Here is a 57,393-nt window from a genome sequence, read left to right on the forward strand (position 1 = left end):
AACTTATATGAGTAATGAAATAAAAGTTAAAGATAATTATATATTAAATAATATTGAAAAAAAATATCCTGAAATAAACTTCAATAATATTAAATTGAAGTTAAATGTGAAAAAATAATTATTAATTATATATTAATATAAAATAAATATTTTGGGAATACATTATGGAATATGAAAAACTTATTACAAAATTAGCATATGATTATAACATATTTAATAAAGATTCTAGTATAGAAAATATTTTAGAGCTTTTTAAAGATACAAATGAAATTAGTATTAAAGAATTAAATTTATTAATATTCATTATTATCAATGAAAAAAGTTACTCTAATTTTTGTAAAGAATTAAAAAATATAACTAACATATATTCAGATGAACAATTAAGTAGTCTATTTTTAAGTTTTATAGCAATTGCTAATTCTGATAGCATAGATATCACTATGCAGTATAGAAATAAATTAGAAAATGAAAAAGAATTAAATATGGTATCTATGACAAATAGTAATATAAAATTAGAAAATAATTATTTTTCATGTAATGATATTATTGACACTACTGTAGATCTTTTAGACTTTAATTTTAAATTATTTAAGTATATAACTAACAATAAGGAAATAATATCATCTACTATCAATTATATGAATATTGATCTAGTAAGAGAAAATAATAAATTTTTAATTTTAAAAACTATTTATGAATATATATGTTTTGAAAATGCATTTTTATCTGAAGTTAGTATTTATAAATATAAAATAGAATATAAAGATAAGTTTCATATATTAAAATATATTAATTTATTGAAGGTTAATGAAAAATTAATATCTTCTCTAATGAATACTCATAACTTGAAAATATATTATTTTGATAACATATACATAGAAAATTTAAAAATAAACGAAATGACTGGTGAAATATTTTTTGATATAGAAAAAAAGTCGGTAAAAAATATGTATATAGAAGGTAGAATGAAATTATATATAAATAGTTTAGTAATATACCATTATTACTATGATAAAAATTATAATGATATGGCACTAAATTTTTTCAGAGTGTTTATTGCATTAGATTATATACTATACAATGTATCAAATTATATAACTGATACAAAGCATAATATCAATTTTTATTTATTTAAAATAAATAAAAAATTACTATCTGAATATTGTACAAAAATAACTAATTTAGATAGTAATATTTGTGATGATATAATAGAATATTTAACTTATGATAATAAATCTAGTTTTTGGAATAAACCTTTAATAAAAAATGGTGATTTTTATCATTTATTAATTACACCTATAAAATATGGCAATATTATATTTATTGTAGATGAATATATGAATAATAAAACAACTTGTTTTAAAGATAAAAAAGGAAATCTATTTGAAAAATTTGTCGTAGATGAAATTACACTTCTATTATCTGAAAAAAAATTTTTTTATAAAATAGATCATGGTAAATATAAAATTTCTAAAAAAGAGATGGAGGAAATAGATTTTATATTAGAAACAAAAAATACAATTATAGTAGCTGAAATTAAATGTATTAGATATCCATTTAATTCACAGTTAATACAAAGATATGAAACTATTATTAATAAAGCGGTTGATCAAATAATAAGAAAAACTACATTTTTAATAAAAAATAATAAAAAATTTCAAAATAAAAAAATTTCATTTCAAAATAAAAAAATTATTAAATGTGTTATAACAAATTATAGTTTATTTTCTGGAACAGAAAGATCTGGAGTTTATATTATAGATATAAATATGCTTCGTAAATATATTAATGTTGGTAAAGAAGGATTTATCAAGTATGACTTAAGTACTAGAGAAAAACATGAAATAGCTAAAAACTTATATAATACTGAAGATGAATTTTCTAATAACTTTGAAATATATTTTATGAGCTCAAATTCTTTTTATGAAGATAGAATTAAAATAATAACTAAGAAATTAAAAATAGGAAATTTTGAAATATCTATACCTACAATAATAGAGAATAAATTGTTTCATTACGAATAATAATACCTCTGCGTAAGCTTTGTGTAGTATTATTATATAGTTGCGATAACATAAATTATCGCAACACTGTATCTAATTGATATAATCTAAAATAAGTTTTTTAATATACTTACGTACGCTCATATTATTTTCTTTAGCTAATCTTTTTAATAGCTTATATTCTTTATAATTAAATCTGCAAACTACTAATCTTTTTTTCATTATTCTACCTCCAAACTTTTTAAGTATATTCCTGTTATAGCTATACTGCTATGATTTAATGCCTGTCTAATGAGTTCTATATCTTTGGTTTGTTTGTATAAAGTAACAGCAAAATAATGCCTTATATCATGTATAGAATATGCAGCTTTTATTTTACCTTGCTGATATAAACGCTTTGAACTTCTATAAAAAATGTTTCTTATCACTTCAGAACTTTTATTTTTGAAAGGATTATTAAAAGAAAGATTATTCTGTTTCGCTCTGCGGGCTTTAGCCAATAATTTAATAACTTTATCTGTAACTTTCCAGCTTATTTCCTTGCCTTTTGAATATGAATAATATTTGTTATTTCTTATTTCTAGTTTAGGTAAAGCACCAACACGTACTCCGCATTCCATTATAAAAATGATGGCCACTTTTATAAGAGGATCTGCTATATCTTTAATTATTAATTCAATTTCTTTTTTAGTTGGGACTTCAAGTCTTTTTTTGTTCTTCACAGGCGGACGAGTTTTTGTACCTCGAAAAGGATTTTTCATAAACGGATATCTTCTCTCTAAAAAAGAAAAGAAAGAGGAACATGAAGAAACTAATGCACGTATACTTAAATTAGAAAGTTCACTTGAATTGACTTCCGTTATAAAATCATCAGCTTCTCTTGCTTTAATAAATAAAATATTTTTCTTATTCATTTTGCAGTATTCCTCTAGTTTATTAAGTCCGTTTCTATATTGTCTTTTTGTGTGATTGCTTTTTGTTTTTGAACATTGCTTAAAAAAGTTTTCTTTTTCTATTTCATAATCTATCTGTTTAATAAGCTGCTCTTCTTTCATATAGTCAAGTATATTTAAGTAGTTAGCTTGCTTAATGAGAAGTTCCGCTTGTTTTTCTGTTATTATATTATTATTGTTTTGTACTATTAATTTATTATTGCTTTTAGAAGCCATGTTTATACCTTTTTATTAAATTAAAGACAAAAGCCTTCATTTAATAAAAAGAATATAAACTTTTATAACTATGTATTATTAAAACGGTACCTCCTCACCGAGTAGGTGCCTATCGGCATCATCTTCCTGACTATTATTTTCTACTGCATTATTCACATCTTTTTTATCAGCAAGCATCTGCATTGACTGCATAATTATTCTCACTTTAGATTTAGTAGTGTTTGTATTTTTATCCTGCCATCTTTCCTGCCTTAGTGTTCCGCATATTAAAACTTGCTTTCCTTTTATAAGATATTTACTTACTGTTTCTGCTAATTTTCCAAAAGCTACTATATCAAAATAATTTACTTCTGTAGTGTTTTTTGTAATTACATAATAATTGTTTGCTATAGAGAACTCAGCAATTTCCATTCCTCCTTGTGTATATTTTCGCTGCGGGTCAGCAGTTAGCCTTCCTATTAATGTTACAATGTTATGATCGCTCATTATATTTCACTCCATATTAATTAATGTTATTCATATTCTATATAATCCCTAATTAAAATATTGCTGCATTTGCCATGGTTAATTCTTTTTATAGTATTAATTAAAAGCCTGTTTTCAAGTCCTTTATCAATTTTGAATGCACCGCTTTTTTTCTGTATTTTAAAATTACCATTATCATAATACCATATTAATCCCCATCCGATAGGTAAGTCCTCTTTTTTTATTAATCCTTCAGGACATACATAATATCTATTTGTACCTATAGAAGATTTAAAAGTTTCTATACGCATTTTACTATCTAATTTATAAACTATCCTATGTGGTTTTAACAAATCCCTTCTAAAATCTTTTACATCTGTTTTTATTTCATAAAGAGTTGTATTTGAATAGTTATCAAATATTAATACATCAGGATTTTCCTTCACTAATAAACATTTATATTCTATCAAAGCAATACTTTCCAAAAAATATTTAGCTGTAAGACGGCATAGATCCGAATGTGTTATTTTTTTTATTTTTTTCATTTTACTATACCTATTTCATTGCTTAAAAGTTTAGCTTTATTAATATATCACAAAGTAAAGCAGCAATATTTGATAAAAAGAAACAAAGTAAATAAAATGCTTTACCTATAATATTTTTATTTGCTATACTAATAAATAAGAATATAAATCCTAGTATATGCCAAGATATAGATAAAAAATTATACATCATTTATATATCTCCGCATTACTATAATAATTTTTATATGATAGTGCTAATTTTCTTGGAAGTTTTGAAACTCTCTTGAATAATAAGCATCTATATTTTTTACCGATTTTTACTAATATCTTTAATTTTGCTATAACATCTATCTCATTTTTATAACTTATCTTTTTATGCCAATCATATCTAACACGCCTTTTTATTCGTTTATAAATAGCTTTATATTTATTAGCTTTATTTTCTGAAGTCATATACCTTTCTCCTTATTATTTAATATATTTTCTACTGCCTGCATATAAAAACCTAAATTATGATGACACTCCAATCTCTCATTATTTATAGTTAAAAATAATTCATTTTTCTTTCTTACTTTTTTATAACTAACATTAATATTTTTGTATTTATATTTTAATATTCCTAGAATATCATTCATTCTTCTGAACTCATCATTTACATCATTATAATTAATAATCGCTTTAATCATTTTTTATATCTCTACTATATCAAATAATGAGCTTAGAACATTATAATATTTATTATATTCATCTTCTGAATCACATTCTATTGTTGTAGGCAATCCGCTATCTAAAGTAAATATCCTTATGCTCTTTTTATTTTCATCAAAATAAATATTTGATATACAGTTTATATTTATTAAATATTTTTTAATAAAAATACCTTTCAGCATAAATTACTCCTCATATTCACAAACAATCGTTATTGGAATACCCATATACTTTGATAAACCTTCTAAGCATGATATACAAAGTTTACCTTCTTTTTCTTTCTCTTTTTCTATACCATCTTTATCTTTATATTTAATATTTATTTGTCCTTCCAATATCTCATCATCATTTATATTTTTTTTACATATATCACAAATCATTTTTACACTCCGTTTTTTATTATTTAAGGTTTATATATCTTTTATTAATTCCAACATTTTATTGCACTTTTTTTCTATCCGAAGTCTTTCACCGCATCTATTTAAAATATATCCGAGTGTATAAAACCTATCAAAAACTTCCATACTTAATGTATTGCAATGCTGTATTAAAGCAGAAGCTCCTATTAAGTTTAATTGTATAAATGACATATATACACACATCAAATCTAAATCATTAATATTCCATATTAATTTTTCTGCATAATTATAGCCTAATTCTTCTACTATCTGACATGAAGCTATAACAATTCCTCCGCTTCCTGCTGCTGGTTCATTGCAGTAAATAAAAGATTTACTTTCCAATAATGATTTATCAAAATTAATTTTATTCATACAGTATGATAATTCATAAGGTGTAAAAAATTGACCTTTGAAATCATTTTTTAATTCAAGTTCTTGAAATAAAACTCCTAATACATCCTGATATCTGTTACTCTGGTATTCATTTACTAATCCTAATTTAAATGCATTAAAAAACTCCATTTCATTTTCATCATAAGCAACAGCAATTTTTTTAAATTGTTCTATTCTTTTTTCCTTATCTTCCATATTAAGACTTATTCCTATTGCAATATTTAATGCTGTCATAGCTATAAAATCATAAAATACTTTAGCTATTGTATGTTTATAAGCAACATTCTTTAATATGTTATACAGATTTTTATATTTAGATGATTTTAATTTATTCATTTTTTATTTCCCTTATTCTTTTTTATATATTTATACAAAGTTTCTTTATTATCTTTGACTTTATATAATATATCCAAAACAACATCTTCAGGTTTTTTCTTAGTGTTTATAGCAGTTTGATATATAAGTGTTGCATATCCTATTAAAATATCTTCATAGCTGCCTTTGGTTTTTATCAGGGTTTGATTTTCTTTTGTATTATCAAATATTATAATAGTGTCTTTCATTATATCTTTCCATTTATCATATTCATATATCTTGTTTTTATTATTAAGTTCTTCTATAATTAAATCTATTTTTTCCCTATCTTCTTCAGATTGTTTAAACTCCCATGAATAAGGCTCTTCTAAATCGATAAGTTTAATAAAATGCTTTTTAATAATCAAAAAGCATTTTATTGCCTTCGCTATCAACTTTATCACCATCTGCATCAAAATCCCAATTATTTATATTATCAGTATCTACACTTAATGGATCTTCATCTTCATCTATTATTTTATAATTAGACTGTTCTTCATCTTCTGAGAAAGACATTATCTCATTGTTTTCTTTTAATGTTTCTTCAAAAGATTTATTTTCTCTTTTATCAATTTCTTTTTGTATATCTTCTTTATAATGATCATTCATTGTAACTTTATTCAATTCTTTTAACTCATCAATAGTAAGCTCTGATAGTCTTCTGCCCTGTGTTATTTTATTTTCAAGCTCTCTGCTTTTATTAAACTTCCTGCCTTGTAAAATATGTTTTGCAGTTTCTGTGGTATTATATAAAGCTGATAATTCTTTATCTAATGGAATTATTTTCTCAAGTTCTTCGTCTGTCAGTTCATTGTATGCTCTGCCATTTGTTATAGATTGTATTTTATTTTCAAGCTCAGTTTTCCTTGATATTTCTTTTATTGGTTTTTCTACTTCTTCTATATTGTTATCATCAATATATTCACCTCGTTTTTTCAATTCTTCTATAACTCTATTTCTATATCCTTCTTGCAAATTATAATTTAAAAGATATTGTTTTAATGAAATAGTATTTATTAGAATCCATACAGTTCCTTTGTACTCACCTATAGGACATACAGAAAAATCAATATTTTCTTTTTTACCATTGCTGCTATTTTTTAATATAAATCTCTGTATAGCATTCATAATAGTGTTAGCTTCTGCTTTATCATCAGATGTAAAAGTTATACCAAAAACCCCGTTATTTTCTATAAAGTTTACTTCTCTCATTATTCATTCCTTTTTTTCTAATTCTGTTTTTAATCTTACCGCATCTTTTATAATATCCACAAAACCATCAGCAGGTACATTTTCTTTATTGGTTACAAAGTATATAAACTCTGTTAACAAATAAATAGTATCTTCGCTGCTAATATTTTTAGCATCGATAATAATACGTTCTTCTTTATTATCTCGTTCTATATGTATATATTGTTTTTGACTATCTATTTTCATAATCATATCCTATTAATAATCTTTCTTTTTATTTCCAAAAGCTCCATCTTCTTTTGCTGTTTTTCTGCTATGACACCTTTTGCATAAAGCCTGCAGATTATTTTTATCATAAAACAGAGGATCATCTTCGCTTTCTATTCTTTTTATATGGTCCACATGTTCAGCAAAGTTATGGCACTCCTCAAAGTTTTTGCAAAGCGGATTTTCTTTTAAAAAACTTTCTCTAAAAGCACGCCATTTTTTGCTTTTGTATCTTTTATATGCTTTTTCATCACTTCTCATTGCTGCTATGTTCGAACCCGCCTAATATACCCGAGCAAACAAGTTTACTCGGCGGCGGTTTCTCACTTTCCTCCTTTATTACTACCTTGTTCTTTTAGATAAATACTAAAAAGAACTGCATAGCCTGCTATATCAAATACAGTATCAATAATACTTTCCTCTACCATTGGTTCTTCTTTTGATAGTATAAGAGTTTTTAATCTATTTAATTTATCTTCTATTCTTGCTAACCCAATCTGTATTCCAAACTCATCTAATGTTTTATCATAACTGTTTCCATAATCTTTATTCTTCTTAATTAATAAGTTTTTAAGCTCTTCACATTCATTAATAATTAAATCTTCTTTATTCATTTTTTATCTCCTAATTTTTGAACATCTTATTTACAAGTTATCAACATTGTTGACAACTTATGAACATAGCATTATTCATTTTCACTAATTCGCTCTCCTATATCCAATATCAAAGATTCTGAATCTTCATAGCAATATGGTGCTTTTCCATCAAAACATATTTTGAATAATCCGTCATCTATATCTATATAACATCCGCATAAATCACTATTAATTTCTAATCTGTTTCTTTTTATCACCATAGAGTTGTTTAAGTCTGGATATTCCTCTGCTATTCTATTTAATATCATTTCTAAAATAGCCAATTTAGTTTGAATGTAATGCCTACATAATTCATCTAAATACATTTTTTATCTCCTTATTTATAATTTGTAAAATCAATAACTAAATCTGTTTTTATATTATTATTATTTTTATTTATGATTTTATCACGAAGTTCGGTATATCCTCTATCAATAGTATCTACGCAATCTGAAGATAAAATAAAGAATTTGTATTTTTTATCATCTTCAATAATTAAATTATATTTGTTTATTGATAATCCATTAATATCAGCTTTATATATGTGCATAGGTTTTTCAATAAAAAATAAACTATTATCAGTTATTATAGTTAGCATACATATTTTCCTCTTTTAATAAAATCTTATAAAAATAATCAAAATAATATTTTGACTATTTATAATAAAAGCTAATTTAATTCTGATTCCTCAAGTTTATGAAACAAATCCAGAGGTTTACTTAAATCAATTTTCTGTGTTCTATAATTTTCAATATAAGACTGATGACTTACAACCTTAGCTTTTGCATTTTCCGTATCTTCTATAGCTCCATTAAAAATGTATATATCACTGAAGATAATCCAATTGAATAATTGTACATTCTGCCATTTATAACAGCCTCTTGCATAGCCAAAGTCTTTTATTTCTAATTTTTCCTGCAATTCTTTATCTATATGAACATCTTTAGCTTTATATTCTCCTACTTTTACAAATAGCTCTCTTTCATATATACCGTTTGAGTAGTTATCTATGATTTTTATTAATCCTAGACTTTTAAATAGCTCTATATCTTTTGTAATATTTCCATCCCAAAATAAAGCTATTTCTGTACTTCTCATTTTTCTGCATAACTGCATAATAACCTCCTTATCCTCTATGATGCTAATTTATCAGATTTGATTTCAAACTTCTGCATTTCTATTTCTATAATTTTTAAGTTTAATAGTCTGCTTGTAAGTCTGCCTTTCATATATTCAGAATCAGTTTTTTTATTCAAACTCTTTAATAAATCATCATAGCTTTTATTTGATGTCAGTATTACAGTTTTTTCTAATGCTCTTATTTTATCAAATAGTTTATAATAGCCTTCGGCTGCATAATGAAAACCTACGCTGTCAATGTCGTCTATCATAATAATATCTGCAAATTTTATATTATCTATTTTAGCATCTATACTTGATTTCAAATCTCTGTCCTGTGCATTTTTATTAAATAAGTTTTTATGCATATCTTCAAAACTAGATGCCTTCATATACAATGCTTTAATATTATTAATAGCATATATCTGCCATAACATTTTTAGCATTGTAGTTTTACCAGTTCCGCTTTCTCCTTCAATATAAAGTGAGTTCATACTTCCTAATTCTAAATATTTTTTTATACTGCTTACTAACTTTTGATTATTAAACTTTTCTGCAAAAATATTTAATGTCATATCATTGTCTAATTTATTAAATACCGTATTATATCTTTTTATTATTATTTCCAAATCCTCTATTTTTTTTTCTATCTTGCTTTTTTCATCACTCACACAATAGCAAACAATAGGAACTATACTTTTAGAACCTTTTAGAAATCCAAACTCATCGCATTTTGTGCAGTGAGGGTCTTTGCCTTCTCTTGCCGTTTTTTTCAATTCTTCCAAATGTTTTTTATAGCTAAGAAGGCAATAACTGCTATCCGCAATTTGCAATTTTAGCATACGCTTCATTTATGTTTCCTCCTTTTTCTAATTCATTTAATAAGAAGTCTAATTTATCAAGCCCTCGAGGGATTGCATATTTTTTATTGCTGTCGGTTTTATTTTCTTTGTTGGTATTATTTTGATGACTTTCATTTTTTTGACATAAAGCCATTCTTAATAAATCTTGCATTTTAAGTGAGTATCTTTTATTAAAAGGTAATTTTAAGAAATTAAACTTTACTATAGACAACGCTTCATCAAAATTATCATGCACACGTTTTTTGAATATATCAATTAAAAAGCTAGTATATATTTTATGATATTTATGATTGATTTTAACGCCTATTAATTCTTTATGAAGCTCATTATATTTTTCTAAAAACTCTTCCTGCTTTTTATCCTCTTCTTTTTCCTCAGGAGTTTTTTCTTCTTCACTTTTTTCTTTTTCCTCTTTGATTAATTTCGGAGGCTGCAGAGGTTCAGTGCTTACATCATCATTAAACAAACTAGGCTCATCGTATTTCTGCTCAACAGGTGCATCCATATTTTGTATTGCTCTGTCTTCTTCAACAAGCATCTCTATAGCTTTTTTTAATCCAGAGAAATTATATACTGTTCCCGTTCCTGCAAATCTATCGCCTATGTAAACATTTCTGCTTGAAAAAGTTAAATAGCCTTTTGCATACAAGCTCTGTCTTTGTCTATAATAATTTTTTTCTTTTGGATTTATTTCTTTGTCCCTTATTTCTTTATCTTTCTTCCAGCTTAAACTCATTACAGCGATTATAAACTCAAACTCGCTTGCTGTAAGTCCTAGTCTTTTTCGGTAATAAATTAATGTATTCGGTATTGATGTAAAGCCTCTGTCAAGCATGGCATCGCCATACGTTGCTATTAAATATTCACTTTTTATTTCTCTTTCAGTCTGCATTCTCTTCCGCCTCTGTAAATAATTTTTTTGCTAGTTTATATAAATTATCAAGATGATTTGTATTGTTATTTTTATCAAGCTCCATAGCCATTTCTATAGTTTTTATTTTTCTGTTTTTTGCCAATTTTTTAAGATTAATCTTTTTTATTCTTGCATATTCTGCATATAGAATCTCATATCTTAATCCTATTAATTTATTATTTCCAAAGCTCACTTTATAAATATACTCATAAAGTTTTCTTCTGATGTTGTTATCAGATATCTGCTCTTCATTAAAGTTTGATAAATCTTTTTTATTAAATATTTTTTTTATAATATTTTTGAAAAATGCTTTAACTCCTTTTTCATTAACTATCATTTTGAACTTCTCCCCATAACTATATTTTTTAAAAATATACCTCCTTCTGCAGTAACAAAAATTATTACATCAAAGAACGATGCTGAAGATTTTGAAAAGTATAAATTTCTACTGCATTTATTTTTGATATTTTTTAGCAGGAATGCTAATAGATAAAATAGACTCTGTTTTTTATTATAAAAGCTGTAACCAAACTTTTTATTTATATTTATGATTTTCGATATTTTGAGAAATTGATTTTGTTTTAAATCTAGTATGCGATTAACACATACTAGATTTTTTATATTGTCGATAAGAGAAATTTTTGAAACTCGTACCGCTTTCAATAATCTTTGAAAAGCAGTTAAAACGATTATTTTGTACGCTATCTTTTAGGCTCTGTTGGAAGTGAGGATATACTAGAGAACATAGTAAACGCCGTACTTGAAGATTTGGGCTTTGAAACAGTACATAATCTGCAAATAATCAATCCTCACAACTTACCAGAGAATATTAATCTAAAAGAGTCCGTACTAGATGTAAAAGCTGTTACAAAAGATAGCAGAAAAGTTATTATAGAGATACAATTATCCGGAAATATAGACTTTTTGAAGAGAATATACTATTATATATCTAAGAATATAGTAAGCGAAGTAGAAGAAAAAGAGCCTTATGATATAATAAGCGAGGTAATAAGTATTAACTTTGTAAACTTCAATATGGACTTTAGCGATGCTGGTAAGCCACATAGATGTTTTAAGCTGATAGATACAGAAAATCCTGATATTGTTTTGGATATGGTGCAGATGCATATAGTAGAAGTACCAAGATTTAGGAGAATACTAAATAATGCTGATTTTGAAGATATTAAGAGAAAGAAAATATTATCTTGGATAGAATTTTTTACAGCAAAAGATTTTGATAAAGTTAAAGATAAATTAAAGGAGGTAAATAATATTATGCCTAAAGTAATAAATAAATACGAGCGTTTTATATCCAGTGAAGATGAGATTGAGGTTTATAACGCGAGAGATGCTTTTTTATACGGACAGACTTTAATGTTAAGAAGAGAGCGTGAAGAGGGCTTACAGGAAGGAATGGAGAGAGGTTTACAAGAGGGTATAGAAAAAGGAATGGAAAAAGGTTTAGAAGAAGGAAGGAGAGAAGGTATGCAGGAGGGTATAAGAAAAGAGCAAATTACTATAGCTAGAAGTTTCAAAAATGCTGGTATAGATATAAAGATAATCAGTGAAAATACTGGGCTTAGTATAGAAGAGGTGTTAAAATTATAATTTTACATATTGATGTCTTAATTGATTTATATAAACTTTTTTATTCAAAATTATTTGTATAATTATTTAATTGCTGATTTATAAAAAAGCATATTTGACTTTGGCAGTAAGATATATTTATATTCAAAGTAAAGCTGGAAATTTTGATTTAATATATATTTCTGCCATAGTAAAATCAAATTATAAAAAAATTATTTTGTTAAAACATTTATAGGATTGCCTTCCAAAAATGCCTTTATATTTTCGTAAACTTTATGCATAAGTCTAGTTCTTGCTTCAAAAGTATTACCTGCGAAATGCGGGGTGATGTAGCAGTTTTTGGCTGTAAGTAAAGGGTTGTCTGCTGAAGGTGGTTCTTTTGCAAGTACATCAAGTCCGGCACCTGCTATTAAATTATTGTTCAAAGCATATGCTAAGTCTTTTTCTACTATTACGCCACCTCTTGAAGTATTTATTATAAAGGCTGTTTTTTTCATTTTTGAAAGTAATTTTATATTAACTAAATTTTCTGTTTCTTTATTTAGAGGTGTATTTAAAGATAAAAAGTCTGCTCTCTCAAAAAGCTCTTCTATACTAGAGGCATTTTCAAAACCTTCTTTTTTACTTCTTGAATATACTAAAACTTTCATTCCCATAGCTGAAGACATTTTAGCAACCTCTCTTCCTATATCTCCGAAACCAAATATTCCTATAGTTTTATTTTCAAGCTCTATTAAAGGGTATGAACTAAATGAATAATCTTTGCATTTTACCCAGTCTCCATTATGTACTTGATTATTATGTTCAACTATCCTAAAAGATAATGATAATACAAAAGCCATAACAAGCTGGGCTACAGACTGAGGTCCGTATCCTCTTACATTTGTAACAGTTATCCCAAGTTCTTTTGCAGCTTCTATATCAACTGTATTATATCCAGTAGCAAGCATACCAATATATTTTAAATTCGGTAAAGACTGCATTAATTTCTTGTCAATAACAACTTTGCTGTTTAATATTCCCCAAGCATCATAAGCTATTTCTTTTACTTTATCATACTCTGTTCTGTCATAAACTTTTAAATCAGCTATGCTTTCTATCTCACCCCAAGATATATCCCCGGGATTTAATATACCTCCGTCCAATACTACGATTTTGGGTTTACTCATATTTTCTCCTTTTTTATATATTAAAAAATCTCACTTATTATCATATTCCAGCTAAAGCTGTCATATGCTCGAGTTTTTAATTTAGATTTTATATATTATAACATATACTTGATTTTTAGTTTTATATACAATAAATAATTATTAATTTTTTGATTAAGTTATAAATATATATATACTGCAAATTTTTAAGTTTGTCAACATAAGCATGCTTTCATCTTTGTTCGGGAGGTTTTGTTGCTAGATTTATGTACGTTATTATTTACTATCATGAGATTATTCTTGGGATTATTATAGATTTGTTTTAACCTAAATTCTATAAATAATTATGCATCTTATTAAAATTATATAGTATAAATATATTTTACATTTCAATTATAATAAAGTTATATTTATATACATTGTTTCAAGTTATATTTATATTTGTTAGATTTTTGGGGATACAATATGATAAAAAATATTAATGATATTGCAAAGACTTTAGGGTTTAAGATACTTATAATAGTGATATTAGGACTTTTACTTTTAATTCCTATGAGTTTTATAAACGGCGTTGTAAGAGATAGAATACGATATCAAGATGAGGCGGTATCTTCAATAATAGAGCCTGTAGGAAATAGTGCAAATATACAGGGTGTTGTTATTGCGATACCATATTTAAATAGAGTTATTGACAGTGAAACCAAAGAAATAAGCTATATAAGAAAATATATTTTTTATATGCCTAATGAATATAATGTTGAAGGGAATGTTGAAGTTTCTAGTTTAAGCAGGGGTATATTTAAAGCTCCTATTTTTAATTCAAAGTTAAATATTACAGGAAAATTCGATAAGTATAATGCTGAAATATTCAATTTAGATGAAAATAATAATACTATACTTTATGATGAGGCTATGCTTATATTGGGTATAGGAAACAAAAAAAATCTTATGAAACTTCCTAATGTATCAGTTAGTCAAAATGAAGAGCTTCAATATTATGAGAAAAATATAAATATATCTTTAAATATGTTTAAAAATAAGTTTTTATATACTGTTTCAAGAGATAAAATACTAAACGGTTTTAATTTTAATATAACTATGGATATTCAGGGAGGAAACTCTCTCATAATAACGCCTTTAGCTTCTGAAAATACTTTTAAAATATCTTCAAAATGGAGAGATCCTAGCTTTACGGGAGGATTTCTTACTACAAAAAGAGAAGTTAATAATGACGGATTTAATGCCGAGTGGAATATAGCAAGTTTTAATACAGCATTTACAAAGTATTGGACTAGTGATGAAAATGCAAATAGAATAAGCGATAATGAATATTTGAGGGCTGGTGATGAAAATTCTAATAATGTATTAGTATCTTTTCTTCTTCTCAATGACAATTATCAGAAAACATCAAGAAGTGTAAAGTATGCTATACTTTTTATCTTCATACCATTTTTTGTACTCTTTTTATGCGAGGTGCTTTCAAAGAAGCGTATACACCCAGTGCAGTATATATTAATAGGAATAGCTAATGCTGTATTTTATCTTCTTCTTTTAGCTATATCAGAGCATTTAATATTTAATTTAAGTTATTTTTTAAGTGCTTTAATGGTAACAGCTTTAACTTCGATTTATATAGGATACATTATAAAATCTCCTAAATACACTATTTCAATGGCTTTAGTAAATGCATTAATTTATATATTCCTATTTGGCATACTTCAGCTTACCGATTATGCTCTTCTTATGGGAACATTAGGATTATTTGCTGTTATTGCTCTTGCTATGTACTTTACACGTAATGTAGACTGGTACGGAGAGAATAATTAATTTTTATTATTAGGTTTTGTTATACGCACGTTAAACGATACTTTAAATATTAAAAAGGTTTATATTTTTTAAACTACTCTATATTTTAAGTTTTGTTATACGTGCGTTTTGCAGATTATGAATTAAAAAAACGCTTGGGTGGGTGCTAATATTTCTGTTTTGGTTTTAAAAAAATAATAAAGCATAAATATTTTAATAAAGTGCTTAACTATAGTGGGCGGGGATTAGTATAATTTCTAAAGTAAAAAAATTATTTTAATATTCATCTTAATTTTTATTTTAGAAGCTGCTTATCTTATAAAGCATCTATTAAAAAAAATTTTAAATTGGAAGTTATAATAATTCACACTTCTCTTTTTATATTAGGAGTGTATATTATTCTTCTGAAATCGTAATCTTTATCGTCCATATCTCCTAAAAATATTCTTTCATGTTCTGGTACTTTTTCATAAGCCTCTTTTAATAATTCTCTATTATAATCTGAAGGATATGCAAGATAAGTATGATATTGTTTTACGGCACAATCAAAAGCACTTTCTTTTCCTGAAATCTTTTTTATATTTTCTTCTATCTCTTTTAATTTTTCTTTTTTGTTTGTGTATTTTAAAGTAGATTTTAATTTAAGTTTGCAAAGGTTTTCTATTATTATAGTATCATCTTCTTTGGGGTATAGAAGAAGTTCATTTTTATTAAACATAGTTTTTATATTATTGAAAGAATATATTTTTTCATCATCATAAATTGTATAGCAAGTTAAAAATATTTCTTTGCTAGATGCATAATTACTAGATTTTCTAAATATAAAATAACTTTTTCCTTCTGATAAATCATATCCAAATTGAGCTTTCATTTTAAAATTAATAGGATTTACCATAAATGACACTTTTAAACTTTCCCATTTTTTTATTTCTCTTTCAGTTGTTCTATAAATGTTCTCCATCTCTGGATTCATTTCTTTTAATATGCTTTTAATATAATCATAGAAATCATCTTTATGAAACCACTCTGATTCTAAAATTTTAAAATCTCCTATACCATGAATATTCAATTCTTCATTATTTTCTATATATGATACAACCCATTTTATTTTTAATTCTTTTTCAAATTGGTAAATATCAAATTTAAACCAAGCACTTACTATGCCGTCTTCATAAACTGATAGATTGAAAAGAAAGTAATTACCGTTTTTTATAATGCCGAAAAAACTTCTTCCTTCTATTTTTTGATTTCTGTATATATTATTTTTCTTCATATGATAAATATATATTTTAATTCTAATTAGTCAATGAAATATATAATTAATTTTTATATATTTATATACCATATTGACATAATGATTAAGTAATAATATCATTCAAATAAAATAATAATATGGAGTTATACATTGAGAAATTTAAATCTTAATGATGATATATTAAAAGAATATTTGCTTGATGATTTTAATAATGAAGATAGTTCTTTAATAGCAGATGAATTATCAAAAAGATTGGCTAATTATGATATAAGAGAATTAGAAATAGGATGCGGCAATGGAAAATTTATCACAGAGCTTGCTATGAATAATAAAGATAAATATTTTGTAGGAATAGAGTATTCATATAAAGCTGCTAAAAAGGCCGTATCAAAGGCTTATAAGAGAGATATAAAAAATCTTACTATTATATTTGGAGAGGCCAATAATGTTATAGATAAATATTTAAACGGCGAATATGTTTTTGATAAAATATATTTGAACTTTCCAGATCCTTGGCCTAAGAAGAAGCATGCCCATAGAAGAATATTTAACAAAGAGTTTTTAAATAAAATATACCCTTTGCTTAAAGATGACGGAATATTTTATTCAGTTACAGATGATGATAATTATGCTTTGGAAATAATGAATCCTATATATAAAGAGGTTAATAATTTTAAGAATATTTTAGATAATGATTATGTTCATAAACTTGAAGGCTACGGAGTTACGCTTTATGAGGAGAAGATGAGAGCTATTGGACATGATATATATTTTTTTGCTCATATAAAGAATATATGATTAGGTTTTTATATTTATTATGAAATTAATCAAATTAGTTAATTGTTTTATACTTCTATTTATTTTAGTTTCCTGTGTTAGCGAGGATTATGATGATAAACCCGTTATAGTAAGCATAATAAAGGAAGAAAATACAAAAAAATTTAATGCTATAGAAAAAGGACTAATAGATCAAATATCATTAGATAAACTTAATGTAAAAATTAACTTCTATATTTCAAACGGAGATGATGCTTCTATTATAGAAATAGCCAATAATGTGCGTGAGGATAATTCTAGTATAGCAGTTGTTATAGGAGAGAAGGCTGTTTTACTTTCTATGAATATAATAGTACCTCAGTCTATATTATTTGCAGGCTGTTTTGATAATTTATCTTTATCTTCTATAGAAAAAAGCAGAGTTCAGAATAATAATATTACAGGAGTTTACGGCAATTTGGATATTACTAAATATTTAAAAAGAATATCTGAAAGCGATGTGAATAGTTTGGGCTATTTGTATAGTAAAAACTTTGAAGTTTCTGATAATATTTCTGAATATTTAGCCAAATACTGCAGCAATGAAAATATTCATTATTATCCTATAGCTTTAGAAGCAGATTATACTATAAATGATATAGAGAATATTATATCCTCTTTAGATATAGATTATTTATTTATAGCTAAAGATGATTATATAGATGATAATATTTATAATATAGATAATTTATGCGGTAAATATTCTATACCAATAATAAATACTGATATAGAAAATGCCTTAAATACGGACATACTTTTTTCACTTGACTGTAATTATTATTATTTAGGAAGAAAACTTGCAGAACTTTTAAAAGAGGTTATTGATAATGAAGGCAGTACAGATTCTATAGATTTTATTGAAGTTTCTGATTCATACAGAATACTTATCAATAAAGATACAGCAAAATTATACAGAATAAACTTTACAGATAAAATATTGGATGATAGTTATTTTATAGTAGAAGATAAAAATGTTATAAGAAAATAAACTCTGTCCGTATTTTTATAGTATTCATTTTAATAATGTGTTTAATGTATAAAATAATTGTATAAAGTTTTTATAATAAGTGCTATATTATGTTAATTCTGCTTGACAAAATTGCCGCTTCATAGTATGATAGTCTATACTTTATATTGTAAAATGCAACTATTATCTATTTTTAGTTAATAGTCTCTAATAAATTTTAAGGAGAAATAAAATGGCAGTACCAAAGCATAGAAAATCGAAATCTAAAAAAAGATCAAGACAAGCCGCTAATGATAAAAGATTCTTAGGTTCATTATCAATCTGTCCTCAATGCGGAGCAGAAAGAATGCCTCATAGAATTTGTCCTGAATGCGGTTTCTATAAAGACAGAGTAGTAAAAGCTCCAAAAAGCCAAAATGCAGGCTGATAAAAATTAAAATTAACTAGGAAATATTATGAATTTAGCCATAGATGTAGCCAGCGGAGAGAAACCTCTCGAAGAATTAGTTCTTGGAGCAGTTAATGCTTTATCAGTAAATAATGATGTTAATTTAATATTAGTGGGCAATGAGAAAAGTATTACTAAAGTTTTATCTAAAGCAAAATATGATCATAAACGTGTAGATATAAGACATACAGATGAAATAATAGATATGAATGAAAGTCCTGCTAATGGTATAAAGCATAAAAAGAATGCTTCAGTTTTGATGGCTGCCCGTTTGGTTAAAGATAAAGAAGCTGACGGATTTTTCTCTCCGGGCAATACAGGAGCTACACTTGCTGCTGCTCTTACAGAAATAGGTCGTTTAAAAGGGGTTATGCGTCCTCCGCTTATATCTACGCTTCCGAAATTCGGCGGCGAGTTTTGTATGCTTGATATGGGTGCTAATGTGGATTGTACTCCGGACTATATGGCACAGTTTGCTGTTATGGGCAGGGTATTTGCAAAAAGATATTTAAAGATAGAAAATCCTAGAGTTGGTCTTCTTAATATAGGCGAAGAAGACTCCAAAGGTAATGCAGATACTAAAAAGTTTTTTGAACGCCTTCAGAAAATGAAAAAAATAAACTTTATAGGTAATGTTGAACCTAATGATATGCTCAAGTCTGATTGTGTAGATGTTGTGGTTGCTGACGGGTTTGACGGTAATATAGTTTTAAAAACTATAGAGGGTACAGCAGCTTTTGTTGTAAATATGCTAAAAGCTGAAGTTAAGAAAAATCCTGTAAGTGTTATGGGCGGGCTTATGATGAAGCCTGTATTCGGTAATTTGAAATCAAAAATGAGTTCTGATTCTTATGGTTCTGCTATACTATTAGGCTTAAACGGCGGTGCTTTTGTGGGTCATGGCAAAACAAGCGGAGTAGGTATGAAAAATGCTGTGCTTAATATGTATAGATTCTTGGATGCTAAAATTAATGAAAAGATAGCTAAAGAACTATATGATTCCGGAGCTAAAAGAAGAATATTCTAATAAAAAGAATATATTGATTATTGTTATTAAAGGAATTTTGTAATGGTATACATTAAATCTTGTAAAAGCATTTATAAAAAAGAGCAAACCAATATGGCTGCTTCTGATTTAGCTTTGATTCCCATTAATGAGGTTATAAAAGATATAGATGTTTCTGAAATAGATGCTATTATTTGTGCCACTGTTACTAAAGATTATGTTTATCCTTCTACTGCATGTATATTAGCAGGAAAAATTAAGGCTTCTAATGCTTTTTGCTTTGATATAGAAAGTGATTTTACCGGATTTTTATCAGCATTGAGATTAGCTTATGCTTTTGTAAAGAGTAATAGATATAAAAATATTTTGGTTGCAGCAGTTGAATCATTCTATATATGTGATGATAAAGATAGATTTGATGATGCAAGTGTAGCTGTTCTAGTTACCAATGAAAAGTCTGATATACAAATAGATTTTATAGATTCTGTAACTGACGGAAGTGCTTTAGAAAACTGCTATATACCTATGGGCGGAACTGCTAAGCCTTATACTAAAGAAGGTGTATTAAATAAAGAACACTTCATATCTATAAAAGACAGCAGCATCTTTGAAGAAGAGGCAAAAAAAGCTGCTTTATATGTTAAAGATGTTTTATCTTCTAATAATATAGAGCCTAACTATTATATACCTTCCTACTCAAGTAAAGCTGCTTATGATAATTTTGTTAATGCTCTATCAGTAGATAAGGATATAGTATATTCAAAAATGGAAGATGCCCATTCTTCTTTAAGTGCTTCTTCTGGTGTGGCATTGTCTATGGCTTTGGAAGATGGGTTTATTAAAAAAAATAGTAAGGTAGCTGTATGCGGTTACGGAAGCGGTTATACCAAATCTGTAGCTGTTATTTCTATAAATTAAACAAATATAATTAAATTAATAATAGTGTTTTAATTAATTTGATTAAATGAAGGATTGATAATATGAAATTAGGTAAATTTCGTTTTGGCGGAGTACATCCAAATGATAGTAAAGATACTGCCGAAATCTCTTCATCTGCTCTTTCTGTATTACCTAAAACTGTTTTAATATCTATGGCTCAGCATATAGGTGCTCCTGCTAAAATGTTAAAAAATAAAGGTGATAAAATAAACAGAGGTGAGCTTATAGGCGAGGCAGGAGGTTATGTTTCCGGTAATGTTCATTCCTCTGTTACTGGAACTGTTGCTTCTGTAGATATAGCTCCTAATCCTTTGGGACGCGGTGCTAATGCTTTACTTATTAATGCTGACAGTGCTGCTGACAATTTGGCATACTATGAAAACTCAAATTATATGTCATTATCAGCAGAAGAAATGTCTAAAAAGATACAGGCGGCTGGTATAGTTGGTATGGGAGGTGCTACTTTCCCTACTAATGTTAAAGTTGATGGTGCTGCTAAGGGCGGCTGTGATACTTTGGTTATCAATGGTGTAGAATGCGAACCTTATATTACAAGCGACTATAGGCTTATGATAGAATATACCCAAGATTTATTTAAGGGTATTGAAATATTAAGAAAAATTATTCCTTCTGTAAAAAGAACTGTTATTGGTATAGAAAATAACAAGCCTAAAGCTATAGAAGAAATGACAAAAATAGGAAAAGAGTATAATGTTGAGGTTATGCCTTTAAGACTTCGCTATCCTCAAGGTGCTGAAAAAATGCTTATTGATGCTACTACTGGAAGAGTTGTCCCAGTGAGCAAACTTCCTATGGATGTTGGAGTTTTAGTTGTTAATGTGGCTACTCTTTACGCTATATATGAGGCTGTTGCTAAGGATAAGCCTCTTATAGAAAGACTTGTTACTGTTTCCGGAGATGCTATAAAAGAACATAAAAATGTTTGGCTTCCTCTTGGTACTCCTATTTCACATGTTGTAGAAGAGTGCGGCGGTATTACTGCTGAAAATGTTCTTATACTCGCAGGCGGTCCTATGATGGGTACAAGCGTTCCTAATACAGATCAATGTGTTAATAAAGGTACTAACTCTCTTCTTTTCTTGGATAAAGATAAAATGCCTAAAGAGGTAGAATATCCTTGTATTAAATGCGGAAGATGCGGAAATGCCTGTCCTTTGAGATTATCTCCTACTGAAATCGCACACACTGCTAAAGCTAAAATTAAAGATAAATTAAATGATTTGGATATAGCAACTTGTTTTGAATGCGGAAGCTGTTCATACATATGTCCTTCAAAGATTCCTTTGGTGCAGTGGATTAGATTTGGTAAAGATTTGTTAAGAAGATAAATTAAGGAGATAATAATGAAATTTTACACAGAATCATCTCCTCATATAAAAGACGGAGATACTACTAATAAGATAATGCTAAGAGTAATTATAGCTCTTTTACCTGCAGTTATATATAGTATTGTTTTGTTTGGGGCAAGAGTTATAGTTTTATATCTTGCTGCTATTATAACTTGTATTGTTTCTACTATAATAGTAAAAAAAGTAAGAAAAAAACCTTTGATTCCAGATTATGCTGTAACAGTTACTGCTATACTTCTTGTTATGACGCTTCCTCCTTCTGCTACTATTACTATGGTTGTAATAGGAAGTGTAATAGCGATAGTTTTTGCTAAAGAAGTTTTCGGCGGATTAGGTTCTAATATATTCAATCCGGCTTTGGTAGGAAGAGCTTTTCTTCAGGTGGCTTTTCCTGCTCAAATGACTATGTATACTCCTCCTAAAAATGTTCCTTTCTTAGGGGTGTTTGAAAATATACTTAAAGATTTCACTCTTACAGTTTCAGGGGCAAGTCAGTCTTTGGATGCAGTAAGTGCTTTAACTTCTGCTACTCCTTTAACTTTCCTAAAATACAATTCTATTGATTTCGGAGGTACTTTAGCTTCTCAAATACAAGTAGAATCACACTATTATTTACAGATGTTATTAGGAAGTACAGCAGGTGCTATAGGTGAAACTTCATTCTTACTTCTTCTAATAGGCGGAATATTCCTCCTAATTACTAATACTATAGACTGGAGAATACCTCTAGGAATGTTTATTTCTTTGGTAGTTGTTAGCTTCCTTCTTTGTTTGGCTATGCCGGGTAAAGTTGCTTCTCCTATATATCAAGTATTAGCAGGCGGTTTCGGACTTGGTGCTTTCTTTATGGCTACTGATATGGTTACTTCACCTTCAAGTCATTTGGGAGCTTGGATATATGCTCTTTTAATAGGTGCTGTTCTTGCTATATTAAGAACTTTTGGTTCTTCTCCAGAGTATATGATGTATTCTATACTTATAGGTAATATGTTTATGCCTTTGATTGCTATGCTTACTCGTCCTTTGCCTTTCGGTAAAAAAGAGTTCCTTGCTATTAATCAGAAAGAAGGAGGTAAATAATGAAAAAAGAAGTTGGTTATACTGCTGTTATTTCAGTTACTATTACTGCATTGCTTGCTGGTTTTTTACTTTCATTTGTGTATTCTTCTTTTGAAAAAGATATATTAGCTAACAATGAAAAAACTGTACTCAATGGTGTAAAAGCTGTTATTGAGGGTGCTGATGAGCTTGAAGGTCCTCTAACAGAAAACTCTGCATATCCATACTATATAGGAAGAAAAGCTGATGGCACTATAGTAGGTTATGCTATGCTTTCTTCAGCAGGCGGATATAATGGAGAGAATAAAGTGCTTGTTGGTTTTGATGCCAATATAGATACTATTACTGCTATAGTTGTTACTGAACAGGCTGAAACTCCGGGGCTTGGTGCTAAAATTACTGAAGCTAGTTTTAGAGATCAGTTTAAAGGACAAAGCTCTATTATTCCTTTAAGTGTTGTAAAAGGAATAAAGCCGGAAGATGCCATTGAATCACAGATTGCTGCTATAAGCGGTGCAACTATATCTTCTACTTCAGTTGTTAATGCTGTTAATAGTGCTAAAGATGAGGCTGTTAATTTATTTAAAAATTAAGTTATATATATTCTTAAATTAAAGGCTTATAAGATGTGTATATTCATTTTATAAGCCTTTTATATTTATTATTTGTGTATCATAAAACAATGCATTTAGTTTTTTAAACGGTTTAATCTCAATAAGAAATTAAATAAAACACAATTTTATATTATTAATAGACTTTTACAATAAAAAAGATAAGAGACTGCTATATTTATTCCTTAATCTTTTGAATATTGAATATTATCTGGAGATATTATAGTTTCTTTCTCTATATACTTAGCTGAAATAGGTACATTATCATATCTTAATTTTATATCAAGTTTACGGTTATAATCAGCATATAAGAAATATAGATTAGGCAATATACTGTCATTATTATGATGGCTTTTTATCCAAATGCCGTCATATAAAAGACCTTGAAATATTGTATACTCATCTATTTGACCTATACTTCCCCAGCTTCCTTCAAAGAAAACAGAAGGTATTTTTACCTTTACTTTATCATTTTCAGAATATGTAACAAAATCTTTATTTATATCTAAAGTTCTTTTTAATCCGTTTTTATCTGTATTAACTCTTGTACCGTAGAAATGAGCATCTATTCCTTTTTTTTCTCCGGGTGCCTTATCTATAATTCCGCATATTATATCTGAAGTTGTTCTATTTTTTATATAAACATAACCAACTGTTTCATCATAAATTGGAAAATGAATCTCTCCAACCCATTTTCCATCACTTATGATATATCCGAAATACCTTTGATAATATATATTACTTTCCTCTTTTTCACAGCTATAAATACTGTCTTTTGAAAAATTAACATTCTCTGATTTATTAGAAACTACCAAATTATTAATTGATCCATCAGATATGTAAACATCTACAGCTTTTGCTCCTTTATAATCCGAATTAAAAAATTTCCAAACAGCATTATATTTACTGTCAATACCTTTAACAGTGTATTTAGTCTCTTCAAGAATCGGACTAGTTACATTATTATTTTTTTTGCTGCAGCTTACTGTCATTAATAAAAATATAAATGACAAAATATAGATTGTTTTTTTTATCATAATATTTTATTCCTCTTGTATTACAACTTTAATTTAATAAAAATACTATCATATTAAATAAATACAATCTACCATGATTATTTAATAAAAATTATTATTAGGCAATAATCTTTTACAATTATTTGTATTTTATAAAAAATTATAATAATTTAGGTATATCTATATATATTTTTTACATATTTGAAATAGCAGATGATTTTTTGTGTTATATTTGATAATAAAAAAGCCTGAATCCTTTTACAGAACTCAGACTTTTATAATAAAAAAGTTAAAGAGATACAATAATAAAATTATGCAAGTAGTATTTCGCCGTTATGTCTTATGCATAATTCTAATGAATTAGTTAATTTTATTCTGTAAAACTCTATTCTTTTATTAATTTCAAATACATAAGCATTTTTATATTTTTTCATTATGCTTTTTACTTTATGTGCTATATTTTTAGGAAGTATATTTTCAGATAATTTATCATCGCTGCTTATATAATTCCAAGAACCGTTTTTATCAAAGTTTATATATATTCCATTGCTCAATTTTATTTCATATTCATCTTTAACTTTATCAATATAAACTATTTTTGCTTTACTGTAATTAACAGCTATAAAATTTCTTATATTTTCTGGAAGTTTACTAGGTGTTATTTTTATAAAAAGTCTTAAATTATTAGTCATTTGTATCTCCTTAATTGGTTATTGTAAAATCTCTTTACATTTATTATTATAGCAGAGAGCATGTTTTTTGCAATATTATTTTACAATTATTTTACAAAATTTTTACAAATATAAAATAAATTAGATATTCGTAATACATATCATACATATTCTGCTGTATTTGTAAAAATAATGTAAATAAAATCTGTTAAAAACTGTAGTTTCTTGATAATTACACTATTAAACTAGCATAAATATGGCGTATTTTTGATATTTACAGAATATATAATAATATTTTTTTACAAAACTTTTTTATTTAAAGCATTTTTATATTAATTCGATAACTAAAGCGATACTTTAAATATAACGGCTTTTACTATGAAAATTATTAAATACATATTAATATACTCTTTTATGATAACATTAAGCAATCTGCTATTTGCTAATAGTTTCAAAGTAATATCAAGACAGGGAGAGGCATCTGTAATAGTTAATGAAGAGCATGCTGATATAGATGTTAAAAAAAGTTTTCCAGACGATTATTTCTCAATATCTACAAAAGAGGAATCATATTTGGTAATAGATAATGGGGAGAAATCTATTATACTTATGCCGAGTTCAAAACTAACATACGAAAGCAGCAATTTTACTTTGCATTCTGGGTATATGTATATAAAAAGCAAACATAATGATGATATTAATATGACTATAACAAAAGATGAAAGAGGATATGATTTTAAAGGAAAATCATTTGCTGTTGTAGCATATGATGATGAAATATCAGTAATAACATATAATAACGCCGTAAAAATAACTCCTTCATCATCTTTAGGTGTAAGCTATTTTTTGGAGCCTAATCATAAAACTTCTATAATACCTATTCTTGACGGACCATACAGAACAACAGAAAATGAAAAATCGTTAATAGAAAGCGTATCAAGACAATTAGAAATGGAAGTTGCAAGCCATCTTAATGAAGATATAGACAGATATAATTTCAAGATAATGGAAGGAACAAAAAATGAAAACACAATATATAGAGTAGTTCACCCAGAAAAAGGACCTAATATATTTTTGATAGTTCCGCATGGAAGCGAAAGAGTAGGAACTGATGTTGCTATGGAAAGAATTAATATGCCTATAAAAAAAGGAAGCCTTACTATAGTGCCTATTGCCGTACCTGAAGCATACAGAAAAAATACTAGGGCAATAGAGGGACAGGATATTAATAACAGATTCTTTGATAAAAAAGTGAGCAGAACCGATACGGATAAATTAGCTAAAGAGTATATGAAAATGCTTGATGAATATGATATAGATGTGGTGCTTACTCTTCATGAGGGCAATGGATTTAAAGAGTTTTTCGGAGATTCTATTATATATGACAGCAGAAAATTAGATGATAAAGTTGTGAGTGTGCTTAATAATATTAATTCAAGAATAGAGCCTATGAAATTTAAATTCAGACAAATGTATTATCCTATGCCTACTACTATAACATATTATGCTGCTAAAAAAAATATAGAATCTTTTGGAATAGAATTAACTAGAAATTTGGATTATGATAAAAAAAGAATAATTATGCATACTATATTAAGCGAATTCTTAAAAATATACGGTATGGAATAATATTTAATAAAAAAATATAAAAATATAACTTGGAGAAAATAATGAAATCTTACAGAAAAGTATTAGAAATAAATTACCCTAAAAGAAGAGGATATATCAATATAACACCAGAGGTACAAAAATGTTTAGATGAAAGCGGCATAAAAGAGGGACTAGTTTTATGCAATGCCATGAATATAACAGCAAGCGTATTTATAAATGATGATGAAAGCGGACTTCATAATGATTTTGAAGTGTGGCTTGAAAAATTAGCTCCGGAAAAGCCTCATATCCAATATAAACATAACGGATACGAAGATAATGCTGATGCTCATATGAAAAGACAATTAATGGGAAGAGAGGTTGTTGTAGCTGTTACAGATGGGAAATTAGATTTCGGAACTTGGGAGCAAATTTTTTACGGTGAATATGACGGAAAAAGATTAAAAAGAGTATTAATAAAAATCATAGGCGAATGATTATTGATTATATATAAAAATAAACTATCATATTTTTTATATCAGCTAAATATTATGAGTTAAACACTATTGACATTATACTATACTTGGGTATAATACTATAAAAAATACAAGTACGGAGTTATTTTATATATATGTGAGGAATTAGCTGCATAATCGGGCTGATTATATTTGTAGTAGTGAGTTTAATAGAGAAGATTAAAGGAAAAAAAGAATAAATTATACTTACTCTTTTGAATATTTTTCAATAAGTTCATCTATTAATTTTATTTTATCCTTATTTTTTATATGATAAAATTTACCTATAGTAGCAGGAAAATAATCTTCTTCTTTAAGTTTATATATTTTTACTTTCGCTGCTATTACCCAATCTGAAATATTTATCCTCTCTATTTCATTTTTATTAAATTTAATATCAAATTTATCTAAAGAATCAGAATCAGTTTTAGCAATAGCAACGGCAACTGTGGTAAGTCCGTCTGCTATCATTATTTTTGTGCCTTTAAAAAACTTTTTTTCTTTTACTTTTTGCACTCCAGCTTTCACTTCAGCAAATACTATATTATGATTATAAAATATATCAAGAAGTTTTATCTCTCCTTCTTTTCCTCTTCTGCTTCCAAACTTCACATACTGCATTTTTATTCTCCTAAAAAATTATTAATTCATTAAATTAAACTAATTCATATTTTATTTAAGCTCATCTAAAACTTCATTATAACTTTTTAATACTTCATCTATAGTAAGACTTCTCCATTCTTTTAATTTATTTTCTCTTTTATATTTATTAAATATTTTATTTCCAGTAAAAATAACATGCTGATTAGGATAATGAATATTTAATGAATGACTTAATCTATTTAAACGCATAGCCTCTGATCTTAATGCCTTCTTAATAATATAAAAAGGACATTTTACTTTTACCATAAATCCATTATCATCTTCAAATACCACACCCTCATAGTCTATAGAAAAATCATCAATATATTTATAAAACATTTTTTTTATATAATTATTATATTCATCTCTTGAAATATTATCATCTGGTTTTTCAAATATTTCTATTCTCTCTTTTATTTGAAACTGCGATGATATTTCTTTATCTGATAACTCTTCATAGGATAATTTTCTAAAACTCTCTTCATTGTATATAATATCAAGTAAAACCAATAAAGATTTATCATAAACAATAGGGTGGGAAGAATCTTTTAAGTGTATGCATTCAAATACAAATGTGGTATTATTTTTTTTACAGTATTCTTTTATAAAGTTTTTGTTTTCTTCAGTTAATAAACTTTCTGCCCAAGAGGTCATCTTTGTATTGATAGAACTTTTTGTAGCAAATATTAACTCATCTCTTATTTTATCCAAAAATACCAAAAATAAATATCCGTTATATTTTTTGTATACGCTTACTGGAAACTTTATATTTTTCTCTAAACTTTTTAATTTAGTTTCATTAACTTCATCATAATTAAAAAATTTATTATAGCTTCTTCCTGCTATTTCTTTAGTATCATTATATCTGTATAATCCTCTTGCTTTAATAGTCTGTTCATTCCATAATCTTTTATAAAACACACTCTCTGAAAAATTAGTTGAATAAACTGTATCATAATATTTAAAGCGTACAAGATTATTATTTTCTGTATCAAATAAATCATCTATCTTTTTATCATTTTGATAATGCTCTACAGATAAATCATTCAAATTCAAAATTATCAAATCCTCCCCATACTCAACAGAGTTTTCTATACAATAGGCATTATCATTTATTTTGCATAAATTATCTTCTAATTCACTTTGAAGTACATTTCTATGACCGAATATCTGAATAATATCATTGTGATTTTCTTTAAATCTGTTTCCTGCTTCTATGTAAGATTTATACTTGTCTTCATCATAATTATATCCATATGTTACAATTCCATTTAAAAGAGAAGCTGGTATATGCTCGTACATTTTATCTATACCTGAATGATTAACAAAAAATTTCTTGCCTTTAAAAGTGAAGAAATAATAAAGTCTGAATCTCTTATAAAAACTTCTTATTTTCTTTTTGTAATTATTTAATTCTATTTCATTTAATATTTTCTCTTCTATAACATTATTATTATCATCTTTTGATTGCCTTATACTTGTAAATGATTGCTTTATCTCTCTATAAGTAGTTTTATAAAACTCCTGACTTGTAACTTTTATATCATTAGCAAAGAAATTTAAGTTCACATCATGATTGCCTTCTATAAAATAAACATTACTTCCTATATCATTATTAAGGAAATAATCAATCAATTCTTTTGATTTACTTCCTCTGTCTATCAAATCGCCTGCAAATATATAAGCTATTTTCTCATCTTTAAAATAATTCTCTTTTTTTAAAAATTTTTTAAATACATCATATTCGCCATGCAAATCTGGTATTACTTTTATATTATCATATTTTTCAAACTCTTTTTCATTTAAATAAAAACTGTCCCATTTTGAAGCCTCAAGCAATGCAGTTTCAGCACTGTCATAATCCGAAGCCTTATAAATATTAGCTCCAGACAATTTAAAATCTTTCATACGCATAAAAAAGTCTTTTATAACTTCTTCTGATATATTATTTCCAACTTCTCTATTTCTTACATTATCAATGCATTCTTTAAGAGATACATTATCAAATAAAACAGCAGCTATTCTGTATCCGTATTTTTTGGCAAGCTCTGTAATACTCTTCAAATTAAAAAGCCCAGTACTGTCTAATATAGTAAATAGCCCCAAACGAAATCTATTTTCTAATATGCTTAATATTAAATTATTCCAAATATAAGAATTGTCTTTTTCAGAAATAGAAAGCCCATTTTCTCCATCTGGAAAAATACCTGAATATAATATTCTTAAACTATCAGAACTTACACTGTAATTTTCAAGTTTAGCTTTTTTTATTGTGTAAGTTTTACCGCTTCCCTGAGCTCCTACTGTTATAATTAATACTTTCAATTTAAACCTCTTTTAATCATTAAACTATTTTTTTATTATTTAAGTTTATCATAAATATCATAAAAATATCTTATAGAAGATACAATTTTTTTGTTTTTGCACATCTCAAAATATTTTTCTCTGTCTACTATCATAGCTTCACTTACTTCATTTTCCTGCAAAATTAAATTTTCTAATTTTACATCTCTTCTAAACATAAAGGCATCTATTATAGTTTTTGAACGCTCCAGTATAAAAGAAGTTAAAAATATACCTTCTTCTTTTTCAAATGACAAACCAATCTCCTCTTTAATCTCTCTTATAGCTCCTTCAATACTGCTTTCCCCAGTAAGTATAGAGCCTTCTGTACATTCCCATTTATTAGGACATATTTTTTTACTTTTGTGCCTTTTAGTCATTATAACTTCATCATTACTATTTACCACCCAAGCATGTATAACTATATGATATTCATTTTTTCTTAAAGGAAGTCCCCTTTGATGAATGCGTCCTGTTTTTTGCTTGTTTCTATTATAAACGTCCCAAATCTCTGTCATAGTATTTTCCATAAATAAATTAAATAATAATTCTTGATAATAAAAAAGCCCCCTTAAAAAGACTTATTTTTTAAGAAGGCTTTCATAAGTTATCGGACTTTTATATTATAAAATTTATAATATAAATTTCAAGGCTCTTAATATCTCATAATAGTCATTATTTTCAAAAACTACAGTGGTATCATTAATTTTTTTAGCATTAGGATAGAATGATACTTTATGAGCATATCCATGTTCTTTATAGCAAACTTCAAGTTTAAAATGATTAGGAAGTTTTAATAATTTGCCCTTAAAATCCTGACTTAATGCTTCTTTAGTCTTTTCTTTAATCATTTTTACCATTAAATTTGGAGAATAATTAATAGTAGAATATCCTATACCCTCTTTTACAGGAAGTGTTATTAAATTGGGGTGATTAGGATTCATCTTCATAGCTTCTTCACATAATCCTTTATCGCCAGACAAAAATACTGTAGGAACTTTCCTATAAGCTGCAGCATAACTAAAAAACATAAACTCGCTTGCCAAAACTTCATTAAGTTTCACATATACATTTCTATTATTCATAGTATGCGAAAGAGGATTATTTCCAATAGAAGCTGCATTATGATACCCTATAAACATAGCCGCATCAAAGCTCTCATCAATACCTTCTACCATAGAATAAGGATCTCCGCTCCATCTTCTATGTATCTTTACGCATTCCGGCAAAGCTGTTTGATCTATATTCATAGCAGAGTCATGTGCATCTTTTACAAATATTTCTTTAGCTCCTGCCGCTATAGCTCCTTCGCATGCTGCATTAACTTCTTTAGTCATTTGCAGAGTATGCTCTTTATAAGTTAAACTTCCTGCATCCGTATCTGGCCATTGTGTAGTTGTAGTAATTCCCTCAATATCCGCACTAATAAAAACTTTCATATAATTCCTCTAACATTTAAAAATTTATTTTAATGATTAAAAACTATATTATATTTCTCATTTTATTCAATATGTTAATTATTAGTTTTTATAAAAATATGCTATAATAAAAAATATATTAGGAGTTTGTATTTATGGCTAATTTATCTTGGAATGAAATAAAAAACAGAGCTTTAGACTTTCAAAAAAAATGGCAGAATGAAAAAAGAGAGAATGCAGAAAAGCAGACTTTTTATAATGAGTTTTTTGAAGTTTTCGGAATAAGCAGGAGAAGAGTTGCTAGTTTTGAAGAACCTATAAAAAAATTAAATAATAAACAAGGATTTATAGATTTATTTTGGAAGGGTGTATTATTAGTTGAGCATAAATCATTAGGCAAAAACTTAGAAGAAGCAAAAGCACAGGCATTTGAATATTTTGAGGGATTAAAAGAAAGCGAACTTCCTAGATATATATTAGTTTCTGACTTTAATAATTTTGAACTTTTTGATTTAGATGAAAATCAAGAATACAAGTTTGAGTTTAAAGATTTTTATAAAAATATAAAATTATTCGGATTTATAGCGGGATATCAGAAAAGGGTTTATAAAGATTTAGAGCCTGCCAATATAAAGGCTTCAGAACTTATGGGAAAACTATATGATAAGCTTGCAAAAAACAATTATAAACAGCATGATTTAGAATTATTTTTGGTGAGGGTGCTTTTTTGTTTATTTGCTGATGATACAGGAATATTCAAAAATGAAGATTTTAAATATTTGATAGAAGATAAAACAAAAGAAGACGGAAGCGATACAGGAATATGGCTTCATCAATTATTTGAAGTGCTTGATACAAAAATAGAAGATAGACAAACTAATTTAGATGAAACATTAAAGGAGTTTCCTTATATTAATGGTTCTTTATTTGAAAATACTGTAAGGATACCTTCATTTGATAAAGAGATGAGAGATGCTTTGATTGAATGCTGTTATTTTGATTGGAGCAATATATCTCCTGCAATATTCGGATCGCTTTTTCAATGCGTTGCTGATAAAGAAAAAAGGAGAAGTTTCGGAGAGCATTATACAAGCGAAAAAAATATAATGAAAACTATAAGTGCATTATTTTTAGATGAATTAAGAGAAGAGTTTGAGAAAGTAAAGACAAATAAAAATAAATTAAAAGAGTTTCATCAGAAGATATCAAAATTAAAATTTTTAGATCCTGCATGCGGCTGCGGAAACTTCTTAATTATAGCATACCGAGAAATAAGAGAATTAGAAATAGATATATTAACAGAGCTTTATAAAGAAGATTTAAAAGACGGAGTATTATCTATAGACATTTCAAATTTATCTTTGATAGATGTTGATAATTTTTACGGCATAGAAATAAATGAATTTCCTGCTAAAATAGCGGAAGTGGCTTTATGGCTTATGGATCATTTGATGAATTTAAAACTTTCTATTAAATTCGGCAGAGCATTTGAAAGAATACCATTAAAAAAATCGGCAGTTATAAAAAATGAAAATGCTTTGATTATAGATTGGAAAAATATAATAGATGTAAAAGAACTTTCGTATATACTTGGAAATCCTCCTTTTGTTGGAGCTAGAATGAAGAGCAAAGAACAAAGCGAGGAGATGAAAAAAGTATTTAATAATATGAAAGGATACGGCGATTTAGACTATGTAAGTGCTTGGTATAAAAAGTCAGCTGAACTTATAAAGGGTACAAAAATAAAAGCTGCATTTGTTTCAACTAACTCTATAACGCAGGGTACACAGGTGAGCATATTATGGGAAAATCTTATAAAAGAATGCGGAGTTTATATACATTTTGCCCATAGAACTTTTGAATGGAATAATGAAGCTAAGGGCAAGGCACATGTTTACTGCGTAATAATAGGTTTTGCTAACTTTAATATTGATAAGAAAAGACTTTTTGACTATGAGGATATAAAGGGCGAACCTCATGAAATAATAGCTGAAAATATTAATCCTTATTTAATAGATTTTGAAAATATTTTTATAGGGAGCAGAAATAAAAGTATTTCAGAAATTCCTAATATAGGAATTGGTAATAAACCTATAGATGATGGTAATTATTTATTTAAAGAAGATGAAATGATAGAATTTATAAAAAATGAGCCTAATTCTGAAAAATATTTTTATAAATGGACAGGTGCTAAATTATTTATAAATAGTGAAACTGATTATGTCTTATTAGCCTCAAAAATACCGCCTAATGAATTGAAAAAAATGCCTTTGGTTATGGAGAGAATAAAAAAGGTGAAAGAATTTAGAGAAAAAAGCAGCAGCAAGCCAACAAGAGATATAGCAAAATATCCAACAAAATTTCATATAGAAAATTTTCCAGAAAATAATTATTTACTTATTCCTAGAGTTTCTTCTGAAAGGAGAAAATATATTCCTATAGGATTTATGGACAAAAATACTATAGCTGGGGATTCTTGTCTTATAGTACCAAATGCTGAACTTTATCATTTTGGGGTGCTTACTTCAATCATGCATATGGTTTGGACAAAATATGTATGCGGAAAATTAGAAAGCAGATACAGATATTCTAAAGATATAGTATACAACAATTTCCCTTGGCCGCTATCCATATCTGAAGAGCTTAAAACCAGCATAGAGATTAGGGCTAAAGGGGTGCTTAGTGCTAGGGCTATGTTTCCAGACTCTTCGCTTGCTGATCTTTATGATCCTTTGACTATGCCTAAAGTGTTGATTGATGCTCACAGCAAATTAGATTTAGAAGTTGATAAGGCGTACGGCGTCAAAAAAAATGAACTCAAAAATGAAAGTGAGAGGATTAAATTCCTATTCAAAATGTATGAAAAGTATATTGATAATTTATGATTTTGTTTTTATCAACTTTTTTTGCTAAAAACAAAGCAAAAAAACAAATTATTTTTAATATAAAATATACTGTTTAGTGTTTAGGATATAATTATGAATGAGAAAGAAAAACAATTAAATATTTGAAATAATGGAAATATGTTATAAAATATCATCATATTATAATTTAGGTTATTTTATTATGATAAAGAATTTTGAAATTCATGATTACAGACAATTTAAAAATGCAAAGTTTGATGATTTTTCTAATATAAATTTATTTGTAGGAGAGAATGATACAGGAAAAACTACAATATTAAAATTTTTATATTGTATAAGTCAAGAATTAAAAAACATCGTAAATGCAAATATTAGAACATGCAATATCTTTAAATACATTAATAATATATATACATTTAATAATTTTAAATTTGGAGTTAGTTATAAACCAACATATAAACTAAAAAAACTTTATTTGTATGATGAAAAAACTATCCATTTTAATGCGTCTCTTTTAAATAGCAAAGATGAAATTATAACTTCTGATGATAATATTAATAATTATAATTATGACTATAAACCTTTATTTATACCTGCTAAAGAAATTTTATCTATTATGAATGCTATTCTTTATTTAAAAAATCAAAATATAGAAAGCGGATTTGATGATTCATATACTGATATAATTTATGAAATACTTGCAAGAAAAAATATTGATGAAAGAGAATTATTAAGCGTATTTAAAAATAAGTATGATTTCTATAATGGTAATATACAAATAGATAAAAATACTAATATGATTAATTATCATAAAAATGACGGAAATATTTATAATATTAATATAACTGCTGAAGGAATAAAAAAGCTAGGAATATTTGAAGTTCTTCATAATACTGGAAATCTAACAAAGAAAAGTATTTTATTTATTGATGAACCAGAAAACAGTCTGCATCCTAAAATGGTTCGTGAGCTTATGAGATTTTTGTATGATATTTCAAAAGAAGGAGTACAGATATTTATAGCTAGTCATAATTCATTTGTTTTAAATCAGCTTAGCAATATTGCCATAAAAAATAATTATCCTATAAATGTATATTTTTTTATAAAAGAAAATAATTATACAAAAATAGACGGAGCTTATGATTTATCAAAAAACTGTGCTGAATTAAAATGATATTAAGATAAATATAATCAGATTTTGTTCAAGATATTAATAATTTACAATTATTTTTTGTATACATATTGTTTAATAAAATATTATTTTTGTATTATAAATTTGATATTATTTTCTCTTATAAAATGATGTGGTAATAAGTATCTAATATTATGTTTTTTACAGATATTTATTAAAGCACTATCCCTAGTTACAACTGTTGAATCAAAATATTTAGCGTAAGCCAATATTAATACATCTGCTCCATTTTTATTGTTCTTATTATCTAATAATTTTATAATGTCATGATCTTTTATTAATTCAATAAATATAATTTCTATTTCTTCATTGTATTTATATACAAAAATTTCTTTATTATTTTTTATATATTCCTTTAATAAATCTTCTTTTTTATTATTTCCAGATATAAGTTCCTCAAAAACTTCTTGGGTAATATAACATATTTTATCCTCTGCCATATTTTTTAATTTATCCCAAAAATCAATAAATACATCAGGAGAATAATAAACATTCCATGATTCTATGAAAAAATTACTATCCAAACAATAATGATACGGCATTTATTGTATCCTTTTAATATATTTTTCTAATTTATATGGCTTAATAGATAATAAATTGCAGGTATCTTTTAAAGTAATATTATTATCACAATAAGCATCTAATACATAATTGCTAAATTTTTTAGTATTTAAATTTCTTTTTATATAATAAGGATCTGGTTGTCCATTCAATATTTTATTCTGAAATTTAACATTTGAAAATTTATTAAATAATTGATTAAATATATCTTCTTCTATATATCCAAAAGATTTTGCTTTTACCAAAATAGATAATTTGCTTACAGGTAATTTTGAAGAAATGAAAGATATTTTTTCTTCTATATTTCCACTAATAAAATTAGTCCAATATTCATTAAATATATTTTTAGGAATCAAAATTTCAGAAGCTACTTTATTACAATATCTCTCTATTTTATTTTGCTTATTTATATCAGTAAATGTTGCATTAGAGATTCCTGTTTCTCCAATAAAAATATGAACCAATTCATGAATTAGAGTAAATAACTTAGCATTATCTGTATCGGAAGAATTTACAAATATAAATGGAGCTATTTTATCAGCTATAGCAAATCCCCTTATTTCTTTAACTTCTACAGAAGAACGATAATTAAAGTTATAAGAATTACCTACAGATACAAAAATATTATTATTTTCTAATAATTCTTTAATATTATCAAAATTATACTTACTATCTTTATTAAAATTTATTTCTATATTTAATGCATTTTTAATTTTATATATAGTATCTTTTATATTAGTATTTATAGAAATTATACCAACAAAATCTAATTCTTTTGCATTATTTGAAATTAAATAACTTTTAACCCATTCCTGATGCTCAATTAATTTTCTCATTAAAAATATGGCATTTATTGATAATTTAGTATCTAATTGCCTAAAATCATTAATTTTAGGTTGAATATTCTTAGGAATAGATGTCATATATAAAACGGCAAATGAAATACCGTATAACTTAGCTAATTTTTTTGTAAGATTTAAATCAGGCAACTGTTCACCATTTTCAAACTTTACTAAATCATCTTTGGTAAAAGTTTTCATTTTAATTTTATCAACAACATCATCAATTGATAAATTTACACTTTCTCTTGCCCATTTTAAAACTTCATTATTTATTTTTACTTTCATACATATAAAATAATGATATTTTTTGTATATATTATAATAAAATAATTATTTTGTCAAAAATTTAAACTATAATTTTTTTCATTAATATTAATCCCTATAAACATAAAAAAAGAGGAGCTTTGTAAAAAATAAAAACTCCTCTAATAAATAACAAATATTAATGATTTATTTTTTTGTTGCTTTTTTTCTTACGCAAGTTCTTTTTGCTGCAGTTTTCTTAGCAGGAGCTTCTTCGCCTTTCTTTTCTAATTCAGGTAAAAGTAATTCTGCTATCTGAACAGCATTCGTAGCAGCCCCTTTTCTTATTTGGTCTCCAGCACACCATAATACTAATGAGTTTTTAGCACTGATGTCTTCTCTTATTCTTCCTACAAATATATCATCTTGGTCAGATGTATCTAAAGGCATAGGGTATCTGAACTTCTCTGGATCATCAACTACTTTAACACCTTTAGCTTTTGATAATAAATCTCTAGCTTTTTTTACAGTAATTTTCTTTTCTGTTTCTATAGTAATAGCTTCACTATGACTTCTTATAACAGGTACTCTTACACAAGTACAGCTTATCTGCATCTCAGGTGCATGAAGTATTTTTCTTCCTTCATTAGTCATTTTTAATTCTTCTTTAGTGTATCCATTTTTGTCAAATGAATCTATTTGAGGAATTAAGTTGTGAAGTATTTGATATTTAAAAGTGCTGTTTTTAAGTTTGTTTCCAGCAACATAATCCTGCAATTGCTGTTCTAACTCTTCCATACCTTCTTTACCAGCACCAGAAACAGCCTGATAAGTAGAAGCTATAATACGTTTAATTTTTCCAAACTTATGAAGCGGAGCTAAAGCTACTAAAGCTATTATTGTAGAACAGTTAGGATTAGATATTATACCTTTGTGTAATTTAACATCATCAGGATTCACCTCTGGAACAACCAAAGGAACATTCTTATCCATTCTAAAAGCACTGCTGTTATCTACAACAATACTTCCGGCCTTTACTGCTTCAGGACTAAGTTTTTTGCTCAAATCAGCACCTACAGCAACTAATGTAATATCCATATTGTTAAATGAATCTTTAGTTACTTTTTCTATAGTGTATTCTTTTTTATTGAATACTACTTTTTTCCCAGCCTCTCTGTTTCCAAGCAATCTTAATTCATTAATTGGAAATTTTCTCTCTTCTAGTACTTTAAGCATTTCCTGACCAACAGCACCAGAAGCTCCTAATAAACATAAATTTACTTTTTTCATGATGGTTACCGTTAATTATTTATTTTTGTTCCTGCAATTATATAATAATTGTATATTAAAATCAAGAAGTTTTACTTGTTATACTAAATATATTTTTTTATCTAATCTTATGATTATTTTATCTGATTGAAGTTATATAAAAGATTATAAATAATGTTTTATGATTTTTTTATTATTACTTTTGAAGAATTACTTTGTATAATGTGCGATTAAAAAAACTTTATATAAAAATCCTGATATATTTACTAAGTTATAAATAAAAAATATTTTCAAATAATACTAGTATTTTATTATGATTAATTGTTATGAAATATTATACTTTTAATTAAAAAAAATCTATATTAATTTTTGTAACACAAGTCTATTATAGCAATTTATAAAAGAAAAAATGTAAAATTTTAGTAAAAAAACAGTAAATTTAATTGACATTATTTGATAAATATACTATAATTATAATGTAAAGATAATTTACCAGTAAGCAATATGTCTTTACAAATGAAATAATTAATAAAGGGGATAGTTTATGACTACAATAAAAAAATCATTATCAATACTTTTTGTTTTAGCAATATGTACAGGCTCATTATTTGCTCAATATAATGGATACTATGATAATCAGCAGGGAGGTCAGGGATATCAAAACCCTTATGGTCAGCCTCAGGTACAGCCGGACCCTCAAAATAATTATCAAGACCCTTATGCTCAGCAGCAAGGTCAAAATAATGCACAATATGGATACGGGGTTCAATTATCATCTATACCTCAGAATGCTCAAAACTTTATAAAACAGCATTTTGCTAATGTAAAAGTAACTTTTATAGAAAGAGATTGGGACGATATTGAAGTATATTTAGAAAACGGAACACAAATAGATTTCTTCCCTAACGGCGATTGGAAAGAAGTTAAATGCTATGGAAACATGCCTTCTACTATACTTCCAGCTAATGTTATGAATACAGTAAAAAGAACTTATCCTAATGCAGCAATTATAAAAATAGAAAAACAGTTTACTACATTTGAAATAAAATTAAATAATATGATGGAATTATACATAGATAGTAACGGACAGTTATTAGGTCAGAAATGGGACGATTAATTTACAATTTTTATAAAAATAATTTAATAAATAAAAAAAGGAGAAAAATATGAAAAAAATACTTTGTTTATTAGCAGCATTAACAGTTATCAGTACTTCGGCTTTATTTGCTGATTGGTACGTACCCCTTAATCAAGTTCCTCAGGCAGTACTTGCTACAGCTAGAAGAACATATCCTCAGGCTCAAATTTGGGCAGTAGAAATGGAGCACTATAATGTGTATAAAGTAAAAATGAATAACATGATGGAATTATATATTGATAAATCCGGTCAGCTATTAGGTCAGGAATGGGACGATTAATCATAAGCGTAAAAAATTAAAATAAAAGAACAGCGGATAATAATATATTTAATCCTCTGTTCTTTTTTTGTATTAAATACCAAAAAAATTTTAAGCTTCAGATTTTTATTTATTTTTTTCAAGCTTCATGCCAATACGCCAAACAAACTAAAAGATTCATATATTTGTGAAAATGCAGTTATTGTAATTTTATATATTGTGTTATGTAGTAAATATAGTGCAATTCCAATAAATTTATTATATATTTTTTCTGAGTTTGATGTTTGATTATTTATCTGCAGATGTTATAAAATAACCAAAAACTATATTTTTTAATTTAGCACATCATTTATAGATTTTACACACAAATCAATAGCCTTATCTATCTCTTCTTCATTAATTATAAGAGGCGGATTAAAATATATAACATTACCCAAAGGTCTTAATAATAATCCTCTCTGAAGTGCTTTTTTATATATTTGATAGCCCATTCTAAGTTTAGAGTCAAAACCTTCCTTTGTATTTTTATCAGTAACTAATTCCATAGCATTAATAAGTCCTATATTTCTAATCTCTCCTATATTTGAATGATGCAATAATTTTTCTTTTAATTTATTATTTAAATATTTTGCTCTTATTTGTGCCTTATTTAGAATATCATCTTCTCTTAAAACTTTTTGTACCGCCAAGGCAGCAGAACAGCCTAGAGGATTTCCGCTGTAGGTATGACTATGCATAAAAGCCTTACCTTCATTATAGTCGGCATAAAAGGCATTGTATATTTTATCTGTAGTGATTGTTATAGCCATAGGCATGTATCCGCCTGTTAAACCTTTTGAAACGCACATTATATCCGGACTTATATTGGCATGATCGCATGCAAACATCTTTCCAGTGCGTCCGAAATTGGTTGCTATCTCATCAGCTATGAATAAAACATTATATCTATCGCAAAGCTCTCTTAACTTTTTTAAGTATAGAGGAGGATATATTCTCATTCCGGCAGAAGCCTGAAGCAAAGGCTCTATTATAACAGCACAAGTTTCATCAGCATATTTTTCAAACTTTTTCTCAGCGTCTAAAAAACATTCGCATCTGCATGTTTCTCTGTTTTGATTATATTTGCATCTGTAGCAGTCTGGTGCTTCTATATGTATAGTTTCCATAAGCATAGGCTTGTATATTTTTGCATATAAGTCCAAACTTCCAACTGATAAAGCACCTATAGTTTCACCATGATAACCGTCAGTAAAGCACATAAACTTTATTTTTTTGGTATTGCCTATTTGATGCTGATACTGAAAAGCCATTTTTAATGCTGCTTCTACCGATGATGAACCGTTATCTGAAAAATTAAATTTAGTAAGTCCTTTAGGAAGTATTTTTACAAGCTCTTCGCAGAGTTTAATAGCAGTTTCATGCGAGAAGTTTGCAAATATTACATGCTCTAATCTGTCAAGCTGTGCTTTTATAGAAGCATTTATTTTTTCATTGCAATGCCCAAGTAAATTGCACCACCAAGAACTTACAATGTCAATATACTCTTTTCCGTTTTTATCATAAAGATATATTCCCTTTCCTCTATCTATTATTATAGGCGGAAGCTCTTCATAGTCTTTCATCTGTGAGCAAGGGTGCCAAATATATTTTAAGTCTTTTTCTTCTAGCGTCATAAATAAGCCTTTATTATAATATTCTGGAAGTAAAAAATATTCCCGCACACTCTTTTTACTAATATGGAGAAAAGCAAAAAGAATATATAAAAATAATTATTAATAATTATTCAAAAAGTGAATGGATATTATCAGCTTTTAATTCCATGTTATTTACAGAATCAATAATACCAACAGTCTTTATATTTGTAATTTTTTCTATCATTTCTTTATTGTCTTCATGCATAACATTTGCTTCTTCAAATCTGTTTAATATAATGCCTTTAATTTTTATTTTTTTACTTTTCATATATTCTATAGTAAGAACTGCAGAATTAATTGTACCAAGCCCCGCATCTGCTACTATTAAACATGGCAAGTCAAGCTCTTTTATAATATCTTCTAAAAATATTTTTTTATCATCATCATATCTTATAGGGCATATTATACCTCCGCTTCCTTCTACTATCATATATTCATGATTTTTTGAAATATTTTTATAAGCCTTTTTTATAACTTTCATATCTGGAGGATTGCCCTCAATTTGTGCTGCCAAATGAGGAGAATATGCATGCTTATAGGTATATGAAACCATCTCTTCATAAGAATCTGTTAAATTGGCTCTCTCTTTTACGTACCAAGCATCGCTGTCTGTTATATCATTACTTCCGCTTAAAGCTGCCTTATAATATCCTATATCAAATCCTTCTTCTTTCATCTGTTTGCATATAAGTGCTGATACATAAGTTTTACCTATATCGGTACCAGTAGCAGTTATAAAAAGTACTTTAGCCATTGTACTAACTCCTTTTTTAATCTTCTGTTAATTCTATTTTATATCCTAACTCTTCAGCCATTTTTTTATCTGTTTCTATAGAAATACCTGCGGTTGTGAGCATATCTCCAGTTATAGCGGCATTTGCTCCAGATATGAAGCAGGCTCTTCCCTTATCTTTTAAAAGTCCTCTTCCTCCTGCAAGTCTTATAAATGCTTTTGGATTAATAAATCTGTATATTGCTACTATTCTTCTCATGTCATCTTCAGTAAGAGGAGTAATATTTTCAAAAGGAGTGCTTGCTATAGGATTAAGCATATTAACAGGAATAGACATTATACCTAATTTTCTTAATTCTAATGCCATGTCAATTCTATCTTCCCAAGACTCTCCCATGCCCATAATGCCTCCGCTGCATACAGCCATTCCAGCTTTTTGTGCTGCCTTTATTGCTTTTATTTTATCATCATAAGTGTGGGTAGTACAAACATTAGCAAAGAAGTTTCTTGAGGCTTCCAAATTATTATGCACTCTTCTAAGTCCAGCCTCTTTCATTTTTTTAAATCCTTTTTCATCAAGAAGTCCTAAAGATGCACATACATATCCGTCAGTTTCTTTATTAAGAGTTTCTATTGCATTATATACTTTATCTACTTCTTTACCGTACAATGCTCTGCCGGATGTTACTATAGAGTATCTTAAAACTCCTTTATCAAAATCGCTTTTACCTTGCTCTAATATTTTCTCTTTATCTAAAATATCATATTCTTCGCATTTGGTATCATAATGAGCTGACTGTGCACAGAACTTGCAGTTTTCAGAGCATTTTCCGCTTTTGGCATTTATTATAGAGCACATATCAAATACATTAGAACAGAAATGTTTTCTTATATTATCAGCTGCTTGGCATAAATCTTCTAAATCTGAATCTACTAATTTTAAAGCCTCTTCCTTTGTTATATTATATCCGTTTATGATTTTTAGTTTTAATTCTTCCAAAGATATTTCTTCTTTTATAATTGCCTCAATATTACTCACATTTATCCTCCAGTTTTTATGAAATTCTGTAATTAATACTTCCAGATGTAAGTTTATCTACTTTTCCGTCTTCAAACTCTGCTACTAAAGCAAAGTTTTCATCTATATCTAGTACATTTATTATATTTTCTTTATTATCTATATTAATAGAAACTCTTTTTCCTATCAAAAAAGAACGCTTTTTATATTCATCATAAAATGATATATTATTAAAATAGTAGTCCCATAAATTTTCTAATATTCTTGCTATTAAAATATTTCTTATATCAGAATTTGAATCATTAGAATTAATAGAATCTGCAGTATCATTAATTTCTTTAGGAAAGCCTTTTTTTGGAAAATTAACATTTATTCCAATACCTATAACAGCATAATCAAGTTTGCTGTCTTCAAAACTGAAAGTTCCTTCTGTAAGTATTCCGCATACTTTTTTATTATTAATAAATACATCATTAATCCATTTTATATGAGTGTTTTTATTTGTTATCTCTTCTATTGATTTTGATACTGCCATAGCCGCTGCTGTGGTAATAAATGAACTTTTAAATATTTTTTTCTCTTTTTTAAGATTAAGTATTATACTCATATATATACCAGTACCATAAGGCGAGAAAAAAGATTTACCGTTTCTTCCGTATCCTTCTGTCTGTTCTTCTGCAATTACTACTGTACCGCTTTCTGCCCCTTTAGATGCTAATTCCCTAGCTATTATATTGGTTGACTTTACTGTCTTATATATAAGAAAATTAAACTTATCCTTATATTTAAGCATATTATTTTTTATTATATTTGATGAGATAATATCAGTTTCTTTTGAGAGAGAATATCCTTTATTTTGTAAGGAATTAATATTATAACCTTCATTTTTTAATGATTTTACTGCCTTCCATACAGCTGCTCTGCTTACATTTAGATCATCTGCTAATTTTTCCCCAGATATGAAAAGCCCTTTATTTGATTCTAGTATTGATATTATATTTTCTTTTACATTTCCCTTCATAATATAGAATAATATCATATAGAAGATAATTGTCAACTTAAAAACTATAAAAGGTTTACAATTTAAATAGCTTTACAGACATAATGGTAGCTATTTATAAATTAATAATTAACAATAATAACTTGAAAATACTAAAAAAATGAAATATATTATTTTTTTATAATAAAAAATATTATGAGTGCTAATATGTTATCATCAGAAAAATATTATGAAGAAGGCATTAATTATCATAAAGAATCAAAATATAAAGAAGCAGTACAGTCTTTTAATAAAGCTATAAAATTAGATAATACTACATCAAAATATTATAGTGCAAGAGGTAGAGCAAAAAACAGTTTGAGACAATATGAAGAAGCAAAAAAAGATGCTGAAAGGGCTTTGGAGCTGGATAAAAATAATGCTGAAAGCTATTTAGTATTTGGAAATATAAATTTAGATTTAAATAAGTATTTTGAAGCTATTAAAGACTATGATAAGGCTATAGAATAGACCCTAATTATAGTTATACTTATAATAACAGAGGAATTGCTAAAGATGACTTAAAACAGTATTGTGAAGCTATCAAAGACTTTGACAAAGCGATAGATCTAAATCCTAATGATAGTGATGCTTATAATAACAGAGGAATATCTAAAGAAAAATTAGGACAGTATCGAGAAGCTATTAAAGACTATGATAAGGCTATAGAGCTAGACCCTAATTATAGTTATGCTTATAATAACAGAGGAGCTGCTAAGGGTAATTTAGGACAGTATAAAGATGCCTTAAAAGATTATAAAAAGGCTTTGAAATTAGACCCTAATGATGAATATGCTAGAGAAAATATACAAAATATTCAAAATAAATATGGCTTGAGATAATTTATACTGAAAATTTTTAAGTTTATAATTTTTTTATTCAACTTTTTGAGAAGCCTGCCTACGGCACGCAGAGCGGACGGCAAAAGAAGTGGGGTCTGGCACGACTGTGTGCTTCGCAGCAAAGCCACAGTTATAAAAATAAAAATACAAAAATTGAAATAGTATAAATATTTCTTAATTGAGTTTTGAAACTAGTCTAATAAATAAAAAACTCTGCTATTTTTATAAAAAAACAGCAGAGCAAAAAACAATTAATTTATTCAAAAATATTATTATATATCAATGAAAAAATGTAAGGAGTATACCCATAATAACAGCACCTGATATAATACCAGATATATTAACAGCCATAGCATGAAGAAGCAGACAGTTTGAAGAACTATTCTCCTGACCGTAAACATGTGCCCCCCAAGCAGGAACTGGAAAAGCACTTAAACCGGCAGAGCCTATTATAGGATTAACTTTTCCGCCTGATAATACATTAATAATTTTTGCTGCAAGTATACCAATTGCTGTACTTAATACTAAAGACACTATTCCAAATACAAATATTAAAACAGTATCTAATGTCATAAAATAATCAGCTGTTGCCGAAGAGCCTATTGCCATTCCTATAAGCATAGTAAGTATACCAGTTAAAGATTTCTGTAAAGTAACAGAGAAATTTTTAATAATATCAGATTCTCTTAAAATACTTCCAAATAGAAGAGCAGCTATAAGAGGAAAAGAATTAGCTAAAAATATACCGCAAAGTCCCATAGCAATAACAGCAAATATAATTTTCTCACCTCTTGAAACCTGTCTTAAATAATTCATAGGAATTTTTCTTTCTTTAGAAGTAGTTAAAACTTTTGTAAGCCCAGACTGTAATACTGGAAGAAGCTCCATATATAGGTAAGCAGCCATCACAATAGCAGCAAAATATCTAGGCTCTGTAATAAGCGAAGACATATACATAGCCAAAGCTCCGTCAGCAGCACCAATAATAGCAGTAGCAGCCGATAAGCCTTCTGATATATTTAGAGAACTCATAATATAAAATACTACAAGTATACCTATCTGCGAACTAGCACCTATAAAGAAGTTTTTAGGGTCAGCAAGTACAAGACCTAAATCTATCATAGTACCTACGGCAAAAAATACCAATACTGGATAAATACCGCTGTCAGCTCCCTGATGAAGAAGTCCTAAAAATCCGCTTACAACATCTTCTGTAAGTTTAGGAAGAGGCATGTTAGAAGCAAGTATTGCAACCCCCATAGGAAGAAGAAGCAAAGGTTTTCTCTTATAATATATAGACATATATATAAGATAAGCTCCTAAAAGTATCATTATAATTTGGGCTAAAGTCGGCGGATAAAAACCAGTAAGTAAATTGTTAAAATCCAAACCTAAAGCATTATTCATATCTACCCCTTAAATATTACTTAATCTGCAATATAACTTGACCTTCAACTACAGATGAACCTTTTTCAACATGTATAGATTTTACCTCACCAGAAGCAGGAGCAGTAAGTTCATTTTCCATTTTCATAGCTTCTAATATAGCTACAACCTGACCTTCAGTAACTTTATCTCCCACAGCAACGCTAAATGATACTATAGTACCCGGCATAGTTGCTTTTACTGATACAGCATTTTCATCTATAGCAGCAGCAGAAGAAGGAGAAGCTGCCTGAACAACTGGTTTTGCTTGCTGTACAGGTTTAGGTGCTTGAGTCTGTGCCTGAACAACAGGGGCAGAAACTTTTACTTTCTCTTGCTTAACTTCTTCTACTGATACATCATAAGTTTTTCCATTAACAGTGATTTTGTATTGTTTAGTCATAATGATATTTTCTCCAAAATATTTATTATTATTTAAGTTAATTTTTATCATTGCTTAAAACTTTATTAAAAATAATAGTTTTAAGCGAAAAATAATTATTTTATATTTACTCTGTCAGCCATACCCCATATAGGAGTTTTAGATTCCTCTATAGAAGTAATGATAAATTTATTATTAGACATACCTGTATAAGCTGAAATTGCCGCAGTAATAACAGCGACAAGCTCAGTATCATCAAGCAAGTCTTCTTCTTTAGTTTTACTCTCCTCTACAACTTTGATTATTTCTTCTTCTTTTTTAAGATTTCTGCTTTTGAATATCATACCCAAAATTACAGATAATATATAAAAAACTAAAGCGACTATAAAAACAGATACTATACCAAATATTGTAATAGCTGCATTATGTTCCATTTAACACTCCTTAAAATGATATATAATTTAATTTATAGAGGTATATTACCATGTTTTCTAGGAAGTCTTGTTTCTCTTTTGCTTTTTAAAAGCTGCAAAGCATTAATAAGATAGCTTCTAGTATATTCAGGCTCAATTACATCATCAACATAACCTCTTACAGCAGCTCTGTAAGGATTAGCAAACTCTTTTTTATACTCTTCTATTTTTTCAGCCCTAACTTTTTTAGGGTCATCAGCTTTATCTATTTCTTTTTTGAATATTATATTAGCAGCTCCGTCTGGTCCCATAACAGCAATCTCCGCAGAAGGCCAAGCGTAAACCATATCAGCACCCAAATGTTTAGAACACATAGCAATATAAGCTCCGCCGTATGATTTTCTTATGATAAGAGTAATTTTAGGAGCAGTAGCCTCTGAATAAGCATATAAAAGTTTAGCACCATGTCTTATAACTCCGTTGTGCTCCTGACCTACACCGGGCAAATATCCTGCTGTATCAACTAATGTGATTAAAGGAATATTAAAACTATCGCAGAAACGTATAAATCTTGCTGCTTTGTCCGCTGCATTAATATCAAGTACGCCAGCCATAGAATTAGGCTGATTGGCTATTATACCAACTGATTTTCCGTCAAGACGTGCAAAACATATAACTATATTAGTAGCAAATAAAGGCTGAAGCTCAAAAAACTCTCCGTTATCAACCACTCTTTTTATAACTTCTTTAATGTCATAAGGTTTATTAGGACTGTCTGGAAGTATATTAGATAACTCTTCATCGTTTCTATTAGGATCATCGCCTGTATTTTCTAAAGGAACATCTTCCAAGTTATTTTGAGGTATATATGAAAGTAATGTTTTTACTCCTTCCAAAGTAGATACTTCATCTGGGAACATCAAAGAAGCAACACCTGAAGTTTTACTATGAACGTAAGCTCCTCCAAGCTCTTCAGCAGAAACTTGTTCTCCTGTTACAGCTTTTACTACCTGAGGACCAGTAATAAACATGTTTGAACTTTTATCAGTCATAAATATAAAGTCCATCAAAGCAGGCGAATAAACAGCTCCTCCAGCACAAGGTCCCATTATAACACATATCTGCGGTATTACTCCAGAAGCCTGAACATTTCTGTAGAAAATATCCCCGTATCCTCTTAATGAGTCAATACCTTCCTGTATCCTAGCCCCGCCCGAATCATTAATACCTATGCAAGGGCAGCCCAGCTTTATTGCCATATCCTGTACTTTACAAATTTTGGCAGCATGCATTTGTCCTAATGAACCGCCTATTACAGTAAAGTCCTGAGCATATATACATACTTGTCTTCCGTTAATTTTACCGTATCCTGTAACTACACCTTCTCCAGCTACCTTGTTTTTTTCCATACCAAAATCACTGCATCTATGCTCTATGAAAGCATCAATCTCGCAGAAAGTATTTTCATCTAATAATTGTAAAATACGTTCTCTTGCAGTTAATTTTCCTTTTTTATGGCGTTCTTCTATTTTGTCTTCTCCGCCAGCCTTTTCTATTTTTTCTTTTCTTTTTCTAAGTTCATTGATTTTTTCTTGCATATTTTTTAAGTCCTTATTAGATTTTTTGTCTAATTATTAGATTTTAATGCTTTCATAAAACATATACTATTTATTATTTATTGCAATGTTATTTTCTAACTTTTGTATGTTTTAACAATTTAGTCGAATGTTAAAAAATATTAAAAAATATAAAAAAATATCTGAAAAAACTTGCAAAAAAGTTAGAATGCTCTTACAATTATGCTTCTATTATAATAAATAAACAAAAAACAAACTATATATAGTTTATTTTTTTCTATATTATGGTTTATTATATAGATAATAATTAAAAGGATAATTAAATGAAAAAATTAATAATAATAACAAGCATATTAATTATGAGTATAAGCAGCGGATTAATGGCAAAAACAGGATTTAGTTTAGGACTGCTTGTTCCTCTTGGAGCGAGTTTCAGCAGTTTCAGCGGTAATGATTCATCAAGTTTGAAATCGGATGTTGGTTTTGAATTTGGTGTTCATGTTCAGCCTGCTTATTATTTTGGTTTTGAATATTTATCATTTGGACTTGGTTTGGATTTAGGATATAACAGAGATGTATTTGCATTCAAAGCAGCAATTGATGAAAAATCAAGAGGCGGTATTGTTTTTGACAGTTTAATGATAGGAATACTTCCAAGAATAGATGTTTGGTTTGTATCAATAGGGGTAGGAGCAGGAGTAAAAATACCTTTAGGTGGAAGCAGCTATTTTAGAGAAAGCGATGGAGGATATACTTCTCAAGGATATGATTTAAAAAAGATAAGAGAAAATTTTAAAAATCCATACATACCTTATGTTAAGGCTTCTGTTGATTTTCTATTGCCTCTTAATATAGTTCTTGGGGTATACGCTTCTTATGATATACCTTTGGCAGAAACTAAAAATCCATCATTTAATACTAAATTCTCTTCTTTTGATTTAGGTGCTGAAGTGGGATTAAGATTTTAATTAATACATAATTATAGAAGGAGGCATAATCATTGTATTTTTGCCTCCTTTGTTTTTATATAAACTTATAAATTCAATCTTATTCTTTTAAAAAATAAGATTCTTATTCTTGACTTTTACGATGTTATTACATATAATAATACTATCAATAAATAATTTATAAGGAGTTTGGAATGTATACTTCGTTCATAACCAATACAGCCCAGTGCCGTATTTTAACCACCACCTCAAACACCACAGATAATGAAAATATCTTTTTTCAGCTTTCTAAATTCTATAAATCTTTCAAACGTAATCTATCAAAATCTAAGAAGTAATTCTTTTTTTAATAATTCCAAAAAACTAATTTTTAATATAATTTTTAATTTTTTAAGTAATATTTTATAATTGTTTAAAAAATATTAAGGCATATATAATAATGAATAATTCTATAATATCAGAAAATATTCTTTTGTCTATGAAAGACTTTTTAATAGATTTAAGGAGAGACTTGCATTCGCACCCAGAACTAGGCTTTGAAGAGTTTAGAACATCAGAAAAAATCTCTTCTATATTAAAATCATTAAATATTAGTCATAAAACAAAAGCAGCAAAAACAGGTATAATAGCAGATATTGAAGGTGAGGATAAAAACTTTACTATAGCATTCAGAGCTGATATGGACGCTTTGCCTATGGAAGATAATAAACAAAACTGTTCATACTCTTCAAAAAATAAAGGAGTATGCCATTCTTGCGGACATGATGTGCATATGACAGTATTAACAGGGGTGGCTAAGTATTTTTCAGAAATAAAACCTCCATGCAATATTAGGCTAATATATCAGCCTGCAGAAGAGACTACAGGCGGAGCTTTGCCTATGATTAATGAAGGAGCTTTAGAAAATGTTAATGCTATTTACGGACTTCATGTACGTCCGGAAATAAGAGTAGGACAGGTAAGCACAACATACGGAGCAATGTATGCTAGTTCTAATATGTTTGAAATAAATATAAAGGGCAAATCAGCACATGGAGCTAAATCATATAACGGGGTTGATCCTATAGTAGTATCTTCTCATATCATAACTCAGCTTCATAGTTTTATTTCTGCATTTACAGATCATACTATAAGACTTCATGTAGGAAGCATAAACGGTGGAACTGCAGGCAATATAGTAGCTGATAATGTAAAAATGAAAGGTATTATAAGAATGCTGTGCGATGATGAAACTAGAAATAAAAGATTAAAAATGATAGAGAATATTGTTGTAAATACATCAGAAAGTTTTGGGGCTTTGGGAGAATTTATTAATATACCGTCTTATCCTGCTTTGATTAATCATGATGAGGCGGTTAATATTGTTAGAGAATCAGCTTCAAGTATTCTAGGTAATGAAAACTGCCTTGAAGAAAATGCCAACATGACAACTGAAGATTTTAGTTATTATCTTCAAAGGGTAAAAGGTGCATTTTTTAGTTTGGGTGTATCAAATGATAAAATAAATGTTCCTATTCATAATGGGCTTTTTGATATAGACGAAAATGCGATTAATATAGGGGTAAAAATACAAATACTTAATGTTTATAATACATATAAAAATAAGGATTTTTTTATATCTTAACATAATTTATTTTTTAATATTTTACTATGGTAAAAAAATAAAATGCAATATATAATTAAAGGAGATTAAATATGTCATTATTTGAAGGAGCAGGTGTAGCTTTAATAACACCATTTACAAAAGATTACAAAATTAATTATGAGAAATTAGAAGAGCTTATTGAGTTTCATATAGCAAATAAAGCAGATGCTATTGTTGCAGCAGGTACCACAGCAGAAAGTGCCACTCTAAATTTTGAAGAGAGAATGGAGGTAATCAAATTCTGTATAGACCGAACTAAAAAAAGAACCTTGTTAATAGCAGGAACTGGAACTAACTCTACATCTATGGCAGTGGAGTTTAGCAAACAATCTTATGAATATGGTGCTGATATAGTAATGGCAGTAACTCCATACTATAATAAAGGTAATGAAAGCGGACTTATTGATTATTTTACGCAAATAGCAAATAGTGTAAAATGCCCTGTTATAATGTATAATGTTCCTTCAAGAACTGGAGTTAAATTACCGCTTAATGTCATTAAAACTTTATCCGAAGTTCCTAATATTCAAGGTATAAAAGAGGCAAGCGGAGATATTGGATATGTGGCTGATATTGCTAATATTGCCCCTAAATTGGATATTTACTCTGGAAATGATGATATGGTTACCCCAATGATGGCTTTAGGTGCTAAAGGTGTAATATCTGTTACAAGCAACATTATACCTAAAGAAAATCATGATATGGTTATGAATTATATTAACGGAAATATTAAAGAAGCTGTAGAAGCACAGATTAAATATATAGATTTGATAAGAGCTATGTTTATAGAGGTTAATCCAGTACCTATAAAAGAAGCTATGAATATGATGGGTTTTAATGTAGGTGAATGCCGCTCTCCATTAGGTCCTTTAAGTGAGAAAAACAGAGAGCATGTAAGACAAACACTTAATAAATACGGATTAATAAAATAATTAATAAAAAATATAAAAAACGGAGTAAAAAATATGAAAATAATGATACATGGAACAGGAGTGATGAGCTCTATGTTAAAAGAAGTTATAGAAAAAGATGGAGAGTTTGAAATATCTGCCTTTGTTGATGATTTTACTGATGAAAAAGGCGACATGATAATCGACTTCTCTCATTTCTCTAGGCTTCCAGCTATGATAGACTATGGTGTAAAAAATAATATACCTATGGTTATCTGTACTACTGGTTATGATGAAACTGTACTTGCAAAAATAGTTGAAGCTTCTACTCATGTGCCTATAGTATTATCTTCTAATACTTGTATAGGTATGAATTTGATGAATGAAATTGTTGCTAAAATTGCACCTCTATTAACTGGTTTTGATATTGAAATTATAGAAACTCACCATAATAGAAAAGTGGACTCTCCAAGCGGTACTGCTAAAAGTCTTTATAATGTTATTAATGATGCTTTGGATAATCAAATGTCATTAGTTAATGGAAGAAATGGTTTGCATATAAGAGATAAAAAAGAAATAGGAATACATTCTGTAAGGGGAGGTTCTGTTGTAGGAGAGCATAAAGTTATTTTCTTTGGTGATGATGAAATTATAGAAATAAAACACACTTCTACTTCAAGAAGAATATTTGCTAATGGTGCTGTTAAAGCTGCTAAATTCCTTATGGGTAAAAAACCGGGTCTTTATAGAATGAAAGAAGTTTTGTCATAAAACAACTAATAATAATTCAATAATACCGTTACTAAGCAGAAAATTTATTTGAGGAGAATAGTAAAATGGATATGTTAGAAAAGTCAGAAGATATTATTGCATATATTAAAAATTCTAAGAAAAAAACACCAGTAAAAGCATATATAAGAGGAAATTTACCTAATAATATAGTAACAAATACAAGCGTAAAAATTTTCTCATCTGGTAATTTCCACTTTATGGTTGGAGAATATGAAGAGATACAGAATATACTAACAGAATATAAAAAATTTATAGAAGACTGCTACTTGGAAAATGACAGAAGAAATTCTGGAGTTCCTACTTTGGATTATTCTACTGTTAATGCTAGAATTGAGCCTGGTGCTGTAATCAGAGATAAAGTAAAAATCGGAGATAATGCTGTTATAATGATGGGAGCTATTATCAATATAGGTGCTGAAATAGGCGAGGGTACTATGATAGATATGGGAGCTGTTTTAGGCGGACGTGCTATTGTGGGTAAAAACTGCCATGTAGGTGCTGGTGCTGTACTTGCTGGTGTTATTGAACCGCCTTCTGCTAAACCTGTTATTATAGAAGATAATGTTGTAATAGGAGCGAATGCCGTTATTATTGAAGGCGTACATGTGGGTAAAAATGCTGTTATTGGTGCTGGTGCTGTTGTTATAGAAGATGTTGAAGAAAATCAGGTGGTTGCGGGAAATCCTGCTAAAGTTATAAAAACTAAAGATGAAAAAACTGCTGATAAAACTAAATTGGTAGATGATTTAAGAAAATAATTTCTTTTTACAATTAAAGCCTCTATCTCTTTATAGGGGCTTTTTATATGGGGATTAGGTCAGATTTTTTCTTAAAACATATTGGTTTATAATTATTTTTTACAAATATAAAAATATATAAGTTATAAATATATATTTAATATTTATGAGGATTAATATATGATTATTATAAAAAGAAAAATAATTTTTATATTTATATTATTGATATTATTTTCTTTTAATCTTTTTGCCAATTTTAAATTTGGAATTAGTCCTAGACTTGGTGCAGATATAAATATAGCTGAAACAAGAAATTATAACAGCGTATTATTAGATCCAAGATTAGATATAAATTTTCAAATAGGTTACGGATTTAAATTAAGTGATATTAACTTATTAAGCGGTATAGATCTTTTATTTGATTTTGGTATTAATGAACATATGATATCTGTAATTGATAAGAATACATCTTTAATTAATAGAGTAACTTCTTTGGGAATATATACAGGGCTTGCTTTAAAATTTGATTTAAGTAAAAACAATCAAAATTTTCTTGTAGGTATATCTTCAGGAGTACAGTTTAATCCTTTAATAAATACAGATTATAAATCAGTTCCTATATCTCCTTATATAAGATTATCATTTGAAAGAAAATTTTTTGAAACTGAGAAAACAGATTTTATTGCAGGTATTCATTTTTACTATGAGAATATGATTTTTAATGTTAATGATATGAATAGTCTATTTTCATACCATAGTACTAAACAATATCATTCAGTAGGTTTAATGTTTAGTTTTGGATTTTTCTTTGAGAATAGATAATAAACAAGTTAATGATAATTAAATAAAAAATATAAATTAATTAAGGTGCTTACTTAAATAAAGTTGGCACCTTTTTTTATTGCATTATAATTATTATTGGGAGTGTTGGTGGGCTTAGAAAATCATAATCTAAAAATAGTTAAACTTTTTTATAATAAAAATTGACAAATTAAATATTTTTGGTAAAATATATAGATTATTATATATAATATTATTGTATATAATATTATATCTGAATATCGAATATATTAATTAAAAAAATACCTATGGAGAAAGTTATGGAACTCAATAAAAATATACTTCAAGTACCTTACTCTCTTATAAGGGAACTTACAGAAAAAGCACAAAAAAAAGAAAATGCTATAATGCTTACGATAGGCGAACCAGACTTAATGCCTCCAAAAGAACTTATTGATTACGGCTGTCAGTATGCTCAAACACATGCTCTAACTTATACTCAGTCTGGCGGAAGCGAGCATTTAAGAAGTTTAGTTGCAAAGCACTATAATAAATATTACGGCTCTGATGTTAATGCTAATAATGTTACTATGCATATAGGATCTATGGAAGGTATATCATCAGTATTTAGAACTATACTTAATATAGATGATGAAGTTATAATACCTACTCCATTTTTCTCTCCTTATGAGCAGGCTGTAAAACTTTCTTACGGTAAGCCAGTATTTTTGGATACTAGAGATGATCATTTGGTATTAAAGCCAGAAAATATAGAAAGAGTTATTACTAATAAAACTAAAGCTATACTATTCAGCAATCCGGGCAATCCTTCCGGATATATGCTAAAAAAAGAGGAGATGGATGAGCTTGTAAAATACTTTGAGAAAAAAGATATTTTTATTATAGCTGATGAAATATATTCTGCTATATCATTTTATCCTTTTACATCATTTGCTTCATATCCTTCAATAAAAGACAAAGTTATAGTATTAAATGGTTTTTCAAAATCGCATTCTATGACTGGCTGGAGAATAGGATACAGTATAGCACCTGAAGAAGTAAGAAAATATATAGTTAATGCAAGCTTTAACAATGTAGGAAGTATGGTTTCTCTTTCATGTGCTATAGCAGAGTATGCTTTAGAAAACTATCCTATAATAGAGAGTTTCAGAGATATTTATAAAGAACGTGCCTTCTTCTTAGCCAAAGAATTAAACGATTTAGGATTTGATGTGATAGAGCCGAGAGGAGCATTTTATTTATTTGTAGGCTATTCTAAATTTTCAAATGAGCCTTCACTCGATTTTTCTCTTAAGCTTTTAGATAATACAGGAGTTGCTGTAGTACCGGGTGTTGCTTTCGGAAGTGAAAATTATTTTAGAATAGCTTTAACTCAGGATATACCTTTATTAAAAGAAGCTGCTAAAAAAATAAAAGAGTTCATAACTAAATAATAAATATTATTAAAGCAAAGTGTATATATATTATATACTTTGCTTTTTATTTTTTAAAAACTAAATATTTAAGAAAATATAAAAAAATAATACTATTTAATAGTGAATTAATATGCATTCATTTTATAATTAATAATTTTTTATTTATAAGTAAACTAATACATACTTTTTTGATATAAATAAATTAAAATTATCTTATTGTATTAAGTATACGATTTCTTAGTCCATCTCTATATTTTTTGATTGGAATAAACCATACTATCTTGTCAATCGCTTTTTTTATAAAATTTGATAATCTGTTTAAACTATTATTTATTGAAATATTTCTATTGCTAATAAAATAAATATTATCTTTCATTATATCTATTTCCTCATAGCCTACATTATAATATTTTTTTTCTGCATTGTTTAAAAACATCTTAATCTCTTTAAAATAATTTATTGT

At 27.4% G+C, this 57,393-nt stretch carries 67 protein-coding genes and 1 pseudogene (2 of these 68 cut by a window edge); 27 read left to right on the forward strand and 41 right to left on the reverse strand.

Annotation, left to right across the window (positions count from 1 at the left end):
• Together BMUR_RS08545 and BMUR_RS08550 are read left to right on the forward strand one after the other, a co-directional pair.
• Positions 1-118: the end of an ATP-binding protein gene (locus BMUR_RS08545; protein WP_013114178.1), read on the forward strand. The gene continues 1,901 nt to the left of window position 1, outside the view; 118 of the gene's 2,019 nt are visible here — the last part of the coding sequence; the start codon falls outside the window, past its left edge; its stop codon occupies positions 116-118.
• A 46-nt stretch (positions 119-164) separates the two neighbouring features.
• A complete protein-coding gene (locus BMUR_RS08550; RefSeq protein ID WP_013114179.1) occupies positions 165-2,024 on the forward strand; it encodes an NERD domain-containing protein in 1,860 nt (619 codons plus the stop codon).
• A gap of 72 nt (positions 2,025-2,096) precedes the next feature.
• Here the strand turns inward: BMUR_RS08550 and BMUR_RS15190 are convergent, their stop codons facing one another.
• From BMUR_RS15190 to BMUR_RS08650, 21 genes are all read right to left on the reverse strand, one after another.
• Positions 2,097-2,225, reverse strand: coding sequence for a hypothetical protein (locus tag BMUR_RS15190; protein ID WP_008729085.1), 129 nt, complete (start codon positions 2,223-2,225; stop codon positions 2,097-2,099).
• Entirely contained in the window at positions 2,225-3,172 is a 948-nt protein-coding gene (locus BMUR_RS08555; protein WP_013113830.1) for a tyrosine-type recombinase/integrase, read from the reverse strand. The genes BMUR_RS15190 and BMUR_RS08555 overlap by 1 nt, the downstream gene beginning before the upstream one ends.
• 78 nt (positions 3,173-3,250) lie before the next feature.
• Positions 3,251-3,658: a single-stranded DNA-binding protein gene (locus BMUR_RS08560; RefSeq protein WP_013113831.1), complete on the reverse strand. Its 408-nt coding sequence runs from the start codon at positions 3,656-3,658 to the stop codon at positions 3,251-3,253.
• A gap of 26 nt (positions 3,659-3,684) precedes the next feature.
• On the reverse strand, positions 3,685-4,182 hold the full coding sequence (locus tag BMUR_RS08565) for a hypothetical protein (protein WP_013114180.1): 498 nt from the start codon (positions 4,180-4,182) through the stop codon (positions 3,685-3,687).
• Positions 4,183-4,204: 22 nt separating this feature from the next.
• On the reverse strand, positions 4,205-4,372 hold the full coding sequence (locus BMUR_RS08570) for a hypothetical protein (RefSeq protein ID WP_013114181.1): 168 nt from the start codon (positions 4,370-4,372) through the stop codon (positions 4,205-4,207).
• Positions 4,369-4,614 (reverse strand): hypothetical protein, encoded by a 246-nt coding sequence (locus BMUR_RS08575; protein WP_013114182.1) that lies wholly within the window; start codon positions 4,612-4,614, stop codon positions 4,369-4,371. Before BMUR_RS08575 ends, BMUR_RS08570 begins: the two co-directional genes overlap by 4 nt.
• Positions 4,611-4,847 carry a hypothetical protein gene (locus tag BMUR_RS08580; RefSeq protein ID WP_013114183.1) on the reverse strand — a complete coding sequence of 79 codons (237 nt, stop codon included), beginning with the start codon at positions 4,845-4,847 and terminating at the stop codon, positions 4,611-4,613. The genes BMUR_RS08575 and BMUR_RS08580 overlap by 4 nt, the downstream gene beginning before the upstream one ends.
• Before the next feature lie 3 nt (positions 4,848-4,850).
• Positions 4,851-5,051, reverse strand: coding sequence for a hypothetical protein (locus BMUR_RS08585; RefSeq protein ID WP_013113835.1), 201 nt, complete (start codon positions 5,049-5,051; stop codon positions 4,851-4,853).
• 3 nt (positions 5,052-5,054) lie between these two features.
• A complete protein-coding gene (locus tag BMUR_RS08590; protein ID WP_013113836.1) occupies positions 5,055-5,249 on the reverse strand; it encodes a hypothetical protein in 195 nt (64 codons plus the stop codon).
• Positions 5,250-5,279: 30 nt separating this feature from the next.
• The gene (locus BMUR_RS08595; protein ID WP_013113837.1) at positions 5,280-5,999 is read right to left on the reverse strand and encodes an N-6 DNA methylase; all 720 of its coding nucleotides are present in this window, start codon (positions 5,997-5,999) and stop codon (positions 5,280-5,282) included.
• Positions 5,996-6,385 carry a hypothetical protein gene (locus BMUR_RS08600; RefSeq protein WP_013113838.1) on the reverse strand — a complete coding sequence of 130 codons (390 nt, stop codon included), beginning with the start codon at positions 6,383-6,385 and terminating at the stop codon, positions 5,996-5,998. The genes BMUR_RS08595 and BMUR_RS08600 overlap by 4 nt, the downstream gene beginning before the upstream one ends.
• Entirely contained in the window at positions 6,375-7,229 is an 855-nt protein-coding gene (locus BMUR_RS08605) for a hypothetical protein (protein ID WP_013114185.1), read from the reverse strand. The genes BMUR_RS08600 and BMUR_RS08605 overlap by 11 nt, the downstream gene beginning before the upstream one ends.
• 3 nt (positions 7,230-7,232) lie before the next feature.
• Positions 7,233-7,454 carry a hypothetical protein gene (locus BMUR_RS08610; protein ID WP_013114186.1) on the reverse strand — a complete coding sequence of 74 codons (222 nt, stop codon included), beginning with the start codon at positions 7,452-7,454 and terminating at the stop codon, positions 7,233-7,235.
• A gap of 12 nt (positions 7,455-7,466) precedes the next feature.
• Positions 7,467-7,736, reverse strand: coding sequence for an HNH endonuclease signature motif containing protein (locus tag BMUR_RS08615; protein ID WP_013114187.1), 270 nt, complete (start codon positions 7,734-7,736; stop codon positions 7,467-7,469).
• Positions 7,737-7,798: 62 nt separating this feature from the next.
• Entirely contained in the window at positions 7,799-8,089 is a 291-nt protein-coding gene (locus tag BMUR_RS08620) for a nucleotide modification associated domain-containing protein (protein WP_013114188.1), read from the reverse strand.
• 71 nt (positions 8,090-8,160) lie between these two features.
• Entirely contained in the window at positions 8,161-8,436 is a 276-nt protein-coding gene (locus tag BMUR_RS08625) for a hypothetical protein (RefSeq protein WP_013114189.1), read from the reverse strand.
• 11 nt (positions 8,437-8,447) lie between these two features.
• A complete protein-coding gene (locus BMUR_RS08630) occupies positions 8,448-8,708 on the reverse strand; it encodes a hypothetical protein (RefSeq protein WP_013114190.1) in 261 nt (86 codons plus the stop codon).
• Positions 8,709-8,779: 71 nt separating this feature from the next.
• Positions 8,780-9,226, reverse strand: coding sequence for a hypothetical protein (locus BMUR_RS08635; protein ID WP_013114191.1), 447 nt, complete (start codon positions 9,224-9,226; stop codon positions 8,780-8,782).
• A 17-nt stretch (positions 9,227-9,243) separates the two neighbouring features.
• The gene (locus BMUR_RS08640) at positions 9,244-10,080 is read right to left on the reverse strand and encodes a DnaA ATPase domain-containing protein (RefSeq protein WP_013114192.1); all 837 of its coding nucleotides are present in this window, start codon (positions 10,078-10,080) and stop codon (positions 9,244-9,246) included.
• Positions 10,046-10,984, reverse strand: coding sequence for a hypothetical protein (locus tag BMUR_RS08645; RefSeq protein WP_013114193.1), 939 nt, complete (start codon positions 10,982-10,984; stop codon positions 10,046-10,048). The genes BMUR_RS08640 and BMUR_RS08645 overlap by 35 nt, the downstream gene beginning before the upstream one ends.
• Complete coding sequence (locus BMUR_RS08650) at positions 10,974-11,342, reverse strand: hypothetical protein (protein ID WP_013114194.1); 369 nt, start codon at positions 11,340-11,342, stop codon at positions 10,974-10,976. Before BMUR_RS08650 ends, BMUR_RS08645 begins: the two co-directional genes overlap by 11 nt.
• A 347-nt stretch (positions 11,343-11,689) precedes the next feature.
• Here BMUR_RS08650 and BMUR_RS08660 point away from each other — a divergent pair.
• A pseudogene (locus BMUR_RS08660) lies at positions 11,690-12,613 on the forward strand (Rpn family recombination-promoting nuclease/putative transposase); the annotation flags it as partial.
• 191 nt (positions 12,614-12,804) lie between these two features.
• Here BMUR_RS08660 and BMUR_RS08665 read toward each other — a convergent pair.
• On the reverse strand, positions 12,805-13,761 hold the full coding sequence (locus BMUR_RS08665; RefSeq protein ID WP_013114195.1) for a D-2-hydroxyacid dehydrogenase: 957 nt from the start codon (positions 13,759-13,761) through the stop codon (positions 12,805-12,807).
• Between the two features lie 444 nt (positions 13,762-14,205).
• On the opposite strand from BMUR_RS08665, the gene creD reads away from it, so the two are divergent.
• Positions 14,206-15,567: a cell envelope integrity protein CreD gene (gene creD, locus BMUR_RS08670; protein WP_013114196.1), complete on the forward strand. Its 1,362-nt coding sequence runs from the start codon at positions 14,206-14,208 to the stop codon at positions 15,565-15,567.
• Positions 15,568-15,910: 343 nt separating this feature from the next.
• Here the strand turns inward: creD and BMUR_RS08675 are convergent, their stop codons facing one another.
• Positions 15,911-16,819 carry a DUF7638 domain-containing protein gene (locus BMUR_RS08675; RefSeq protein ID WP_013114197.1) on the reverse strand — a complete coding sequence of 303 codons (909 nt, stop codon included), beginning with the start codon at positions 16,817-16,819 and terminating at the stop codon, positions 15,911-15,913.
• 132 nt (positions 16,820-16,951) lie between these two features.
• On the opposite strand from BMUR_RS08675, the gene trmB reads away from it, so the two are divergent.
• The 8 genes from trmB (at position 16,952) to BMUR_RS08715 (ending at position 23,999) form a co-directional block, all read left to right on the forward strand.
• Complete coding sequence (gene trmB / locus BMUR_RS08680; protein ID WP_013114198.1) at positions 16,952-17,599, forward strand: tRNA (guanosine(46)-N7)-methyltransferase TrmB; 648 nt, start codon at positions 16,952-16,954, stop codon at positions 17,597-17,599.
• Positions 17,600-17,618: 19 nt separating this feature from the next.
• Entirely contained in the window at positions 17,619-18,605 is a 987-nt protein-coding gene (locus BMUR_RS08685; RefSeq protein ID WP_013114199.1) for an ABC transporter substrate-binding protein, read from the forward strand.
• Positions 18,606-18,816: 211 nt separating this feature from the next.
• Complete coding sequence (gene rpmF / locus BMUR_RS08690; RefSeq protein ID WP_013114200.1) at positions 18,817-19,011, forward strand: 50S ribosomal protein L32; 195 nt, start codon at positions 18,817-18,819, stop codon at positions 19,009-19,011.
• A 28-nt stretch (positions 19,012-19,039) separates the two neighbouring features.
• Positions 19,040-20,059, forward strand: a complete 1,020-nt coding sequence (gene plsX, locus BMUR_RS08695) for a phosphate acyltransferase PlsX (RefSeq protein ID WP_013114201.1) — start codon at positions 19,040-19,042, stop codon at positions 20,057-20,059.
• Positions 20,060-20,101: 42 nt separating this feature from the next.
• A complete protein-coding gene (locus BMUR_RS08700; protein ID WP_013114202.1) occupies positions 20,102-20,956 on the forward strand; it encodes a 3-oxoacyl-ACP synthase III family protein in 855 nt (284 codons plus the stop codon).
• A 62-nt stretch (positions 20,957-21,018) separates the two neighbouring features.
• Positions 21,019-22,326 carry an electron transport complex subunit RsxC gene (rsxC, locus tag BMUR_RS08705; RefSeq protein ID WP_013114203.1) on the forward strand — a complete coding sequence of 436 codons (1,308 nt, stop codon included), beginning with the start codon at positions 21,019-21,021 and terminating at the stop codon, positions 22,324-22,326.
• 15 nt (positions 22,327-22,341) lie between these two features.
• Positions 22,342-23,427 (forward strand): RnfABCDGE type electron transport complex subunit D, encoded by a 1,086-nt coding sequence (locus BMUR_RS08710; protein WP_013114204.1) that lies wholly within the window; start codon positions 22,342-22,344, stop codon positions 23,425-23,427.
• Positions 23,427-23,999, forward strand: a complete 573-nt coding sequence (locus BMUR_RS08715; RefSeq protein ID WP_013114205.1) for an FMN-binding protein — start codon at positions 23,427-23,429, stop codon at positions 23,997-23,999. Before BMUR_RS08710 ends, BMUR_RS08715 begins: the two co-directional genes overlap by 1 nt.
• A gap of 203 nt (positions 24,000-24,202) precedes the next feature.
• On the opposite strand, the gene BMUR_RS08720 is transcribed toward BMUR_RS08715, so the two are convergent.
• The gene (locus BMUR_RS08720; protein ID WP_013114206.1) at positions 24,203-25,054 is read right to left on the reverse strand and encodes a hypothetical protein; all 852 of its coding nucleotides are present in this window, start codon (positions 25,052-25,054) and stop codon (positions 24,203-24,205) included.
• 290 nt (positions 25,055-25,344) lie between these two features.
• The gene (locus tag BMUR_RS08725) at positions 25,345-25,725 is read right to left on the reverse strand and encodes a PepSY-like domain-containing protein (protein WP_013114207.1); all 381 of its coding nucleotides are present in this window, start codon (positions 25,723-25,725) and stop codon (positions 25,345-25,347) included.
• A 357-nt stretch (positions 25,726-26,082) separates the two neighbouring features.
• On the opposite strand from BMUR_RS08725, the gene BMUR_RS08730 reads away from it, so the two are divergent.
• Both BMUR_RS08730 and BMUR_RS08735 read left to right on the forward strand, forming a co-directional pair.
• Positions 26,083-27,333, forward strand: a complete 1,251-nt coding sequence (locus tag BMUR_RS08730) for a M14 family metallopeptidase (RefSeq protein WP_083771111.1) — start codon at positions 26,083-26,085, stop codon at positions 27,331-27,333.
• A 41-nt stretch (positions 27,334-27,374) separates the two neighbouring features.
• Positions 27,375-27,791, forward strand: coding sequence for a secondary thiamine-phosphate synthase enzyme YjbQ (locus tag BMUR_RS08735; RefSeq protein WP_013114209.1), 417 nt, complete (start codon positions 27,375-27,377; stop codon positions 27,789-27,791).
• Positions 27,792-28,016: 225 nt separating this feature from the next.
• Here the strand turns inward: BMUR_RS08735 and BMUR_RS08740 are convergent, their stop codons facing one another.
• The 4 genes from BMUR_RS08740 to BMUR_RS08755 all read right to left on the reverse strand — a co-directional run bounded on the left by BMUR_RS08740 (position 28,017) and on the right by BMUR_RS08755 (position 32,233).
• Positions 28,017-28,430: a hypothetical protein gene (locus tag BMUR_RS08740; RefSeq protein WP_013114210.1), complete on the reverse strand. Its 414-nt coding sequence runs from the start codon at positions 28,428-28,430 to the stop codon at positions 28,017-28,019.
• Positions 28,431-28,481: 51 nt separating this feature from the next.
• Positions 28,482-30,776 (reverse strand): RNA ligase, encoded by a 2,295-nt coding sequence (locus tag BMUR_RS08745; RefSeq protein WP_013114211.1) that lies wholly within the window; start codon positions 30,774-30,776, stop codon positions 28,482-28,484.
• 35 nt (positions 30,777-30,811) lie between these two features.
• A complete protein-coding gene (locus BMUR_RS08750) occupies positions 30,812-31,312 on the reverse strand; it encodes an NUDIX hydrolase (RefSeq protein ID WP_008727960.1) in 501 nt (166 codons plus the stop codon).
• Positions 31,313-31,426: 114 nt separating this feature from the next.
• Entirely contained in the window at positions 31,427-32,233 is an 807-nt protein-coding gene (locus BMUR_RS08755; RefSeq protein ID WP_013114212.1) for a M55 family metallopeptidase, read from the reverse strand.
• Positions 32,234-32,367: 134 nt separating this feature from the next.
• Between BMUR_RS08755 and BMUR_RS08760 the strand changes: the two genes are divergently transcribed.
• Positions 32,368-35,097, forward strand: coding sequence for a class I SAM-dependent DNA methyltransferase (locus BMUR_RS08760; RefSeq protein WP_013114213.1), 2,730 nt, complete (start codon positions 32,368-32,370; stop codon positions 35,095-35,097).
• Between the two features lie 181 nt (positions 35,098-35,278).
• Positions 35,279-36,250: an ATP-dependent nuclease gene (locus tag BMUR_RS08765; RefSeq protein WP_013114214.1), complete on the forward strand. Its 972-nt coding sequence runs from the start codon at positions 35,279-35,281 to the stop codon at positions 36,248-36,250.
• Positions 36,251-36,333: 83 nt separating this feature from the next.
• On the opposite strand, the gene BMUR_RS08770 is transcribed toward BMUR_RS08765, so the two are convergent.
• The 3 genes from BMUR_RS08770 to BMUR_RS08780 form a co-directional block, all read right to left on the reverse strand.
• Positions 36,334-36,810: a DUF4411 family protein gene (locus tag BMUR_RS08770; protein ID WP_013114215.1), complete on the reverse strand. Its 477-nt coding sequence runs from the start codon at positions 36,808-36,810 to the stop codon at positions 36,334-36,336.
• Positions 36,811-37,956 carry an XRE family transcriptional regulator gene (locus BMUR_RS08775; RefSeq protein ID WP_013114216.1) on the reverse strand — a complete coding sequence of 382 codons (1,146 nt, stop codon included), beginning with the start codon at positions 37,954-37,956 and terminating at the stop codon, positions 36,811-36,813.
• A gap of 165 nt (positions 37,957-38,121) precedes the next feature.
• Entirely contained in the window at positions 38,122-39,204 is a 1,083-nt protein-coding gene (locus BMUR_RS08780; RefSeq protein WP_013114217.1) for an aspartate-semialdehyde dehydrogenase, read from the reverse strand.
• Positions 39,205-39,727: 523 nt separating this feature from the next.
• Between BMUR_RS08780 and BMUR_RS08785 the strand changes: the two genes are divergently transcribed.
• Entirely contained in the window at positions 39,728-40,300 is a 573-nt protein-coding gene (locus BMUR_RS08785; RefSeq protein ID WP_013114218.1) for a PepSY-like domain-containing protein, read from the forward strand.
• Between the two features lie 49 nt (positions 40,301-40,349).
• Positions 40,350-40,601, forward strand: coding sequence for a PepSY-like domain-containing protein (locus tag BMUR_RS08790; RefSeq protein ID WP_013114219.1), 252 nt, complete (start codon positions 40,350-40,352; stop codon positions 40,599-40,601).
• 311 nt (positions 40,602-40,912) lie between these two features.
• Here BMUR_RS08790 and bioA read toward each other — a convergent pair whose 3' ends face one another.
• The 4 genes from bioA to BMUR_RS08810 form a co-directional block, all read right to left on the reverse strand.
• On the reverse strand, positions 40,913-42,253 hold the full coding sequence (bioA, locus tag BMUR_RS08795) for an adenosylmethionine--8-amino-7-oxononanoate transaminase (protein ID WP_013114220.1): 1,341 nt from the start codon (positions 42,251-42,253) through the stop codon (positions 40,913-40,915).
• Positions 42,254-42,359: 106 nt separating this feature from the next.
• Positions 42,360-43,028: a dethiobiotin synthase gene (gene bioD / locus BMUR_RS08800; protein ID WP_013114221.1), complete on the reverse strand. Its 669-nt coding sequence runs from the start codon at positions 43,026-43,028 to the stop codon at positions 42,360-42,362.
• A 16-nt stretch (positions 43,029-43,044) separates the two neighbouring features.
• Positions 43,045-44,046, reverse strand: coding sequence for a biotin synthase BioB (gene bioB, locus BMUR_RS08805; protein ID WP_013114222.1), 1,002 nt, complete (start codon positions 44,044-44,046; stop codon positions 43,045-43,047).
• A 16-nt stretch (positions 44,047-44,062) separates the two neighbouring features.
• On the reverse strand, positions 44,063-45,046 hold the full coding sequence (locus BMUR_RS08810) for a biotin--[acetyl-CoA-carboxylase] ligase (protein WP_013114223.1): 984 nt from the start codon (positions 45,044-45,046) through the stop codon (positions 44,063-44,065).
• A gap of 186 nt (positions 45,047-45,232) precedes the next feature.
• On the opposite strand from BMUR_RS08810, the gene BMUR_RS14985 reads away from it, so the two are divergent.
• Together BMUR_RS14985 and BMUR_RS14990 are read left to right on the forward strand one after the other, a co-directional pair.
• The gene (locus BMUR_RS14985; RefSeq protein ID WP_244833427.1) at positions 45,233-45,535 is read left to right on the forward strand and encodes a tetratricopeptide repeat protein; all 303 of its coding nucleotides are present in this window, start codon (positions 45,233-45,235) and stop codon (positions 45,533-45,535) included.
• 35 nt (positions 45,536-45,570) lie between these two features.
• Positions 45,571-45,906 carry a tetratricopeptide repeat protein gene (locus BMUR_RS14990; RefSeq protein WP_244833535.1) on the forward strand — a complete coding sequence of 112 codons (336 nt, stop codon included), beginning with the start codon at positions 45,571-45,573 and terminating at the stop codon, positions 45,904-45,906.
• A gap of 279 nt (positions 45,907-46,185) precedes the next feature.
• Here BMUR_RS14990 and BMUR_RS08820 read toward each other — a convergent pair whose 3' ends face one another.
• The 4 genes from BMUR_RS08820 to BMUR_RS08835 form a co-directional block, all read right to left on the reverse strand.
• Positions 46,186-47,313, reverse strand: a complete 1,128-nt coding sequence (locus BMUR_RS08820) for a sodium ion-translocating decarboxylase subunit beta (RefSeq protein WP_013114224.1) — start codon at positions 47,311-47,313, stop codon at positions 46,186-46,188.
• Positions 47,314-47,329: 16 nt separating this feature from the next.
• Positions 47,330-47,734 (reverse strand): biotin/lipoyl-containing protein, encoded by a 405-nt coding sequence (locus tag BMUR_RS08825; protein ID WP_013114225.1) that lies wholly within the window; start codon positions 47,732-47,734, stop codon positions 47,330-47,332.
• A 95-nt stretch (positions 47,735-47,829) separates the two neighbouring features.
• Positions 47,830-48,147 (reverse strand): OadG family protein, encoded by a 318-nt coding sequence (locus tag BMUR_RS08830; RefSeq protein ID WP_013114226.1) that lies wholly within the window; start codon positions 48,145-48,147, stop codon positions 47,830-47,832.
• Between the two features lie 32 nt (positions 48,148-48,179).
• On the reverse strand, positions 48,180-49,724 hold the full coding sequence (locus BMUR_RS08835) for an acyl-CoA carboxylase subunit beta (protein WP_013114227.1): 1,545 nt from the start codon (positions 49,722-49,724) through the stop codon (positions 48,180-48,182).
• 302 nt (positions 49,725-50,026) lie between these two features.
• Here BMUR_RS08835 and BMUR_RS08840 point away from each other — a divergent pair, with 302 nt between their 5' ends.
• The 7 genes from BMUR_RS08840 (at position 50,027) to BMUR_RS08870 (ending at position 56,948) form a co-directional block, all read left to right on the forward strand.
• Positions 50,027-50,671, forward strand: a complete 645-nt coding sequence (locus BMUR_RS08840) for a hypothetical protein (protein ID WP_013114228.1) — start codon at positions 50,027-50,029, stop codon at positions 50,669-50,671.
• A 418-nt stretch (positions 50,672-51,089) separates the two neighbouring features.
• A complete protein-coding gene (locus tag BMUR_RS08845; RefSeq protein WP_013114229.1) occupies positions 51,090-52,274 on the forward strand; it encodes a M20 metallopeptidase family protein in 1,185 nt (394 codons plus the stop codon).
• A gap of 71 nt (positions 52,275-52,345) precedes the next feature.
• Entirely contained in the window at positions 52,346-53,227 is an 882-nt protein-coding gene (dapA, locus tag BMUR_RS08850; protein WP_013114230.1) for a 4-hydroxy-tetrahydrodipicolinate synthase, read from the forward strand.
• Positions 53,228-53,260: 33 nt separating this feature from the next.
• Positions 53,261-53,956 (forward strand): 4-hydroxy-tetrahydrodipicolinate reductase, encoded by a 696-nt coding sequence (dapB, locus tag BMUR_RS08855; protein WP_013114231.1) that lies wholly within the window; start codon positions 53,261-53,263, stop codon positions 53,954-53,956.
• Positions 53,957-54,021: 65 nt separating this feature from the next.
• Positions 54,022-54,735, forward strand: a complete 714-nt coding sequence (gene dapD / locus BMUR_RS08860) for a 2,3,4,5-tetrahydropyridine-2,6-dicarboxylate N-acetyltransferase (RefSeq protein WP_013114232.1) — start codon at positions 54,022-54,024, stop codon at positions 54,733-54,735.
• Between the two features lie 159 nt (positions 54,736-54,894).
• Positions 54,895-55,536 (forward strand): hypothetical protein, encoded by a 642-nt coding sequence (locus tag BMUR_RS08865; protein WP_013114233.1) that lies wholly within the window; start codon positions 54,895-54,897, stop codon positions 55,534-55,536.
• A gap of 278 nt (positions 55,537-55,814) precedes the next feature.
• Positions 55,815-56,948, forward strand: coding sequence for a pyridoxal phosphate-dependent aminotransferase (locus tag BMUR_RS08870; RefSeq protein WP_013114234.1), 1,134 nt, complete (start codon positions 55,815-55,817; stop codon positions 56,946-56,948).
• A 190-nt stretch (positions 56,949-57,138) separates the two neighbouring features.
• On the opposite strand, the gene BMUR_RS08875 is transcribed toward BMUR_RS08870, so the two are convergent.
• Positions 57,139-57,393: the final stretch of a hypothetical protein gene (locus BMUR_RS08875; RefSeq protein WP_041750001.1), read on the reverse strand. 405 nt of this gene lie beyond the right edge of the window; 255 of the gene's 660 nt are visible here — the last part of the coding sequence; its start codon lies off the right edge, out of view; the stop codon is at positions 57,139-57,141.

Origin of the sequence: Brachyspira murdochii DSM 12563 (genome assembly GCF_000092845.1) — a bacterium.
GTDB classification, from domain to species: Bacteria; Spirochaetota; Brachyspiria; order Brachyspirales; family Brachyspiraceae; genus Brachyspira; species Brachyspira murdochii.

What these genes read in the sequence shown, in the direction of transcription:
- BMUR_RS08550 (WP_013114179.1), top strand. Translation starts at nt 165, where the DNA reads ATGGAATATGAAAAACTTATTACAAAATTAGCATATGATTATAACATA.
- BMUR_RS15190 (WP_008729085.1), bottom strand. Translation starts at nt 2,225, where the DNA reads ATGAAAAAAAGATTAGTAGTTTGCAGATTTAATTATAAAGAATATAAG.
- BMUR_RS08555 (WP_013113830.1), bottom strand. Translation starts at nt 3,172, where the DNA reads ATGGCTTCTAAAAGCAATAATAAATTAATAGTACAAAACAATAATAAT.
- BMUR_RS08560 (WP_013113831.1), bottom strand. Translation starts at nt 3,658, where the DNA reads ATGAGCGATCATAACATTGTAACATTAATAGGAAGGCTAACTGCTGAC.
- BMUR_RS08565 (WP_013114180.1), bottom strand. Translation starts at nt 4,182, where the DNA reads ATGAAAAAAATAAAAAAAATAACACATTCGGATCTATGCCGTCTTACA.
- BMUR_RS08570 (WP_013114181.1), bottom strand. Translation starts at nt 4,372, where the DNA reads ATGATGTATAATTTTTTATCTATATCTTGGCATATACTAGGATTTATA.
- BMUR_RS08575 (WP_013114182.1), bottom strand. Translation starts at nt 4,614, where the DNA reads ATGACTTCAGAAAATAAAGCTAATAAATATAAAGCTATTTATAAACGA.
- BMUR_RS08580 (WP_013114183.1), bottom strand. Translation starts at nt 4,847, where the DNA reads ATGATTAAAGCGATTATTAATTATAATGATGTAAATGATGAGTTCAGA.
- BMUR_RS08585 (WP_013113835.1), bottom strand. Translation starts at nt 5,051, where the DNA reads ATGCTGAAAGGTATTTTTATTAAAAAATATTTAATAAATATAAACTGT.
- BMUR_RS08590 (WP_013113836.1), bottom strand. Translation starts at nt 5,249, where the DNA reads ATGATTTGTGATATATGTAAAAAAAATATAAATGATGATGAGATATTG.
- BMUR_RS08595 (WP_013113837.1), bottom strand. Translation starts at nt 5,999, where the DNA reads ATGAATAAATTAAAATCATCTAAATATAAAAATCTGTATAACATATTA.
- BMUR_RS08605 (WP_013114185.1), bottom strand. Translation starts at nt 7,229, where the DNA reads ATGAGAGAAGTAAACTTTATAGAAAATAACGGGGTTTTTGGTATAACT.
- BMUR_RS08610 (WP_013114186.1), bottom strand. Translation starts at nt 7,454, where the DNA reads ATGAAAATAGATAGTCAAAAACAATATATACATATAGAACGAGATAAT.
- BMUR_RS08615 (WP_013114187.1), bottom strand. Translation starts at nt 7,736, where the DNA reads ATGAGAAGTGATGAAAAAGCATATAAAAGATACAAAAGCAAAAAATGG.
- BMUR_RS08620 (WP_013114188.1), bottom strand. Translation starts at nt 8,089, where the DNA reads ATGAATAAAGAAGATTTAATTATTAATGAATGTGAAGAGCTTAAAAAC.
- BMUR_RS08625 (WP_013114189.1), bottom strand. Translation starts at nt 8,436, where the DNA reads ATGTATTTAGATGAATTATGTAGGCATTACATTCAAACTAAATTGGCT.
- BMUR_RS08630 (WP_013114190.1), bottom strand. Translation starts at nt 8,708, where the DNA reads ATGCTAACTATAATAACTGATAATAGTTTATTTTTTATTGAAAAACCT.
- BMUR_RS08635 (WP_013114191.1), bottom strand. Translation starts at nt 9,226, where the DNA reads ATGCAGTTATGCAGAAAAATGAGAAGTACAGAAATAGCTTTATTTTGG.
- BMUR_RS08640 (WP_013114192.1), bottom strand. Translation starts at nt 10,080, where the DNA reads ATGAAGCGTATGCTAAAATTGCAAATTGCGGATAGCAGTTATTGCCTT.
- BMUR_RS08645 (WP_013114193.1), bottom strand. Translation starts at nt 10,984, where the DNA reads ATGCAGACTGAAAGAGAAATAAAAAGTGAATATTTAATAGCAACGTAT.
- BMUR_RS08650 (WP_013114194.1), bottom strand. Translation starts at nt 11,342, where the DNA reads ATGATAGTTAATGAAAAAGGAGTTAAAGCATTTTTCAAAAATATTATA.
- BMUR_RS08665 (WP_013114195.1), bottom strand. Translation starts at nt 13,761, where the DNA reads ATGAGTAAACCCAAAATCGTAGTATTGGACGGAGGTATATTAAATCCC.
- creD (WP_013114196.1), top strand. Translation starts at nt 14,206, where the DNA reads ATGATAAAAAATATTAATGATATTGCAAAGACTTTAGGGTTTAAGATA.
- BMUR_RS08675 (WP_013114197.1), bottom strand. Translation starts at nt 16,819, where the DNA reads ATGAAGAAAAATAATATATACAGAAATCAAAAAATAGAAGGAAGAAGT.
- BMUR_RS08685 (WP_013114199.1), top strand. Translation starts at nt 17,619, where the DNA reads ATGAAATTAATCAAATTAGTTAATTGTTTTATACTTCTATTTATTTTA.
- rpmF (WP_013114200.1), top strand. Translation starts at nt 18,817, where the DNA reads ATGGCAGTACCAAAGCATAGAAAATCGAAATCTAAAAAAAGATCAAGA.
- plsX (WP_013114201.1), top strand. Translation starts at nt 19,040, where the DNA reads ATGAATTTAGCCATAGATGTAGCCAGCGGAGAGAAACCTCTCGAAGAA.
- BMUR_RS08700 (WP_013114202.1), top strand. Translation starts at nt 20,102, where the DNA reads ATGGTATACATTAAATCTTGTAAAAGCATTTATAAAAAAGAGCAAACC.
- rsxC (WP_013114203.1), top strand. Translation starts at nt 21,019, where the DNA reads ATGAAATTAGGTAAATTTCGTTTTGGCGGAGTACATCCAAATGATAGT.
- BMUR_RS08710 (WP_013114204.1), top strand. Translation starts at nt 22,342, where the DNA reads ATGAAATTTTACACAGAATCATCTCCTCATATAAAAGACGGAGATACT.
- BMUR_RS08715 (WP_013114205.1), top strand. Translation starts at nt 23,427, where the DNA reads ATGAAAAAAGAAGTTGGTTATACTGCTGTTATTTCAGTTACTATTACT.
- BMUR_RS08720 (WP_013114206.1), bottom strand. Translation starts at nt 25,054, where the DNA reads ATGATAAAAAAAACAATCTATATTTTGTCATTTATATTTTTATTAATG.
- BMUR_RS08725 (WP_013114207.1), bottom strand. Translation starts at nt 25,725, where the DNA reads ATGACTAATAATTTAAGACTTTTTATAAAAATAACACCTAGTAAACTT.
- BMUR_RS08730 (WP_083771111.1), top strand. Translation starts at nt 26,083, where the DNA reads ATGAAAATTATTAAATACATATTAATATACTCTTTTATGATAACATTA.
- BMUR_RS08735 (WP_013114209.1), top strand. Translation starts at nt 27,375, where the DNA reads ATGAAATCTTACAGAAAAGTATTAGAAATAAATTACCCTAAAAGAAGA.
- BMUR_RS08740 (WP_013114210.1), bottom strand. Translation starts at nt 28,430, where the DNA reads ATGCAGTATGTGAAGTTTGGAAGCAGAAGAGGAAAAGAAGGAGAGATA.
- BMUR_RS08750 (WP_008727960.1), bottom strand. Translation starts at nt 31,312, where the DNA reads ATGACAGAGATTTGGGACGTTTATAATAGAAACAAGCAAAAAACAGGA.
- BMUR_RS08755 (WP_013114212.1), bottom strand. Translation starts at nt 32,233, where the DNA reads ATGAAAGTTTTTATTAGTGCGGATATTGAGGGAATTACTACAACTACA.
- BMUR_RS08760 (WP_013114213.1), top strand. Translation starts at nt 32,368, where the DNA reads ATGGCTAATTTATCTTGGAATGAAATAAAAAACAGAGCTTTAGACTTT.
- BMUR_RS08765 (WP_013114214.1), top strand. Translation starts at nt 35,279, where the DNA reads ATGATAAAGAATTTTGAAATTCATGATTACAGACAATTTAAAAATGCA.
- BMUR_RS08770 (WP_013114215.1), bottom strand. Translation starts at nt 36,810, where the DNA reads ATGCCGTATCATTATTGTTTGGATAGTAATTTTTTCATAGAATCATGG.
- BMUR_RS08775 (WP_013114216.1), bottom strand. Translation starts at nt 37,956, where the DNA reads ATGAAAGTAAAAATAAATAATGAAGTTTTAAAATGGGCAAGAGAAAGT.
- BMUR_RS08780 (WP_013114217.1), bottom strand. Translation starts at nt 39,204, where the DNA reads ATGAAAAAAGTAAATTTATGTTTATTAGGAGCTTCTGGTGCTGTTGGT.
- BMUR_RS08785 (WP_013114218.1), top strand. Translation starts at nt 39,728, where the DNA reads ATGACTACAATAAAAAAATCATTATCAATACTTTTTGTTTTAGCAATA.
- BMUR_RS08790 (WP_013114219.1), top strand. Translation starts at nt 40,350, where the DNA reads ATGAAAAAAATACTTTGTTTATTAGCAGCATTAACAGTTATCAGTACT.
- bioA (WP_013114220.1), bottom strand. Translation starts at nt 42,253, where the DNA reads ATGACGCTAGAAGAAAAAGACTTAAAATATATTTGGCACCCTTGCTCA.
- bioD (WP_013114221.1), bottom strand. Translation starts at nt 43,028, where the DNA reads ATGGCTAAAGTACTTTTTATAACTGCTACTGGTACCGATATAGGTAAA.
- BMUR_RS08810 (WP_013114223.1), bottom strand. Translation starts at nt 45,046, where the DNA reads ATGAAGGGAAATGTAAAAGAAAATATAATATCAATACTAGAATCAAAT.
- BMUR_RS14985 (WP_244833427.1), top strand. Translation starts at nt 45,233, where the DNA reads ATGTTATCATCAGAAAAATATTATGAAGAAGGCATTAATTATCATAAA.
- BMUR_RS08820 (WP_013114224.1), bottom strand. Translation starts at nt 47,313, where the DNA reads ATGAATAATGCTTTAGGTTTGGATTTTAACAATTTACTTACTGGTTTT.
- BMUR_RS08825 (WP_013114225.1), bottom strand. Translation starts at nt 47,734, where the DNA reads ATGACTAAACAATACAAAATCACTGTTAATGGAAAAACTTATGATGTA.
- BMUR_RS08830 (WP_013114226.1), bottom strand. Translation starts at nt 48,147, where the DNA reads ATGGAACATAATGCAGCTATTACAATATTTGGTATAGTATCTGTTTTT.
- BMUR_RS08835 (WP_013114227.1), bottom strand. Translation starts at nt 49,724, where the DNA reads ATGCAAGAAAAAATCAATGAACTTAGAAAAAGAAAAGAAAAAATAGAA.
- BMUR_RS08840 (WP_013114228.1), top strand. Translation starts at nt 50,027, where the DNA reads ATGAAAAAATTAATAATAATAACAAGCATATTAATTATGAGTATAAGC.
- BMUR_RS08845 (WP_013114229.1), top strand. Translation starts at nt 51,090, where the DNA reads ATGAATAATTCTATAATATCAGAAAATATTCTTTTGTCTATGAAAGAC.
- dapA (WP_013114230.1), top strand. Translation starts at nt 52,346, where the DNA reads ATGTCATTATTTGAAGGAGCAGGTGTAGCTTTAATAACACCATTTACA.
- dapB (WP_013114231.1), top strand. Translation starts at nt 53,261, where the DNA reads ATGAAAATAATGATACATGGAACAGGAGTGATGAGCTCTATGTTAAAA.
- dapD (WP_013114232.1), top strand. Translation starts at nt 54,022, where the DNA reads ATGGATATGTTAGAAAAGTCAGAAGATATTATTGCATATATTAAAAAT.
- BMUR_RS08865 (WP_013114233.1), top strand. Translation starts at nt 54,895, where the DNA reads ATGATTATTATAAAAAGAAAAATAATTTTTATATTTATATTATTGATA.
- BMUR_RS08870 (WP_013114234.1), top strand. Translation starts at nt 55,815, where the DNA reads ATGGAACTCAATAAAAATATACTTCAAGTACCTTACTCTCTTATAAGG.